This window comes from Methylophilus methylotrophus DSM 46235 = ATCC 53528, assembly GCF_000378225.1.
Lineage (GTDB): Bacteria > Pseudomonadota > Gammaproteobacteria > Burkholderiales > Methylophilaceae > Methylophilus > Methylophilus methylotrophus.
In genome coordinates, this window is the sequence record NZ_KB905142.1 from 113407 (window position 1) to 171077 (window position 57671).

The following is a 57671-nucleotide window of genomic DNA, read 5'->3' on the forward strand; positions in this document are numbered from 1 at the left end:
AAACGACGCTGTTTTTAGTTGGCAAAAACATCTTTGATAAAGAATATATCGTTGACCGTACCCGCGGAATTTTGACCGGGATGCCAGCATTGATTCAAGTTGGGGCGCGTTACGACTTTTAACTAAACTCTTGCCAAGCGATTTATCTTCCAGTTGGAGATCGCCCAATGCCACACTGTATTTAGTGTGGCTTTTTTTATGGTGTCAGGCGGAGACTGCTGTAAAAAGCAAAGTGCCTGATATATGGTTTCAGCAGGTGACATATCAGCAATACTGGCGGCTAAGGTTTGTTTGCTGAGTTTTTGCCCTTGGTTGTTCAATACCAGTGGGATGTGTGCATACAGTAGAGGGGCGTAACCCAAGCATTGTTGCAGATATATCTGTCTCGTTGTCGATTGCAGCAAGTCGGCTCCGCGGACCACATGGGTGATGCCTTGCATGGCATCATCCACCACCACTGCAAGCTGATAGCTAAACAGGCTATCTGCACGTTTGATCACAAAGTCGCCTATGTCCTGACCAATGTTATGTTGTTGCCTGCCGACAATCCTGTCTTCAAAGCTGATCTTCTCGGCAGGCGTTTTCAAACGCCAGGCGATAGATGTGTTTGGTTTAATGGGATGCTGTAGGCAGATGCCAGGATAGATGGCGCCTTCTATTCCCTGTTGAGTTGAGGAGTCGGCAATCTCCTTGCGTGAGCATGTGCAAGGGTAGGCAAGCCCCAAATTTCTTAACCGGGTGAGCGCTTGCTCGTAATACTCGCTGCGCTGGCTCTGGTAAACGATTTCTCCAGCCCATTCAAATCCGTAGCGATGTAGGGTGCGGATAATGTCGTCACTTGCGCCTTCGACCCGGCGGGTGGTATCCACATCTTCAATCCGCAACAGCCATTGCCCACCTTGACTTTTGGCATCGCAATAACTGGCGACAGCGGCCACCAGGGATCCAAAATGCAGGGGGCCGGTGGGGGAGGGGGCGAAACGACCAATCACCATAGACTTCAGGTTTACTGGGTTACATAAGGTGGAATATGCCAAGCGACCAGTTGGCCGCCGCGCAGTTGCAGATGACAGGCCATGCGTTCTACCCCCTGGCTGGAAACATCAAAAGTATAAGTGCGCTGCAATTGCATGCGGCCATTGCCATCCCTGGCAAAGCCCACGCGTGAGCAGGCCACGGTTTCATCCAGAAATTGCAAGTGGCAACGGTCTGCCAGCTGGCGACCAATTTTGAGTGCAATTTCGCGTTTGGCGACAGAATCCATCCAAAACCAGGCGCCAGCCATCAATATGGCTAATAAAGCCCATTCAGCCATTGCTGTTCTCCGTTAAGACCATGTTGTGTTTCGGTGTATGATGGTGTCCAGTCAAAATCAAAACAGTATTCCTTAATCAAGTATGAGCTCAACCCGCGAAGCAGAGGCTATTCAAGCTTATTATAATTTATTGCATAGCAAGGGCGCGGATGCCGCTATTATGGCGCAGCGCGATGCGTTGCTGGCAGAGTTGGGCCCTTTGCTGGAAAACCAGGAGTGTACCAGTACTGCCTACCGTCAGGCGGTCGATCATTGCCTGGAAGGCAAACCGGCACAAATGTGGCCGGAGCTGCTGACCATTATCCGTGAGTTTTACCCGTTTTGGCGCGGAGATGTCAAAGCCGTGATGCAATATGCTGACACAGTGGGTTTCGAGTTGCATCCTATCGGCTGGCAGCCAGCCGTCATTGATCTGCAATCGGTGTGGCCAGCGTTACAGTCTGAAAAATTTGAGACTTCAGAGCTTTGGGCGCTCAACGGGTATGTCAAAGCCCTGAAATCCATGGACAACAAACAGGATATGGAGATAGAAATCCGTACCCGCATGGCCAAGCTCATGTTGTTGCGATTACGTGAGGCACCTCTGTCAGAGAAAAATGCCTACCGGATTACAGCAGATGCCACTTTACCGCTGTTCAATCTTAAAAATACCCGTCACCTGTTTTTAAACTCAGTGCGTGAGTTTTATTATTTCTGGGCCGCCCATCCTGAGGCGGTTGAAATGCTCAAGCAGTTGCAACCACCTGAAATCATATAAAAATGCACTTAAAAAGTGCAATGCACTTTTGATGTGTCAATTTTGGTGCAAATAGGCACACTTCCAAAACGTATTCCTTTTTAAATCAATTATTTAAAGGTGGTCTGATATTTGCTTAAGATTTCGCGCTCAGGATAGAGCACTTTTAAATAAGGCGTTAAAAGCGCCAGTTTTGAATATAAATATAGTTCGGAGAGCGAAATGGAAGCATTAGTGTCAGCAAATGACGTCTTGTTTGTATTGCTGGGAGCCATTATGGTGCTGGCGATGCATGCCGGGTTTGCCTTTTTGGAAGTCGGTACCGTGCGTCAAAAAAACCAGGTCAATGCCCTGGTTAAAATCATGGTGGATTTTTGTGTCTCTACCATTGCCTATTTTTTTATTGGTTACACCATTGCCTATGGCATCAACTTTTTTAGCGGAGCAGACGTACTGGCCGCCAAAAGTGGCTACGACCTCGTCAAATTCTTTTTCCTGCTGACCTTTGCAGCGGCAATTCCAGCCATTGTATCTGGCGGGATTGCAGAACGTGCCAAATTCAATCCGCAAATGGCGGCTACCTTTCTGATTGTCGGCTTCGTCTACCCATTTTTCGAAGGCATTGCCTGGAATGGCCACTTCGGCTTCCAGGAATGGTTAAAAAACAGCTTTGGTGCCAATTTCCACGATTTTGCCGGCTCTATTGTCGTGCATGCCATGGGCGGTTGGATTGCTCTGGCGGCTGTTATTCTTCTGGGGGCGCGAAATGGGCGCTATAAAGAGGGTAAGTTGCATGCCTATCCACCTTCCAACATCCCTTTCCTGGCTTTGGGCGCCTGGATCCTGACCGTGGGCTGGTTTGGCTTTAATGTGATGTCTGCACAATCTATCCAGAACATTTCTGGCCTGGTCGCCGTCAATTCCCTGATGGCCCTGGTTGGTGGAACGCTGGCCGCGCTGGTGCTGGGTAAAAATGACCCCGGTTTTGTGCATAACGGTCCTCTGGCAGGCCTGGTTGCAGTGTGTGCCGGTTCTGACATCATGCATCCATTAGGCGCATTGGCTACCGGTGCCGTTGCAGGTGCTTTGTTTGTGTGGGCGTTCACCATGACACAAAACCGTTTGAAAATTGACGATGTGCTCGGTGTATGGCCGTTACATGGCTTATGCGGTGCCTGGGGTGGGGTTGCCGCAGGGATTTTCGGTTCTGACAGCTTGGGGGGCATGGGCGGCGTGAGTGTGATGAGCCAGTTGTTAGGCACCCTCGCTGGCGTACTGATTGCCCTCGTCGGTGGCGGAATTGTTTACGGTGTATTGAAAAAACTGGTTGGTATCCGCCTGGATAAAGAGGCAGAGTTTGATGGTGCTGACCTGAGCATACACAAGATTCCATCCGTTTCTGCAGACTAGGAACTTAGAGGTTTTAACCTTAAATTATTAACTTTTTCGAAGATATAACCAATAAAAAACCTGCCCTCTTTGTGGCAGGTTTTTTTATTGTGCTTCTGTAAATGTTGAATGTCTTGTTAATATCCGCCTGAATATATCCAATGCTTATGCGCGCCCGCATTGACTTTAAATGATTATCAGACAAGGAAATTGTATGCAAATACTCAAATATCTGTTGTTGACCCTTGCACTGTTTCCAACAGCAGTCAATGCCGCCCAACCTTTTACCGTGGCTATTGCAGCCAATCTCAAATATGTGTTTGATGATCTGGCCATCGAGTTTAAGAAGGAAACCGGGATCGAAGTGCGAAGCGTGCTTAGTGCCTCGGGTAAAATTGCCACCCAGGTCCGTCAGGGCGCCCCGTTTGATGTATTTATGTCAGCGGATATGGATTTTCCGGAAGCCTTGTATCAAGAGGGCTATGCGGTGAATCCACCCAAGCCGTATGGATACGGTGTTCTGGTGTTGTGGACACAAACTGGTGCTGATTTAAGCCTAGGCGTGCCTGGACTGAAACATGCGGCCGTGGGTAAGGTGGCTATTGCTAACCCTAAATTGGCACCCTTTGGAAAACAGGCACTTAAGGCCATGGAGTTTTACAAAGTGAAAGCCGCGTTAGAGCCTAAACTGGTCTATGGTGAAAGCATTAGTCAGGTCAGCCAGTATGTGGAGAGCAAAACGGTAGATGTTGGCTTCAGTGCCAAGTCTATCGTGATTGCGCCAGAAACTGCGGGGAAGGGCAAATGGGTGGCCGTGCCTGAAGAAAGTTATGAGCCGATTGCGCAAGGCATGGTCATTTTAAAGCATGGGATAGACACGAATGCCGATGCCGCCCGCAAGTTTTATGGGTTCGTGCAGTCGGATAAAGCACGTGCCATCTTTGCCAAAAACGGATATAAATTGCCCTGAGATAACACACAGGAAACATCATGTTAAGCACTGAGGATATAGAGGCCATTTGGCTGACCATCAAGCTGGCCAGTGTGGTCACCTTGCTATTGCTCATCATAGGCACTCCCGTCGCCTGGTGGCTTGTGCGCAGCCGCGCCTGGTGGAAAGGCCTAGTGGCCTCGGTAGTGGCGTTGCCACTGGTGTTACCACCATCGGTGCTTGGCTTTTACCTGTTACTGGCGATGGGGCCACAAGGCCCGCTGGGCAAGCTGACACAGGCTACTGGTCTGGGCAGTTTACCTTTTACTTTTTGGGGTCTGGTGCTGGCGTCGGTCTTGTATTCCCTGCCGTTTATGGTGCAGCCCTTGCACACCGCATTTGAAGCTATTGGGGAGCGGCCACTGGAGGTGGCGGCGACCTTGCGTGCTTCGCCACTGGATACATTTTTTAGTGTGGTGGTGCCGATGGCCTGGCCGGGATTTCTCACTGCTGCCATACTCACTTTCGCCCACACGGTAGGTGAATTTGGGGTGGTACTTATGATAGGTGGCAATGTGCCGGGACAAACCCGTGTGGCTTCGGTACAGATTTATGACCATGTGGAAGCCCTTGAGTACAGTCAGGCGCATACACTGGCCGCAGTCATGCTGGTGTTTTCGTTTGTGGTGTTGCTGGCATTGCATGTGTGGCGCAAGCAACCGAGCAGGGCGCACTAGTATGGCTGAGATACAGGCACGTTTTCATCTGGCATGGCCTAGCTTTACCTTGGATGTCAATCTGACTCTGCCAGGGCGCGGCATTACAGCTTTGTTTGGCGCTTCCGGTTCAGGCAAAACCACGTTATTGCGCTGTCTAGCCGGACTGGAGCGTCCCCGTCAGGGTTTCCTGCGCTTTCACGGTGAGTTGTGGCAGGATGGCCAGTATTCCCTACCTACACATCGCCGGCCGATTGGCTATGTGTTTCAGGAAGCCAGCCTGTTTCCGCATCTAACGGTACTTGAAAACCTGCGTTTTGGCCTCAAGCGCAATACACAGGCGCGGCCAGCAGATCTGGAGGCGGCTATCGAATTGCTGGACTTAGTGCCGCTCTTGGATAGAAGCTCGGTAAATTTGTCCGGGGGTGAGCGGCAACGGGTGGCGATTGCACGGGCGCTGGCAGTGCGACCGAGTCTGCTATTGATGGATGAGCCGCTTGCAGCACTTGATTACGCGCGCAAACAGGAAATTCTGCCCTATCTGGAGCGCCTGCACGATAGCCTGGAGATTCCCCTATTGTATGTCAGCCATGCCCCTGATGAAGTAGCGAGACTCGCCGATTATATTGTCATGCTACAAGCAGGCAAAGTGCTGGCACAAGGGCCGTTGCTGGAGATCCTGGCGCAACTGGATACACCTATCCGCCTCGGGCAGGATAGGGGGGTGGTTTTGCAGGCGCAGGTCATTGAACACGACCATCAATGGCATCTGATGCGGCTGGCGTTTGACGGTGGCAATGTGTGGACGCGGCAACATGATTTGCCGGTAGGCCGAAAGGTGCGGGTACATATATTGGCCCGCGATGTCAGTTTGGCGACCCGGCCACAAATCGGCAGCAGCATCCAGAACCAGTTGCAGGGGGTGGTGGATGCCATTGCTGCAGACAGCCATCCCGGTGTTATGCTTGTGCGTGTCAGCGTCGGGGCTTCGGCGCTGATTGCCAGGCTAACCAAACGTTCGGCTGAGATATTAGGCATCAGCGTCGGGCAGCCGGTCTGGCTACAGGTTAAATCGGTGGCCATGATGGAGTAAATGCGCCATTGCGTCTCGTGTCGTCGCCTCTTTATAGAATGTCGGTGCATAACAAAATTTCTGCGAAATGCAGGTTTAAAAGGGGTTTGATTGAGGGGAGATCATTACAAAGTGCTGGAGCTGGAAATTGCAGGTTGTGCAAGTTATGAGGCACGGCAAAGTAGTAAAATTTAAACTGCCGGACGCAAAACCAAATGTGACTGATGAAATGTTGAATAAAGCCAATAAAAAAGCAAACGGCTCAATCAAAAATGAACGCACATTAAAACTCTGTGTCATTCAACCATCCACTAACTATAAAAGAGAACAGGATGAGTATTTTTCTTCGACCTCAGAAGGTTTGCGAATCATGCGGGCAAGTATGGTATCCCGCAGATGAAGTTGAATCTATTAATTGCCCCAACTGTGGTAGCGCCCACATTCGCAACGAAAAATGGAGCCTATACGTTACCGTCCTCTTCTATAGTGCGGGGCTGGTGACCTTGGTCTGGATGCTCGCTCATTGGAAAGAGGTGGAGTTGCCGCTGATGATTGAGCCTGCGGTCGAGCTGGCAGAGACTTTAACACCATCTGAACAGCAGGTGCAGTTACCTTCAATCGAGGAAGAGCTGGATACCAGTACAGAGCCTACCCTGGTCACCCCTCCGCAAAAAAGTGAAACCAAAGAGCCACCAACGGTCCTTTCTACGGAAGCCGAGAGTCTGTCGCCACCTGTGCAAAGTACCGAGACCACGCTTGAGCCAGGACGGGATATTGTCACGGTAGAAACCCCTGCTCCCGAACCCGCGATTAACAATGAAACGGTTGCTTTCAGCCTATGGAGTATTTCCGAACTTCGCTTGAGGAGCCTGTATACCAAACTCATGAATGATGGCTCTTTAAGGGCCGAACTCAGGAAAAAAGAATACCTGCAGTATGTGAATAGCCGCAATAAAAAATGCGGCGAGCTGAATTCACAATATGCAAAAAACATTAATGCGATGGATAAGGTGACTTTCAAAGAAGGGGACTTGGCTGTGCTGGAGTGCCATAGCGCTGAGAATACCAGTGAGCTCAACCGGTTAAAATTAATGGGTTATGATGGATAACGGGCTTTAGCGTTGTGCTTTATCCAGACTTCAATCAACGCAATGCCGCCTCGGCATCATAGACGGCCCGCAATTGTTTGACCAAGCCAGTATTGCGTTTTGCACCTTCCAGTTGACGGAGAACCACAGCTCTAATCTCTGCCGGAAGTGCCAGTTCCAACGCACTTTCATAAGCAGCCACTGCGACTTGTTCCCCTCGTTCGGTTTCATTGAGGACGGCCAGGTTATCATTGTTGGTCAGCGCTGTTTTGAGTTCAATCCATCGTCTGTGTAAGGTGCCGCCGATGGAAGTGGCGTTTACTGGAATGCCGCCCAATGAGCGTACGATGGCCTGCAGTTCGCGTACGCTTTCCCCTACCTCTTGCGAGCGACGCAGGAAAAACTCTTTCAAGCGGGCGTCTTCGACGTTTTCTGCAGAGCTGCGGAAACCTTCTTCGCCGTCTTTAGAGGTTTCAATGAGTTCGTTCAATATGGCAATCACATCATTGTTATCAACCATGTGTCTCTCCTTTATGTAAATAATCAGTCGCTTACTGGCGGCCTGAGCGTACTTTTTTCACGCCAGTGTTAGGGGTTGTCTGGGCTACATTTTTTCGGATGGCTCGTGCCCGACTCTCGGTCTTTTCATCGTGACCCACGTTTAGATTTTTCGCTGGTGTCACCGCATTATCAATGATCTCTTCAATCAGACCTTTAGGCTCAGTTTCCATGGTGTCTCCTTTCAAGGCAGGTGCTATTCATTGGATAAACCACAATACTAAGTATTGCTCATGCAAACCGTTATCGGGCAACGACTGACCGTCCTGTCAGAATTTTTTGAGGCTGTCCTAAGCCAGCCAGCATTCATGATCCCGATGGCAATTTATTTCATTTAAATGATCTTCTGCATACCCTTCGTTAAGTGACATTTATCTGCACTTGCTTTGTCAATATCTTTTTGTAACAATTGGTATATTAATTAATAAAGAGATCTGAAGCATGACCACAGAAACCAAGAAAGCACGTGGCCGTCCCAGGGTGTTTGATCCCGATGAGGCGCTGGATAAAGCGTTGCAGATTTTTTGGAACAGAGGCTATGAAGGCGCTTCGCTGGCTGAATTGACAGAAACCCTGGGCGTTAACAAACCCAGCCTGTATGCAGCCTTTGGCAACAAAGAAGAGCTGTTTATGAAGGCATTGTCAAAATATGTACAAGGACCGGCCGCTTTTGTCAGGGAGATAGTCAATGAGCCGACTGCCCATGCAGTAGCGAAACGTTTCTTATACCAGGCAGCTGAATTTTTGACGCAATCGTCACATCCCAAGGGATGCATGATCGTGCAAGGTGCGCTCTCAGGCGGTGAAAGTGCAGAAATGATCAAAAGCGTGTTGATGGAATACCGGGCTGGCTATGAGAAGCTGCTGACACAAAGGTTTGAACAGGCCAAAGCTGATGGAGACTTGCCCAGCGATGCCAATCCAGCCGCACTGGCAAAATACTTGGCAATGCTGCACCAGGGCATGTCAGTGCAGGCAACAAGCGGTGCCTCTGAGGAGGAGTTGAAGACGGTAGCTGACCTGGCATTAAGCGTTTGGCCCAAGGCGTAAGTCATTCTTTGACGGGAATAGAGCCAGGCCAAGTTTTATCTTGACACCAGCGATAAAAGAAAGGGACAGAATATTCCCTGTCCCATCGTTTCATGTTGATTGCAGCTATTCCACTACTCTTGTGTCGGGCTTCTGTATCTTGCCAGCCAGTGTGCATACGGCGCGGGTAACACCCAGGCCGCATTTTCTTTATTTAAGGCTTTTGCCGCAAAGTAAGGCCAGTGTGGATTTTCAAGATGCGCGCGGCCTATCATGGCCAGGTCAAGTTGTTCGTTGCGGATAGCGTTGTCGGCCAGCGCAGGAGCACCAAAGCCCCAGGCAGAAGAAACCGGAATGCCGGCTTCGTTACGCACGCGTTGTGCAATCGGCCCCAGGAATGCTGGTCCCCAGGGAATATTGGTGTCCGGAATGGTAAAGCCGACGCTGACGCTCAACATATCCAGGCCACGCTGCTTCCATTGTTTAACTAATTCAATGGATTCGCTCAAGGTTGCTTCATCTTTGCCATCATATTCAATCACCCCAAAACGGGCAGTCAGTGGCAGGTTTTCTGGCCACACAGCGCGGATCGCATCCAGAGTCTCTATGGTGAAACGTGAACGGTTCTCAAAACTGCCACCGTAACTATCGGTGCGCTGGTTAGAGTGGGCTGACGTGAAACTTTGCCCGAGGTAACCATGTGCAAAATGGATTTCCAGCCACTCAAAGCCTGCATCGAGTGCCCGTTTGGCTGCGGCAACAAAGTCCCGCTTGACGCGCTGAATGTCGTCTATAGTCATTTCTTTGGGAACGCGGGGCAGGTCGCCACCAAATGCAATCGCGGAAGGGGCGATAGGTTGCCAGGCACGGGGATCGTTTTCTGCAATATGGTCATCGCCTTCCCAGGGTTTATTGGCGCTGGCCTTACGGCCTGCGTGCGCGATCTGGATACCGGGCACTGCCCCTGCAGCCTTGATGGCGGCAGCAATCTCACGCAATTTTTCTGCTTGTGCATCATTCCAGATGCCCAGGCAGCCGGGCGTGATGCGGCCTTCTGGAGCCACACCTGTCGCTTCTACAATCACCAGGCCACTACCGCCCCGGGCCAGGCTGGTGTAATGTGCCAGGTGCCAGTCATTGGCAATGCCTTCTTCGGCCATATATTGGCACATGGGTGGGATGGCAATGCGGTTGCGTAGAGTCACGCCTTTTAATGCAAAGCTAGAAAACAAGTCAGCCATAAACAGTCCTTTGAAAAAATGTGGGAGTTTTGTATTTAAATTCCATTGTTCGAATATAATCGAACAATGGAATTATGGCAAGTACTATGATAAATTCAGCCCATGCGACAAATTAAACATCCGGCCATTGAACAAGTGGAATTGACAGACATTATGTATGCACTGTCTGACCCCACCCGCCTGGAGATTGTTGCGCGTCTGGCCAAGGCGGGGCGAAAAATGACTTGTGGCGAGTTTGACCTGAATCGTCCCAAATCCAGTATGTCACACCACTTTAAAATTTTGCGTTCTGCTGGCCTGGTCGAGACCCTGATTGAAGGTACCGAGCATATGAATACGCTCAGGGTGGCGGAGATTGAGCAAAAATTTCCTGGCGTATTGCAGTCGATACTTAAATCATTGACTCAAGCCTGATGGCGCTTGCCTGAGGTTAAGAGGCCGTCAAATCCCGCTATCAAGAAAATCCCATGCACAATATGAAAACCTATTTAATGGCCACCCTTGCTGCAGTATTCTGGGGTGCCAATTTCAATCTGGCCAAACCTGTGTTGGCTGAAATGAGCCCGTATATTGCAGGTGCCAGCCGCTATGTGTTGGCTGCAGCCGTGATGGTGTTGATCGTGTGGGTCAAAAAAGACGCGATCCCTTTGCGCCATTGGAAAGCCTATTTGACGTTAGGCGTGGTTGGGGTGTTTGGTTTCAACCTGTTTTTCTTTCTGGGCATGGAGACCTCCTCGGCCATTAATGGTGCGCTGATCATGGGGTTGAATCCCCTGGTCACGGCCATTCTTGGCTACCTGATCGTTGGTGACAAACCCACCACGCGACAATTGCTTGCATTCCCGATTGGCATTGCCGGGGTGGCGATTGTGGTGCTGGGGGCTGGCGCACAGCTGACAGTTTCTATCGGCGATGTGTATATTTTAATCGCCAATTTCAATTGGGCACTGTACAACGTGCTTGTGAAAAAAATGATGCCAAAACAGGTGAGTGGCATCGCAAGTACGGCAGGAATCATGACTATAGGTGCGATTGCACTGTCCATGGCAGCGGGGCTGCATGGTAACAGCCTTGTGCTGCCAACCATGGAGGCAGGTGCTGCACTGTTGATGATGTCTTTGGGAGGCGGCGTGTTGGCCTACCTGTTTTGGAATGCCAGCATTTCACATCTGGGCCCGTCAAAAGCGGCCATTTTCCTGAACCTGGTACCCGTTACTACGATGATCATCGCTGCTTTTGAACATATTCCTCCCACCCATGCGCAACTGTTTGGGGCGGTACTGGTGATCAGTGCGGTCACCTTCAGCTCGATTTCTTTACCCGCGCGTGAATTATCAAAACCTCGCTAAGTTAAAGTTTGTTGACTTCAATTTGCTTATATTGCTAATGAGAACCATTATCATTATAATCGGAGGTCTATTCAACATGTTATCCGTGCAGAAGTTTCTCACTTGCAGATTGATCTCACAAAAAGTAGGTTGTTATCATCATTGGTCTTGCATTATGGTGAGCTAGTCAATCACGTCAGTCACCATTTTGGCAGCCGCCATTTTGCGGAAGATGTCGTCCACGATGTCTGTATTCAGCTGATGGAAAACCCACCAGTGACAGAAATCAGGGCGCCGCTAAGCTATCTCAGAAAAGTCAGTATGCACCGGGCGCTGGATCGTACCCGGCATGAAAAAGTGGGGGCGGATTACCTTGCAAAATTACCGGATGATGGTGGCAGTCATTTTTATGATGTGGCTGCAGCATTAGAGTTTGCACAGAAAATCGCGCAGATCAAACAGATGATTGAGGCTTTGCCCAGAAAGCAAAGGCAAGTATTTTTATTGCATCAACTGCACGAAATTCCACAGCACGAGATTGCCGTGAAAATGGGTATATCCGCCAATATGGTGTCACGGCATTTCAATAAAGCGCTGGCAAGCATCACCATCGCCAGGAAGCAGCTATCGCTTTAGAATAATCACATAGCCATTTAATTTCCATGCCTGACTTTTAAAACGCTCCCCGAGATGAACTCTTCCAAACAACCGCAGCCTCATCAGCCATCGGAAACCGAGTCATATCTTTCGGATTTGATGCCGTATATTCGGGCGGGAAAAGATCAATTTCCCTCGAAAGAGGAATTGTTCGCCGAGATCAGCAGCGACAGGGATCATCGTAAAAAACTGGCAAGGACCTTGCAATACACGGCGGCTGTTGTTTTTTTTGCTGCCAGCATTTGGGCAGTAAACCCTACGCTCTCCACTGACATGTATACCACCCAGTATGCTGAAAATGCACAATTTTCATTACCCGACGGCAGTCGTGTGCATTTGAACTCCAACACTAGCTTGATTTCCAAATGGAGGCTGCGTTCCAGGGAGATGACGCTGGAGAAAGGCGAGGCTTCATTTACCGTGAAACATGAACTCAGGCCATTTACGGTGGCGGTTAATGCTTCTACCGTGCGCGATATCGGTACGGAATTTAATATCTCAACAGGGGATCAATCGTTCACTACCACCGTGTTAGAAGGTGAAGTCGAATTGCACACCGGTGACCAGAAAACGCGCCTAACTTCAGGACAATCGATACATGTTTCTCTTGCTGAAATGGGCTCTCCTTACCCTGCAGACCTGGACATGGTGACCGCTTGGCATCACGGGAAAATCCTGTTCAACAAAACGCCTTTAAAACAGGCTGTTGCCAATATCCAGCGCTATCGACAAGCAGCCATCGAGCTTGACCCGCGCCTGGAAAATTTGCTGATCACTGGCATTTACGATGTCAGCAAAGTCGAACAATTACTGGATAGCATGGAGTCCATGTTCCCGGTAAAAGTCACCCGCCTGGATAACGGTGAAATAAAAATTCAAAAAAAATGAGTGCATGACGTGCTAATTTCATTGGCGTCAATCGCCTTAACGGTATAACGGCCACATTGAGGCCGTGCATATGATTAAGGGAAAACATGACAGCACGTCCACACTTACAACCTCATCGTCGCACCCGGTTACGACAATTATCCATCGCGGCATTATTTTCAATCAGCATACATGCCTATGCAGCGAGCGCCAATGTAGATATTGCCGCCCAATCACTGGATCAGGCCATTTTAATGCTGGGTAAACAGAGCGGCGAAAATATTGCATTTCCGTCAGACTTGGCCAGCAAGTTGAAGGCACCTGCCATCAAAGGTAATTACAGTGTTGAACAAGCCCTGGACATCTTGTTGAAAGGCAGTGGTTTGACTATGCAAAAAACACCAGCCGGCTATTCAGTGGTCAAGGACGTTGAACATAAAACCGCAACGCTGCCTGAAGTGCAAGTGAAGGGAAAAGTTATTCAAGATAAGCCCGCTGAATATGCAGGTGGTCAGGTGGCCCGTGGCGGAAAAATCGGTTTGCTCGGTGACAAGGAGATGATGGATACCCCCTTCAGCGCCACCCAGTACACCTCCAAACTCATCGCAGACCAGCAGGCACAAAACCTCGGCGATGTGCTGGTCAATGACCCATCTATCCGGAATACCTATTCACGAGGTTCAGGACGTGATGAATTCAATATCCGTGGATTTACGGTGTTCAATTACGATGCCATGTTCAATGGTTTATATGGCGTTTCACCTCGCGATTCCAGCTCAATGATTGGTATCGAGCGCGTTGAGGTGCTGAGAGGACCTAATGCTTTGCTCAACGGGATTGCCCCCGGTGGTTCGGTAGGTGGCGCAATTAACCTGGTGCCTAAACGTGCCGGTTATCAACCGCTGAACCGCCTGACCTTATCCTATATCGACGATAGCCAACTGGCTGCCCATGCAGATGTGGCAAGACGCTATGGTGCCGATCAGCAGTTTGGCATACGCGTGAATGCTATCAAGAGCTCTGGTGATACTCCCGTGGATCATTCCAAGGAGCGGCTAGATGCCTTTGCAGTGGGTCTCGATTTTCAGGGAGAGCGATTCCGTTGGGAAGGGGACCTGAATTATCAGAACCGTCTGACGTACGCACGTAGTGGTCTATTGTTTGTGGCTTCTGGCGTCCAGATCGGGTCTGCTCCCGATGCCAGCCGTAATTATTTCCCCAGCTGGACTTACTGGGATAGTAACCAGATTTCAGGCGCGACGCGGGCAGAATTTGACCTGACCCCTAACTGGATGGTGTATGGGGCTTTAGGCGGTTCTGAATACGATTTCAGCAGTCTGCAGACTAATTGGCAGTTGCTGAATCAGCAGGGCGACATGCGGACCAGACCTTCGCGCACCAAACAATATGTAAAGACTCTGAGTGGCGAGGTTGGTGTCAGAGGCAAATTTGCGACTGGAGCCCTAAATCACGAACCTGTGCTCAGTGTCAGCAGTTATTTTATGGAAACGGGATCGTTACCTGGCTCTAGTGCATTGAGTTTTTCAAATCTCTACGCTATGCAGGATTTTGGCAAGCCAGGGATTGCACTGGTAGGCAATGTTCCAAAAGTAAGCGAGACTCGGCTGCGAAGCATTGCGCTGGCTGATACAGTTGCGATGCTGGATAACAAAGTGCAACTCACCCTCGGGTTACGTCATCAAGAGGTCATTGTGAACAGCTTTGACGCGGCAGGCAACCGCAGGCTTGATCAGCACTATGATGAGTCCAAACTGACGCCGACCGTCGCCGTGGTTGTGCGACCCACAGAACAACTGTCTTTGTATGCCAACTATATTGAAGCATTAAATCAGGGGCCCATCGCCTCTACAACAGCAGCCAATGCCGGGCAGGTATTTGCTCCTACGGTCTCCAAGCAGCGCGAGGCTGGGATGAAGTATGATTTTGGCCGTTTTGCCACCACAGTAAGTGTGTTTGAAATTGAGCGTCCAAGCGCCATTACCGATCCAAACACTGGAAGGCTGGAGGTGAATGGAAAACAGCGCAATCGCGGGGTTGAGTTTCTGACGCAGGGCGAGGTCGTCGACAACGTAAGAGTATTGGGTGGTCTGGCGTTGACCGATGGAGAGTTGGTCAAGACTGCCGCTGGTGCAGATGATGGCAATACCGCCCCCGCTGTACCAAGGCAGCAATTCAATCTCGCCGCAGAATGGGACACGCCCATGCTGCCCGGTTTGACACTTACCGCCCGCATGTTGCATACCGGTGAACAGTATCTGGATGCGGCTAACACCCAAAAAATCCCGTCATGGAATCGCTATGATCTCGGTGCCCGCTATGCCTTTACTAGCGGAAAAGTGCCTGTGACGATAAGGGGCACTATCGAAAACTTGTTTGACAAGAACTACTGGCTTTCAGCAGCTCGTGAAGGCTTATCAGTAGGTGCGCCTAGAACGGTCTTGCTTTCTGTCTCGGCAGACTTTTAAATCGCGTGTCGCATGGCAGGGGGAGGCTAAACGCTTCTCCCTGGATGCGTTTAGACCTCAAAGCATCGGTGGACCTTACCGTGGTGTAGTTTTCCCCATTTGACCAACGTAGCGACAACTGGCCTGCATTTCAGTTTGGTTTGCATTGTTATGTGGTGGTCATCGCAGCCGCAACCAACTGTTCAATTTCATTGGTAATGTCCGTCATCACGCTCGCCACTACCGCAAACTCTTTGCCAGCGTCACCCGACCGCGCAGCAATCACTTGTGCATTAAACGAGACGATTTTTGCTTCTTTGGCGATTTTCTGGATGCTGCTCATCAGGTTTTCCTGCTTTTTGCGCCTGAGCAGCTCGCAGTGTTTGGATTCATTTTCATAAGTGACCGTGATCTGGTTGAGCACGGCGACGATCGAACCGGCTTCTTCACCCAGTAACGAGATCATGGCTGCGGGCAGGCCCTGATTGCTTTCACAGGCGGTAATCGCCTGTTGGCAATGCTGAATAAATTGCCGTATTTTGGCTTCGTTGTTTTCCGGGCCAAACAAGACTTTTTCCAGCGCCTCAAAATAAACCCCAGGATATTCATGATTGCCTTTGACCAGCAGCGCATGCGTCTGGCTAAACAAGGCCAGCGCTTCTTTAGCCTGGGCCAGCGCTTCTGGGTGGTGCGTACTCATCACCAGGTTGAGCACGATCCGTTGCGACAACATGCGCTGGCGGCCAGAAAGGTTGATCAGCGCCACCATGCGGTCACTATTCAGAATGGTGTGCTGGCCGGGTTTATCGGTCTTTTTCATGGCGTGCATGGTTCTGTCCTCTGAGTCACCCTGTTTATCGTTGTACCCACACCTTGCCATCCCTGACTTCGACCGGGTAAACATTCAGACACACGGTTGCGTCCTCAACACAGAGGCCGGTGCGTAGCTGATAGTGATGCTTGTAAATCGGCGAGGCGACCACAGGCTCGCCGCCCAGGTCTCCGACCAGGCCGCGGGATAGGACATTGGCCTCGCTATGCGGGTCGTGATTATCCAGCGCGTAGAGCTGGTCATCTTTGAGGCGGAAAATGGCAATCTGCTGGCCTTCAATCAGGGCACAGACCCCCATATTCGGCCAGATATCCTCGAGTGCGCACACCGAGTGCCATACCGCAGCTGTCGTGGCAGGCTGGGCGTTTGTTGCTTGTAACTGATTCATACACGGTTTCCTTGATTACTCTGTTGCCGCCAGGATGGGAATGACCTTGGCGGCAGGTGCGGTCTGCTGTTTTTCTGCGGGCGTGGCCGGACGGATCTGGTTACGCTCGTTGACGAAGACAATATTGTCGTCACCTGCCACACTGTTGACGAAGCTGCGGAAGCGCTTGCGCACTTCAGGGTCATTAACGGCGGTTTTCCATTCGTCCTGGTAGTTATCCACGACATGTTGCATCTGCGCTTCCAGCTCTGCGCCCAGGCCGAGCGAGTCGTTAATCACGACATCACGCAGGTAGTCGAGGCCGCCTTCAATATTGTCGCGCCAGGTGCTGGTCCGTTGCAGGCGGTCCGCCGTACGGATGTAGAACATCAGGAAGCGGTCTATCATGCGGATGGCTTCTTCTTTAGTCAGGTCGCTGGCGATCAGCTCGGCGTGGCGTGGCTTCATGCCGCCGTTGCCGCACACATACAGGTTCCAGCCGTTTTCAGTCGCAATCAACCCCACATCTTTGCCTTGCGCTTCGGCGCATTCGCGCGTGCAACCAGAGACGCCAAACTTGATCTTGTGCGGGGCACGCAGGCCTTTGTAACGGTTTTCCAGCTGTACGGCCAGGCCGACACTGTCATCCACGCCATAGCGGCACCAGGTGGAGCCGACGCAGCTTTTGACCGTACGTAGCGATTTGCCGTAGGCATGGCCGGATTCAAAGCCAGCCGCGATCAACTCTTCCCAGATATTGGGTAATTGCTCCACACGGGCACCAAACATGTCGACGCGTGCGCCACCGGTGACCTTGGTGTATAAGCCATATTTTTTCGCGATCTGGCCGATGGCGATCAGGCCATCCGGCGTGACTTCGCCGCCCGGCATGCGTGGCACCACCGAGTAGCTGCCGTCTTTCTGGATGTTGCCCAAGAAATAGTCATTCGAATCTTGCAAGGACGCCAGGTCTTTTTTCAGGATAAATTCGTTCCAGCATGAGGCCAGAACGCTGGCGGCGGTGGGTTTGCAGATATCGCAGCCCAAGCCATGGCCGTGTTTATGCAGTAACTCGTCAAAGGTTTTGATCTGGCCCACACGCACCAGGTGGTAAAGCTCCTGGCGCGAGTAGGGGAAGTGTTCGCACAGGTGATTGTTGACGGTCATACCCAGCTTCACCATCTGCGCTTTCATGACTTGTGTCACCAACGGCACGCAACCGCCACAGGCCGTACCGGCTTTAGTGCAAGACTTGATGGCGCCTATACTGCAATTGCCAGCCGCCACCGCTTCACCAATCGCGCCTTTACTGACGTTATTACAAGAACACAGTACCGCGGTATCCGGCAGGGCATCGACGCCCAGGCCAGGTTTTTCCTTGCCATCACTGGCTGGCAGAATCAGGAATTCAGGATTTTCCGGCAGCGGCATTTCGTTGACGGTCATCTGTTGCAGCGTGCCGTATTCATCGGCATTGCCAATCAGCACGGCGCCCAGCAGTTTTTTGCCATCTCCGCTGACGACAATTTTTTTGTAGATATTGCGCACTTCATCGGTGTACTGGTAGCTGCGGCAACCATGTGTTTTGCCATGTGCATCGCCCACGCTGGCGACATCAACACCCATCAGTTTGAGCTTGGTGCTCATGTCTGCGCCCTGAAAAAGGGTCGATGTTTCACCCAGCAGGTGCGCGCAGGCAGTACGGGCCATGTCATAGCCAGGCGCCACTAGGCCAAACATCTCGTCGTTCCAGCTGGCGCATTCGCCGATGGCGTAAATATTGTGGTCACTCGAGCGGGAGAAGTCATCAATGGCGATACCGCCACGCGCGCCGATGGCCAGGCCGGATTCACGTGCCAACTCGTCGCGTGGGCGGATACCAGCAGAGAATACGATCATGTCGGTTTCCAGCCAGGTGTCATCAAAAAACACCATACGGTGGCGTGCCGTTGCCCCATCGACAATCGCCGTGGTGTTACGGCTGGTGTGCACGTGTACACCCAGCTCCTCAATTTTGCTGCGCAGCACTTTGCCGCCCGCTTCGTCCACTTGCACCGCCATCAAACGCGGCGCAAATTCAACCACATGGGTTTCCAGGCCCATGTCTTTCAAGGCCTTGGCGCATTCCAGGCCCAGCAGGCCACCGCCAACGACGACACCGCTCTTGGCAGTTTTGCCTGCTGCCGTCATGGCTTCTAGGTCTTCAATAGTGCGGTAGACAAAACAGTTCTCACGGTCACGCCCGGCGACAGAAGGGACGAATGGATAAGAGCCGGTTGCAAGTACCAGTTTGTCGTAGGGCAGGATAGTGTTGTCTGTCAGGGTCACGGTATGCTGGTGGCGGTCAATCTGGCTGACGCGGGCATTCAGGCGTAACGTCAGGCCCGGCCGGTCATAAAACCCAGGCTCGACCAGCGACAGGTCTTCCGCCGTACTGCCCGAGAAAAAGCTGGAGAGGTGCACGCGGTCATAAGCCGGGCGTGGTTCTTCGCCTAGCACGGTCACTTGCAAGTTGGCGGCGGCCAGGTCAGGGTGGCGTTTTACCAGTTCTTGCACAAAGTAATGTCCCACCATGCCGTTGCCGACGACGAGGATGCGTGTGTGTTGATTCATCTTGTATTCCTAATCAGATGCAAGCAGGCAGTGTCACGATGTTTCTCATGTCAGTTGCGTGCATTGCGTTACCAAACTCAAAGCCTAAAAACAAAAACGGCGTCCATAGCCTATGCCGCAATTGCACATTGCAATTCTGCGAAACAAGCTATGGACGCCGTTGTCCAGTGAGAGATTGGCCGACGATGGACAATCTCTGGTTTAAACATGACATGATCAAATGCCACGTGTTACTACAGAAAAAGCAATTGGCATGCCAACCGCCAGCAGAAGCGTGTCAATGAGTTATGGTTTATTTTAAGTCATTGATTCACAGTGATTTTATCTGCATGCGCTGGTGCGCCGCTCAACCCGTGGGCGCCAGGTTCTCCATGTGATTTTGGTCTTGTGCACGCTAATGAGGCATGCGCACAGGATTGCAGCACCGGGATTGTATGGAGGGCACCATCCGGAGCGGGCAGGCAAACGGATTCACTTATGCGCGGTTTTGAGGGGCTTATTCCGCATGGGTTTTACCATGCAGCTTCACCAGCCGTTTAAGCTCCGGGACGCAGGAGCCGCAACTGGTCCCACATTTGAGCTTGGCTTGCAGCGTCAGTAAATCTGCTTCCTGCTGGCAGGTTTCGATAATTTCGTTTTCTGAGACATCCAGACAGTTACAGACGATTTTTCCGCGTGATTTTTGTCCGGTGGGGGGCGCGGCCAGCGGGGCGAGGGCCCACTTGCGCAGTTCGTCGGTAAACTGGCCTTCAAGCATGACTTGTTTGAGCCAGTCTGCCGCCAGTGTTTCGCCAATCAGACGTACTGCGCTGACCTGGCCTTGTTCAACCAGAATGCGTTTGCTAATGCCGCGTTTGACATCATCCAGGCGCAGCATGGGCGCATCTTCCACCATGCCGAGTAAGTGGTCGAGCTGGGCAATCAGCTTGGGATCCGGTGCGGCGCCATGGGCGGCACGCAAAATCAGCATGCCGCTGCCACGGCCATAGAGGCCCACTGTGGCGTAATCAAAGGCTGGCAGCAAGGCACGGATGTCGGCAAGCAAGCGTAGGTCGTTGCAACTACGCATGACCGTCATTTGCCACGGTAGGCTCAGTTTTTCGATTTTGACGGCGGTGTGTTTGAGTTCTGGTTGTTTGGAGCTTTTGTCAAAGGCGGGTGGCATCAGTGCATTGACGCCCAGGCCATGCATAAACTGGCTGCCCCAATGCATGGGGATAAACAGCTCAGCCGGTTTGACTTCATCTGACTGTTGGACCTTGATGGTGAGCGTCCCACGCTTGTTACTCAACTTGACGATATCGCCATGGCTGATCTGGCGGCGCTGCATGTCATCGGCATGCATGGAGACCACGGGTTCTTCGACGTGGTTGTATAGCTGCGCCAGGGTGCCGGTACGGCTCATGCCATGCCACTGGTCGCGCAGGCGGCCGGTCAGCAGGCGGAACGGACGACGTGCATCCGGTTTGTCCGCGGTTGGTTTATACACCGCGCTGACAAAATGTGCCTTGCCGCCCGGTTTCTGGAACACGCCATCGGTATACAAGCGGGCTTCGCCTTGTGTCGCACCGGATTTAAATGGCCATTGCTGCGGGCCTTGGGTTTCCAGGATTTTATAGCTTAAGCCGCTGATATCGAGATCGCGGCCTTTGGTGCTTTCGCGGTGCTCATTAAAAATGGTTTCGGTATTCGGGTAATTAAACAGCGTTTGGGTTTTACCCAGTTTCTGTTCCAGCCGCTGCGCAAAATCAACCACCGCCTCCCAGTCATGACGGGCTTCACCCGGCTTGGGGGCGGCTGGTTGCACGCGCGTGATGCGGCGCTCCGAATTGGTGACCGTGCCTTCTTTTTCGCCCCAGGTGGAGGCTGGCAGGAACACATCCGCATAGACATTGCTGTCGGTATTTTTAAACGCATCTTGCAACACGACCAGCTCAGCCTGTTGCAGGGAGGCCAACACATTGTTGAGGTCTGGCATGGAGTGTGCGGGGTTGGTGCAGGCAATCCAGATCGCCTTGATCTCGCCATTTTTAACCGCTTCAAACATCTCTACTGCGGTTTTGCCTGGCGTGGCCGGGACTTCGGGCACTCCCCACAAGCGCGCGACTTCAGCACGGTGTTCGGCATTGGCCAGGTCGCGGTGGCCAGACAGCAGGTTGGCCATGCCGCCCACTTCACGGCCGCCCATGGCGTTGGGCTGGCCGGTCAGTGAGAACGGACCCGCTCCGGGCTTGCCGATCTGGCCGGTGGCCAGATGCAGGTTAATCAGGGCCGCATTTTTTTCGGTGCCATGGATGGACTGGTTCAGCCCCATGCAATACATGGACAAGGTTGGGCCCGCACCAAACCACTTGGCGGCCTGGATAATATCGGCTTCAGGCACGCCACAAATATCGGCCACCATCTTGGGGGTATATTCGCGCACGGTCTCTTTGAGCGCTTCAAAGCCTTCGGTATGGTTGCGGATATACGCCATATCCAGCAGGCCTTCCCACAGCATTACGTGCAGCAAGCCGTTAAACAGCGCGACGTCGGTACCGGGCAAAATCGCCAGGTGCAAATCTGCCAGCTGTGCGGTATCGGTGCGGCGCGGGTCTACCACCACCATTTTCATATCCGGATTTTTGGCCTTGGCATCTTCAATGCGACGGAACACAATCGGGTGGGCAAAAGCGGTATTCGAGCCGGCAATGAACAGGCATTGCGTATGGTCGATATCTTCATAACAGGCAGGCGGGGCATCGGCGCCCAGCGTGGCCTTGTAACCGGCGACGGCCGAACTCATGCACAGGCGTGAATTGGTATCGACGTTGTTGGTGCCAATCAGGCCTTTGGCCAGCTTGTTAAAGACATAATAATCTTCGGTGAGCAACTGGCCAGAGATGTAAAAAGCCACTGCATCCGGGCCGTGGGTCTTAATAATGTCGGCAAAGCGGTCCACGGTGTAGTCGAGGGCGGTATCCCAGCTCACTCGCTCCCTGGGCGCATGGCGGGAGAGGCGGACTTCCGGGTAGAGCGCGCGTGCATCCAGTTTGGCGGTCAGGTGTAGCGTAGAGCCTTTGGTGCACAACCGGCCATAGTTAGCCGGGTGTTCGGGGTCGCCTTTGACATCGACAATCTGCTGGCCCTCGGTGGTAATGATGACGCCACAGCCAACGCCGCAATAGCAGCAAGTGCTGCGCGTTTCACGCCGTTGCTGGTAAAACGTCACCGGCTCTGCGGTCAGCGCATGGTTGGAGGTCTGGAGTTGTTGCTGTTGCGTCATAGATTGCCTGTATTACTAAAGAATGACTTACGGAAACGCTGAATGAGTGGCGATGCAAGCGAATTACCGCGTTTCCTTATTTATTTAATTGCAGATAAACATCGCCGTTTTCTACCTTGACGGCATAGCAGGCGGTTTGGCCAACATCGGGTTCTTCGGCCTTGCCATCGACCAGACTGATTTTCCAGCTATGCAATGGGCAGGCCACCTTGTCACCGTAGACTATGCCTTGTGACAGCGGGCCACCTTTGTGCGGGCAACTGTTGTTGAGTGCGAATACGCGGTCATCTTGTGTACGGAACACGCCGATGTCGATCTCGCCATGACGCACCACGCGTGCTCCCAGGGCTGGGATGTCGTTTACCGGGCAAATTTTAGTCCAACTCATTTTTTCCTCTTTTCGGCTTTTTTCATGCGAGACTGGTCTCAAGAAACCAGTAACAAATAAATCAATAGCACATTCATACACAGCGAGATGACGGCCAGCCATTGCCATTTGACCAGACGCGCCCGTGCAATCAGCGGTGTGCGCGGAATCACAATCGGTTTCAGTTCGCCGTGTTCCATGGCCAGCAGCATTTCTTCGGCCGTTTCAAAACGGTCAGTTGGTTTTCTGGCAATTGCCTTAAGAATCACGTTTTCCAGCCAGGCCGGAATTTCTGGCCGGTAACGGCTAGGCCGGATAGGCTCACCAAATCGGGGCGACTGGAAGGGCTCGATTTCACCGTAGGGATACTTGCGTGTCAGCAAGTGATAGAGCGTCACACCGGCGGCGTAAATGTCTGCCTGGCGGTCAGCCACTTTGCCGTCAAACAGCTCGGGCGCCATAAAGCTGGGCGTACCGGGATTTTCCATTTGCTCTGGCATAGGCACGGTGCTACTCAGGGCCACGCCCAGGTCCAGGATGCGCAAACGGTTGTCGCTACCCATATGAATGTTGGCCGGTTTGATGTCGCGGTGCACAATATCCAGGCGGTGCAGCATGCTCAGGCCACGTAGCAACTCCTGGCCGATATTGGCTACACCATTGATGGTGAAATGATGCCCGGCCTCAAGCCGTTGTTGCAGGGTGGCACCCTCATGCCAGGTCATCACGTAATAGAGCGCACTCCGCTGTTCGCGCGTGAGCGGCAATATCTGCGGCACACACTGAGACACCACGCGTTTGGCCAGCCACTCTTCATTGAGCAGGGCTTCACAGGTGGTTTTATCATCGGCCCTGGTGGGTTGCAGTGTTTTTAATACAAACAGCTGTCCGGCGGCATTCCTGACCTGATAGATGAGGCTGACGCGCGAATCGTGCAGGATTTGTGTGACGGTAAAGCCATCCAGTTGGTCGCCAATGGCAAGCTTGGCTGGCACAGGCAAACTGAGTGCGTCAGCTAGCATGTCGGTCAGCTGATCTTCCCCCACCTGGTCAATACGCACCACCACTGCGGAGGCGTTATCCTGCCCCCCTTTTTCAAGCGCCAGGCTGGCCAGATGCTCGGCCATCAGCTGCGGGGTATGGTACAGCATGAGCACTTTATGCACTTCGGCATCACCCAGCGCCGCCCACACACCGTCACTGACGATGGCATAGACATCCCCTGTTTGTAGCAGTCCTTCAGCGTAATCGACGCTGAGCTGGTCATCTAGACCGACCGCCCGTTTGAGGACATGGCGCATATCCGGCCTATCCCAGACATGGTCGGTGGTCAGGCATTGCAGGGATTGCTCGCGCAGGCGGTAAATGCGTGTATCGCCAACATGGGCCAGCACATAACGCTGCCCGCGCAATACCATTAAGGAGAGGGTGGTGGCCATGCCAGCCATGTGACTATGCTTGCGTGCTTGCGACAATACCCAGCGGTTAGCTGCCTGGATGACTTTGTCCAGGGCGTGCTGTACGGTCCAGGTGTCCGGCGTCGCATAGTAGTCTGCCGAGATCGTGCGTACCGTCATTTCAGCTGCTTCGGCACCTCCCTCGCCACCACTCACGCCATCGGCCACCGCCAGCAAAGCCCCTTTGATGCCCAGTTGGGCGTCCGCCGGGGTGACCAGGCCGATATAGTCCTCATTGCGAGGTCTGGGCCCTGTCAGACTGCTTTCGCCTACACTGAAGTTGAGTTTCATCCTGGCTTCCATTTGAATGACGCTATGTTTGAATAACGCTATGGATGCTAGCTTAAATCTTGGCTGTGGTCACGGTTGCTGCGCCCCAGGTGGTACGCCAGCGGTTTTTCACGCTGGACAAGCCGACCAGCGCCAGGATCGCCAATCCGGCAAAAATGGTCAGGCCTAGTTGGTAGCTGCCGCTGATTTGCTTGGAATAGCCCAGGCTGGATGCCAGGTAAAAACCACCCACACCACCTGCCATGCCGACCAGGCCGGTCATCACACCGATTTCCTTACGGAAGCGTTGTGGGACCAGCTGAAACACCGCACCATTCCCCATGCCCAGGGCCGCCATTGCCAACACGACAACCAATAATCCTAAGGACTGGCTAGCAATGCCAAAGCTCAGGATAAACAGGAACACGGCTGCCAGCACATACATGCTGCTTAAGGAACGGATGCCGCCAATACGGTCTGCCAACAAGCCACCGAACGGGCGCACCAGTGAACCGGCAAATACACAGGCTGCTGTAAAGTAACCTGCATGTACCGGATCCAGGCCATACTGGTCATGGAAGTAAATGGTCAACGAAGAGGCCATACCGACAAAACCGCCAAAAGTGACACTGTAGAAAAACATAAACCACCAGGCGTCTTTATCCTTGAGCACAGCCAGATATTGCGATAGCGATTTGGGCGCAGGCGTATCCGGGGCATCTTTAGCCATGGCGATATAGACAATCAAGGCGAGCGCCAGTGGAATCAGTGCCAGGCCAAACACATTGTTCCAGCCAAAGGCGACGGCTAGGCCAGGTGCAAACAGGGCGGCCAATGCAGTGCCTGAGTTACCTGCGCCTGCAATGCCCAGGGCAGTCCCCTGGTGCTCAGGCGGATACCAGCGGGAAGCCAGGGGCAAAGCCACGGCAAAGGCCGCGCCGGCAAAACCGAGAAATACGCCCAGCAGCAAGGCTTGCTGATAGGTTTGGATGCCATGCAGCCATGCGGTCAGCAAGGCTGCAATCACAATGACCTGGCCGATCAGGCCTGCCTTTTTCGGCTTGAGCTGGTCTACCAGCACGCCCATGACGATACGCAGGATAGCCCCGGTCAGCACCGGAGTTGCCACCATCAGGCCTTTTTGGGCCGGATTCAGTTGCAGGTCAGCAGCGATTTGTACCGCGAGTGGCCCCAGCATGACCCAGACCATAAAACTCAGGTCAAAGTAAAAAAAGGCCGAAAACAAGGTAGGTTTATGGCCGACTTCCCAAAAGCTTTTTTGCATATCTCTCTCCCGGGCGTGCGATAGTAATTGTCGCACGCCGTTTCTTCATTTAAACAGTATTGATTAAACAGTAATGGTGTCAAATTCTTTGTGTTCATCACGCTTGTTGACGCGCTCTGCCCACGGGTCCACCGCCCCTTGCAGCGCATAGAGCAAACGCTCATACGCGGCTTTGCGGCCTTCAGCATCTTCAAGAATGCGTTTTTTCACATAATCCAGACCCACACGCTCGATCCAGTGCACGGTCCGATCCAGGTAACGCGCTTCTTCACGGTAGAGCTGAATAAAGGCGCCTGAGTACTCAATCACCTCTTCAGCGGTCTTCACCTTGCACAGGAATTGCGCCACTTCGGTTTTGATGCCGCCGTTACCGCCGACATAAATCTCCCAGCCGGAATCCACGCCGATCACGCCTACGTCCTTGATGCCGGACTCGGCACAGTTACGCGGACAACCAGATACCGCGAATTTGACCTTATGGGGTGCCCACATATGGTCAAAGGCTTTCTCAATATCGATGCCCAGTTGCGTGGAGTTTTGCGTACCAAAGCGGCAGAACTCTGAACCGACACAGGTTTTCACGGTGCGGATAGATTTGCCATAAGCATAGCCAGACGGCATGTCGAGGTCTGCCCACATATTGGTCAGATCCTCTTTTTTTACGCCCAGCAAATCGATACGCTGACCACCGGTGACTTTCACCATCGGTACCTTGTACTTGTCGGCCACGTCAGCAATCTTGCGTAATTGGTCAGGCGAGGTGACGCCGCCGTACATACGTGGCACCACAGAGTAAGTCCCATCTTTCTGGATGTTGGCGTGTACACGCTCGTTGATAAAGCGTGATTGTGGGTCATCCTTGGCTTCATGTGGCCAGGTGGAAATCAAATAGTAGTTGAGTGCTGGCCTGCAGGTCGCGCAACCGTTAGGCGTTTTCCAGCCCATGCCTTTCATGGCGCTTGGAATGCTCAGGTATTTATGTTTGCGGATTTCTTCACGCACTTCTTCATGATTGAAGTCAGTACAGCCGCACACGGCCTTGCTGCTAGAAGGTGGCGCATAACCACCGCCCAGCGTAGAGGCCAGGATCTGCTCAACCAGGCCAGTACAACTGCCGCAGCTTGAACCGGCTTTGGTTTGTTTCTTGACATCATCCAGCGTAAACAGGCCTTTTTCCTGGATGGCCTTGACGATGGTGCCCTTGCACACACCGTTACAACCACAGACTTCCATTTCGTCGGTCATGGCAGACACTTTGTCCTGACCCTGGTGGCCGGTATTGCCCAGACTGTCCTGCCCGAACATGAGGTGATCACGAATTTCGTGGATCGGCTTCCTGTCGCGCAGCAGCTGGAAATACCAGGCCCCATCCGTCGTATCGCCATACAGCACGGCACCGATGATTGTGTCATCTTTAATCACGAGTTTTTTGTATACCCCGCCGACCGCGTCGTGCAGCAAAATTTCTTCGGTATCGTCACTGCCCATGAAGTCACCGGCAGAAAACAAATCAATGCCGGTCACCTTCAGTTTTGTTGAGGTGACCGAACCTTTGTATAGACCGATACCGAAGTTGGCCAAATGTGTGGCGCACACTTTGGCCATTTCAAATAAGGGCGCCACCAGGCCGTAAGTCATGCCACGATGGCTGACGCATTCACCCACCGCATAAATGCGAGGGTCATAGGTTTGCATGGTGTCATTCACCACAATGCCGCGGTTGCAGTGGATCCCTGCGGATGCGGCCAGTGCGTAGTTCGGGCGGATGCCGACGGCCATCACCACCAGGTCTGCAGGGATTTCCTGGCCGTCTTTGAAACGCACGGCCACCACGCGGCCATCTTTGGCTATGAGTTGTTCAGTGTCTTTTTGCAGCAGGAATGTCAGGCCGCGCGCTTCAAGAGATTTTTGCAGCATTTTGCCGGATACCTTATCCAGCTGGCGCTCCAGCAACCACTCGTTTTTATGCACCACAGTCACATCCATGCCCTGGATTTTGAGGCCATTCGCCGCCTCCAGGCCCAGCAAGCCACCGCCAATGACCACGGCATGCTTGTGCGTCTTCGCTGCCTCTATCATGTCATTGGTGTCTTTGATGTCACGGTAACCCAGCACACCCTGCAGGTCAGCACCCGGAATCGGTAATATAAACGGCTTGGAACCCGTCGCCAGCAACAGGCGATCGTAGGGAACGGTGGTGCCGTCTTCTGCGGTCACCGTCCGCGCTTTGCGGTCAATTTTGTTGACGCGTGCGCTGGTACGCAACGTAATATTGTTCTCTGCATACCACTCGCGTGTATTCAGGATGATGTCATCAATCGTCTGTTCGTTGGCCAGGACGGGTGACAACATGATGCGGTTATAGTTTGGATAAGGCTCATCCCCAAAGACGGTAATGTCATACATGTCCGGCGCAATTTTGAGCAGCTCTTCCACTGCCCGCATGCCGGCCATGCCGTTGCCGACGACCACCAGTTTCTGTTTCATCTTAATCACTCCTTGCTGATCATTTATGCTGCATCTGCCAGGCTGGCCCAGCGTTGCAGGTTTTGTTGCCAGTCTTGTTCTTGCTGGCTAGTTCTTGCTAATTTCACAACTTCACCGACCACGATAATGGCCGGGCTTTTCAGGCCCTGTTGATGCGCCTGATAAGGCATGGCCTGTAATGAAGAAATAGCCGCGCGCTGGTTGTCGCGGGTACCGTTCTCTACCACCATGCAGGGCATCTCAGGAGACATACCGGCAGCAATGAGGCCGCGGCTGATGTCTGGCAGGTGCTGCATGCCCATGTAAATCACCAGCGTGGTATGACTCTCCACCAGGGCTCGCCACGGCAATGGTCCACCATCCTGGGTGTGACCGGTAATCAGGGTGACACCATGGTTGTAACTGCGGTGGGTGGCCGGCACTTCCATACTGGCGCAGGCGCTCAAACCACTGGTCATGCCTGGAATAATTTCATAGGAGATATTTGCGGCTCTTAAAGCCAGCATTTCTTCACCGCCGCGACCAAAGACAAAAGGGTCGCCGCCCTTGAGGCGGACAACCACTTGTCCCTGTTCGGCCAGTGCAACCAGCATGCGGTTGATGAAGTGCTGCGGGGTAGACTTGCAGCCGCCACGCTTGCCAACCGGCACGATGCGTGCCCGTGGGCAATGCGCGAGCAAGGCCGGATTGACCAGGTCATCGACCAGCACAACCTCTGCTTGCTGCAGGGCCTTGATGGCCTTGAGCGTAATGAGGTCGGGGTCGCCGGGTCCGGCACCCACTAAATAAACTTTTGCGGCTGAAGTCATAGGCAGTTCCTTACTTGGTTAAATCAAAAGGTATACATGGCAGTCAGCCATAATTTTTCGGTGTCCTGGATGCGGCCGCGGTTACTGGCTGCATTGGTCACAGCATTGGCAGCGGCTGCGTACTGGTCATCTTCGGTATATTTGCCATACTCAAGTTTGGTCATCCAGTTCTTGTCCATATTCCATGTCACGGCGGCATTCCACTCGCGGCCATAACGGTTACCGTTAGCGCTGGCGCCACCATTCACGGTAAAAAAGTCTTCATCAGAGCGAATGTCGTGGTAGTCGACGAAAAACAGGAAGTCCCCATATTTGTAGGTGGCAGTGATAAAGGTATCTTTAATGCCCTGACGTGGTGTCACCAGAAATTTATCTACCCAGCCCTGGAACAGGTGGTTGGTGCCAAACGGCGTTTGAAACGCATACTGGCCGTCGTTGCTTGAGAGCAGTTCCTGGTCAATGCGCAGGTTGAAGTTGTCTATACCAAAGCCGCCACCCAGTTTGTAATAGTGGGCGTCAATGCGACTGTCACCGCCTTTGTAATCCGTCTGCTTGGCGTATTCCGCCGTGTAATGCGCACGGTAATTAGGCGTGAACGGATGTGTGCCATCCAGGCGTAAACCTATAATTTTGTTCGATTGGTCTGCCAGCAGGTTGGTACCGCCCGTGCCAAACCAGGCATTACCCAGCCCCAGGTTCTCAAAGTTTGAAAAATAACCATAACCGACCAGGAATTCGGTAGGCGAGATGCGGTAACGTGCATTGGCGATTTCGAGGTCACCACTGCGGTGTGTGGTGAAAATCTGACGTACACGGTCGAAGTGAGCCAGAAAGATTTCGGTGTCGGGAATGCTTTTGTTAAATACCGACACGCCATCGAACACTTGCGTATTCTGACGGAATGCAATGTCACCAATGAATCGTACATTGTCTAAATTGACGATTTGGCGCCCGGCACGAACGCGGGTGTTTTTGATGCCAGTCCAGTCCACAAACAGCTGGTTAAAATCCGTGTAGTCGGGATCCACCACCTTGGCATAGTTGATTCTATCGCTTTCGTTGGAAGCACCATTGGTGCGTACAGTGTTGGTGCCGTCATTAAAGTCATCCTTCAGTTTGCTGACATTGGTGATTTGTGCCGCAAAGCTCCAGTTATGGTAAGGCGCCGTTTGCCAGCCGATCAGGCTGCGCAGTGTCACCGCATTGGCATTATCCAATTCGCGTGCGCCGGTCGGGTTTGCACTACCATTGGCAAAAGCACCAGGTTGCAATCCATCCTGGTCTACATGTTCATAGCGCAGTCTGAAACTAGTCAGGTTTTTACCGGTTTTGATGGCGTCCATAAAAGTGTATTCAGGGATGACCTCTTCTTCAGCCATCACCTGCTGGCTCAGTGCTGCCAGTAAAATCGCGAGTGAAACTTGACGCAGGCGTGGGTGTGAGTTAGCTTTCATGTGTTGCTCCTTTTTCAATGTGGGGGTAACCATACTTCGATGAGGTGTGGATGCTGGCGGGTGACCGCCCGTCAGCATCATTTCTTATGCCGCCTTTTTGGCGTGTCTTTCATACAAAAACTTCAAGACTTCGCTACGCAGATGCGTGTAAGCCGGGTCTTCTACCAGCTCCAGGCGTTTGCGCGGACGGGGCAGATCAACCTCTAGAATTTCACCAATGGTTGCTGCCGGGCCATTGGTCATCATGACGATGCGGTCTGATAACAGCACGGCCTCGTCGACATCATGTGTGACCATGACGGCCGTGCACCCGGAACGAGACATGATGGCCATCAGCTCGTCTTGCAGGCCCGCACGGGTGAGTGCATCCAGTGCACCAAACGGCTCGTCCAGTAGTAGCACTTTCGGCTCCATAGCCAGTGCACGGGCAATGCCGACACGCTGTTTCATGCCGCCGGAGATTTCATTCGGGCGCTTTTCCACGGCGTGGCTTAAACCCACCAGTTCTAGCGCAGCGCGTGTACGTTCGGCCAATTGCGTCTGTCCTTCCGTATCACCAAACACACGCTCAACAGCCAGGTAGACATTTTCAAAACAGGTCAGCCAGGGCAGCAGGGAATGGTTCTGGAACACGACAGCACGCTCAGGCCCCGGCTTGGCAATTTCGCGGCCGGCACAGAATAGGTAACCTTCAGTAGGCTGCAGCAAACCGGCAATCAGGTTGAGCACGGTAGATTTACCGCAACCGGAGTGACCGATGATGGAAATAAACTCGCCTTCACGGATATTGAGGTTGATATCTTTAAGTGCCTGGAAGCTGCCTTTTTTGGTTTGAAACGTCATGTTGACGTTTTCAATCAGGACATAACGGTCTTGCATCATATTGTTTGTCATAGTGGTATTCCTTAAGCAGCGGGTTATTCGTAGCTGTAGCGTTTTGCCACCAGCACCAGGCACTGTTCCAGCAACAGGCCGACAATGCCGACAATAAAAATGGCGATGATGATGTGTTCAACGTTGAGGTTGTTCCACTCATCCCATACCCAGAAGCCGATGCCCACGCCGCCAGTCAGCATTTCTGCAGCCACAATCACCAGCCACGCCGCACCGATGGAGAGACGTACGCCCGTCATCATGTAAGGCATCACGTATGGCAACAGGATTTTGGTGACGATTTTCCACTCAGATAAATTGAGCACCTTGGCGACATTCATATAGTCTTGTGGCACCTTGCTGACTCCGACGGCAGTGTTGATGATCATGGGCCAGACAGCAGTGATGAAAATGACCCAGATCGCGGCAGGATTGGCTGCCTTGAAAACCAGCAGGCCAATAGGCAACCAGGCCAGTGGCGAGACTGGTTTCAGCAAGCTGATGACAGGCGCAGCCATTCTCGACATAAACGTATAACGGCCTATCACAAACCCCATCGGGATGCCGACAACGGCTGCCAAAGCAAAACCGGTAGCAACCCGTTTGAGTGAGTTAAGAATGTTCCAGCCGATGCCCATGTCATTCGGGTTGTTGATGTAAAACGGATCACTGAACAACTCAACGGCTGATTGCCAGGTCTTGACTGGGCCGGGCAAGCCTTGCGTGAGCGCAGACACCGTCGCCCAGATGGCAGCAAATATCAGCAAGCCAGTCACAGGCGGCAACAGCCATTCAAATACGCGTTTGGCAGTTGCCGCCCATGCTCCCCGCTTCTGCAAAAGCGGGGCGGCTGCTGTAGCTGTGGTTGAGAGAGGTTTAACCACAGCAACAACTGGTTTTGCAGGCACTGTTTTCACAGTTGGCTCGCTTGCTTGCATAGTCTTTTCCTTGTTAAAGCTGACGACACTCATGGTGACTCTCCTCTAAAGTTAAGCTTTAACCTTGAAACTGTTGGCGTAGGCTTTAGGATCCTTGCCATCCCACACCACACCATCGATCAGCTTGCTGCTACGCATGACGTCTGTTGGTACGCTAATGCCCAGTGATTTAGCAGCTTCAGTGTAGATGTCGATACGGTTGACTTTTTTGGCAATGCCCAGATAGTCAGGATCGGACTTCAGCAAGCCCCAACGTTTATGCTGGGTGAGGAACCACATACCGTCAGACAGGTAAGGGAAGCTGACCTTGCCATCGTTAAAGAACTTCATGTAGTTAGGGTCTTCCCACTTCTTGCCGATACCATTGTCGTAGTGGCCGAGGAAGCGGCCTTCAATCACTTCTTCTGGCGCGTTGACGTAGGCTTTGCCGGAAATCAGTTTGGCCACTTCAGCGCGGTTCTTGGTGGCATCGATATAGCGCGAAGCTTCGAGGATGGCCTTGGTGAGCGCCAGGGCGGTGTTGGGGTTTTTGGCAATAAAGTCAGCAGTCGTACCCAGGACTTTTTCCGGATGGTCTACCCAGATATCTTGTGTGGTGGCCACGGTGTAGCCGACCTTGTCATAAATGGCACGCGCATTCCAGGGTTCGCCCACGCAGTAACCGTCCATATTACCAATACGCATGTTGGCCACCATTTGTGGCGGAGGCACCACGATGGTTTTTACATCCTGCATCGGGTTGATACCATAGTTGGCCAGCCAGTAATACAGCCACATGGCGTGCGTGCCTGTTGGGAAAGTCTGGGCAAAGGTAAAGTCACGGTTTTCGTTATCGAGCAGGCGTTTTAATGTGCCGCCGCTGGTCACGCCTTTTTCCTTGAGCTGGTTTGCCAGTGTGATGCCCTGGCCGTTATGGTTCAGCGTCATCAGGATACTCATGTCTTTTTGCTGACCACCTATACCCATCTGCACCCCATAAATCAGGCCATATAACACGTGGGAAGCGTGCAACTCACCATTCGCCAGCTTGTCACGTACGCCAGCCCAGGAGGCTTCTTTGGAAGGGACAATCTTGATGCCGTATTTTTTATCAAAACCCATCTGGGCGGCGACGATAATCGGTGCACAGTCAGTCAATGGAATAAAGCCCACTTTGACTTCTGTGATTTCTGGTGCATCAGAGCCTGCGGCCCAAGCCTGGCTGCGAATGGCAGGTGGCACCATGTTCATCATTGCGGCAGCACCGACAGCGCCCGCGATGGCTTGGCGAAAAAATTGGCGGCGCGTTTGGTCTACGGATGCGGCCTGAACGACAGTCGTCTCGACTGCGGTTTTCTTGTCAGAACTACTCATGTTTTCTCCCTGGTAAAGTGAAATTAACTGGAAACGCAAAAACAAAAAGGCGTCCTGAGTGCAAACGGTGTTTTGTTTGCACTCAGGACGCCTTTGTCCGGGTTACTTACTAATCTATATATCAGCTGCTATTGCTGGGCATGTCTCCGTTGACAGGTCCCTGGCAGTTCAGAGTTTGACTCTTGCTTGTCTTAAAGCAATTGGTATGCCAGCTTGATATTTAAACTTAACTGCATGATATATATGGGTATTTTTATATCTATAGCTTAGCGGGCAGGCGGGTGGTGGGCTGAATCGCACTGCTTTTGTGCGGCTTGCTCAAGATTGGCGCGCGCTCGGCGTACTTCTGGTTGGCCAGCATGCCTAACAGCACAAAAACCACGCAGGCCAGGAAAAAACTCAAGCCGCGCCAAAATCCCAAGGGATGTCTTTGCAGCAACGCAGGATGGCTGTGGCGATTAAATGCAGGGTTGGGCGTACGTAAGTCGAACACGAACTCGGACAGGCTGGGGTAGCGTTTTTCCGCATAGGGGTGCACAGCGCGTGCAATGGCCTGATCCATCCAGGCCGGAAAATCCGGTTGTTCGTAGCGGATATCGCGGTAATACAAACGCAAGCGGTCATCACCGTGCTTAATTTTGGCGACCTCGGTGCCATAAGGCAGTTTTCCTGTCAGTAACTGATAGGTAATACACCCCAATGCAAATAAATCACTTTGCACACTGCCGGACTGGCCGATAAACTGCTCTGGCGCAGAATATTGCACACTGCCCAGCAGCCCCCATGTCTGTGTGTGGCTGTACATTTCATCCAACCCCGCAACGCTGACTGCACCAAAGTCGATCAGCGTGATTTTGCCATCCTCATCTATCAAGATGTTGGCCGGTTGCAGGTCCTGGTAGACCATTTCCAGTCGATGAAACGCTTCGAGTGCATTGGCAAGCTGTTCTACAATGTGCCTGACCATCTCCAGCGAGGGTTGCGGATGATCCAGCATCCACTGCTGCAGGGTCTGCCCTGGCACATATTCCATGACGCTGTAAAGAGACTGCCGCTGTCTTTCAGACGCGAAAGGGCGCAACACATGCCGATGCTGGATGCGGCGGGCGATCCACTCCTCCAGATAAAACCTTTCCAGCGTCTCGGCAGAGGCCGCCAAATCTGTCGCTGGCACTTTCAGCACGACCTGATTGCCTGTGGATGTGTCGCGGGCAAGGTAGACCTGGCTGCGGTGACTTTGATGCAGCACACGCAGGATAAGGTAACCCTCAAACTGCTTGCCTTCCTCAAGGGCAGGGGGCAGTGGCAAAGCGCTTAAGGCCTGATACAGCGATGCCACATCGTGGTTGGGGAGTTGCAGCAAGCGGACGGCGATGGCGGTCAGGTTGTCGGCACTGCCGCGCTGGTAGGCCAGCGCTACCCATTGCTGGCACACCTGATCCAGGTCAGTGTCTGAGTTAAGCAGCGCAAGGATGTCATCACTTTTTAAATGATCATAGACACCATCAGACATCAATAGATAAACGTCACCGACTTTTGCTTCATGGCTTGTATAGTCAATTTCCAGATGCGGGCTCATGCCCAGCGCCCGGGCCAGGTAACTGCGATCTTCCTCGCCCCAGAAGCGATGGTCTTCTGTCAGTTGCTCTAAATGACCAGTTCTGACACGGTAAATGCGGGTGTCGCCCAGGTGAAAAATATGCACCATGCGGGATTTGATAACGAGCGCACTAAACGTACAAACAAACCCTCTGTTTTTATCAAAACGATGCGGGCTACGGAAAGTCTGTGCATTTAGCCATGAATTAATCGCCAGCAACACATGCTGTACTGAAGACTTGACCGACCATTCGATGGGGGTGTGGTAATAGTCCTCCAGGAACCTCGTGATGGCTATTCGACTGGCTTGATCGCTGACATCGCTGCTGCTGATGCCATCTGCAATGGCAAAGGCAGCGCCTTTGCTGCTCAGCGCAGGCGCTTCGGGAACGCGTCCACCTTCGGCATCCTGATTGACTTGTTTGCGTCCTGCCTTTGAGCAGGCACCCTTATCGACAATCAATTGCTTTTGCATACAATAAAGCTGCTTTAGATGGATGCGACGGATTAATAGGATTTATAAGGCAGGAACTTACCACTCATGGTGATGTTGACACGGTCACCTTTAGGGTCAGCTTCGCGTTTAATCTCCATATTAAAATCAATCGCACTCATGATGCCGTCACCAAACTCTTCGTGAATCAAAGCCTTAAACGTGGTGCCATAGACACTGATTAATTCATAAAAGCGATAAATTAAAGGGTCCGTTGGCACAGCCGTGGGCAATGAACCTTTATAAGGCACGACTTGTAATTGCGTGATGGCGTCAGGCGGTAGTTGTAGCATGCTGCCAATGGTGCTGGCTTGCTCTGCGCTGAGCGTCATTTGTCCCATGAGCGCCGCGGTTGTCCACTCTTTACTCAAACCAATCGCGTCTGCCAATTGCTTCCAGGTAAGATTCAATTTGAGTTTTTGCGTAATAATCAGTTCGGTGACTTCATTGCGTGTCATTGCTTACTCCTAATCATTTTATAAAAGGCCCTGAAGTAAACCCCAGCCATCATGGCTGAGGTGGCTTAGTGCGTTAATTAAAGGGTACGTTTTGCTTTTGTTCTGACATGGGTTGTATAAAGGGTTAAACCAGTAAAGGCTAAACCGCCCACCAGGTTGCCTAAAGCAGTTGGAATTTCATTCCAAATAAAGTAGTCAGCAATAGAAAAATTGCCGCCCATAATCAAACCGAATGGAAACAAGAACATATTCACGACTGAGTGCTCAAAACCCATAAAGAAGAAGAGGAAAATAGGCATCCACATGGCAATCACTTTGCCACTCACTGAAGTTGAGATCATGGCCCCTACGACGCCCATGGAGACCATCCAGTTACATAACATGCCGCGAATGAAAATGGTAAACCAGCCATCGATGCCATATTTTGCGTAACCTAAGGTACGTGCCTCACCAATGCCCGCTACTTTGGTCGCAATAGCACCTCCATCTGTGTTGTAGCCATAGGTGAAAATAAAAGACATCATCGCCGCCACGGTTAATGCGCCAGCAAAATTGCCCAAAAACACCAATCCCCAGTTTCTCAGGATTTGCTTCCAGGTCACGCCAGGACGTTTATCTAGCCAAGCCAATGGTGTTAACACAAACACGCCTGTTAACAAATCAAACCCCATCAGGTAAAGCATGGAAAAACCAACAGGGAAACAAAGGGAACCAATTAAATGGGATTCCGTGGCAATCGCAATACTGACGGCAAACACTGCCGCTAAAGCCAAGATGGCCCCGGCCATATAAGCACGTATCACGGTGTCACGTGTAGACATGTAAATCTTTGACTCTCCGGCATCTACCATTTTGGATACAAACTCTGAGGGAGCTAAATAAGACATCGAATACCTCGTACTTTCTCTAATATCACGCTGAAACAAAATAAAAAAGGCGTCCTGCCTGAAGAGTTCATCTTCAGGCAGGACGCCTTTGTCCATCAGTGCTTACGCGGTCGTCTGGCTAGATATTAGAGAGCGTATCGCCGTTGACACTCCTCTTGACGCCTGAGACCCCGCATGGTCACCTACTGAAATGTCATGAATGCAATTGTCGTGCCAGATGGCTGGATCGCTTAAATACTGCTGTTAGAGACTGTTTTTGCGAGTCAAGCCACGCAAATTACCTTGTCTGCGGCGCACCACATAAGTGCAAGCGCACCATCTTGACGGGCATTCAGCCGGGTTGCCGGTGGCTGGCAAGGATGTTTTCTGCGATATCAATCACCTTGCGGTTCTGCTCCATGGCTGTGCTGCGTAAGGTCTTGTAAGCCTCCATTTCGGTGACCCCCAGCGTACTCATTAGCAAGCCTTTGGCGCGCTCAATCAATTTGCGCTCGGTCAATGCCTTTTTGGTGTCTGATAACTCGGTTTCCATGTCGGCAATTTGCCGTGACTGGTGTTGGAGTAAAGCGATCATCGATGCCATGGGGTAGGTCTGCGACGTGTCATGTGCCTGAAAATTCAAGGCATTTTCAACAGGAATCGCCAGGTTGAAAAAGGTACTGTTCAGGTTGGCTTGCGGACTGGCCTGTATGGTTTGCAGGTACTGGCGGGTTTGCTCATAGTCTTGTTTGGCCTGGCGGGTCAGCCCGGCCAGCAGTTGGTGCATGGTGTCGACCAACTGGCACTGGATCTGCCACATCTCGCTCAGGCGGCGGCTGCACAAATCGAACCACAGGTCAGCATGACTGGGCATGAGCGCTTGCTGGTCACGGGCGCTGGTCAGTTTGGCGCGGTATTGGGCGTGCTGCTGCTGCCAGGTGCTGGCCTGCCATTGCTGCCAGGCTTCACACAACTCTTTGCTGCCAAACTGGCATACCAGTTCAAAGTGCCGTTCCTGCTGCGCAATCAGTTCAAACAACTTTTGTTGATGTGGCAATTGCAAGCTGCCAGAGCCAAATAAATAGGCACCCACCGCACGTTCCTGTCCGGCAAATTCCTTGCCCTGGATCAGGTTATACAGGGTCAGCAGGCAGGTAGAGATCTTGCTGTTGACTGAGCTGTCGGTGATCTCGAATATCAGCGCAATCAGGCTACCTATCAGGCGGTTGAATGATTCGATGCTATCGGCAAACGAGATATTGAGCAGTGTGATTTGATGCCGCAGTGTGGTGAGCTGGTCCAGGCCCAGCAATATCCAGGAGATCAGCGTCAGTTGCTTGGCATCGGCGCGGCTGTTCCTGTCCAGATGCTGCTGTAAAGCGGCCCTGAAGTCGGTTTCGATGGATTGGTTCTGCGCCACAATCTCTGCGCGCTCTGCAGAAAAACGCTGGCCCCCAGAGGCGATGAATAGGCAACTGGCGCCGCGCTCGATTTGTAACTGGTGGATCAACTGGCCAATTTTTTCGACAAACGCAATGCAGCTATCCAGACGCTCGAGCTCCTCGATATGCCTGATTTTGGCCAGGGTAATGGTTTGTGCGGGGGAAATGTCGGTCATCATCAGGCTAATTCAAGCAAAAACTGTGCGCAGGACGGCAGCGGCCATGCAAGGGCGTGCATTCTAACGGTGTTTGGCTGGATTGGCCAATAGACCGTCGGTTTGTAGCAGCGCACGTGCAATGTCTTCCACCGTCACGCGTTTGAGCATGGCCTGTTCGCGCAGGACTTTGTAAGCCTCGGTTGCACTGATTCCGCGCGCATGCGCCAACATGGCTTGTGCCGCACTGATTTCGCCCGCCGCTTGCAACTTTTCCTCCAGGCGCTGGTTACGTTTGCGCAAGGTTTTTAATTGCTGGCAATGATGCATGGTCAGGATGATAGTGGAGAGCAAGCCTTTGGCTTGCAGTGGCCGGACCAGCATGCCATGGCAACCCAGCGCGGTGGCTGTCTCCAGCGTGGTCGGGTTTTCATAGTCGAGGACACCGATCAATGGAATCGCCGAATCTGGGGTCAGCCAGGGCAATTTCTTTTTCGCGCTGGCCTCGGCATCAAGCAAAAAAATCACCAGCTCGGTGTCTGCGGGCAGTTGTGGGGTGGGCGGCCACAAAGCCACCGTCTGGCAGCCAATCCGGTGCAATTGCTGGATCAAGACTTCTCGGTTCTGGTCTTCTGGATGAAAAATGGTGATGCAGGCATGCCGCAAATGGCGGAATAACTCCAGCGTGGAGCGCTGCGAGGACGCTGGCTTGGCTGCGCGCTGAGCGGTTGCAGGGGTGTCAGCCAACGCGATACTCCGTTGCCTGGGCCAGGTTATTCCAGCTGGCGCCGGGATGCGTCACCAGGTAAGGGTCAGGCATGACTGCCGCCGTGCTGCCACCGGCAATGATTTCAAACTGGCCGCTGGCATTCACACGGGCAATGCGCGGATGCAGGCTGGTATGGTGGTTGCCTGCGTCAATGGCAATGCGTCCTTGCAAGGCCTCAAATTCGCGGCCCAGCAAGTGCGGCAGCAGCACATCATACTGGTCACTGCCCGCGGCACGCATCGCCTCGGCAAACATCTGGGTTTGAAAGTAAGCTGCTTCCCAGGCCATGTTAGGGGCGATGTCGGGACCGTATTGCTGCTGGAAACGGGCGATGCAGGCCTGGTTTGCGGCACTGGCGATACTTTTAAAGTAAGGGGCGGAAGTCATGTGGCCGTGGGCCGCTGAGGCCCCCATTTCTGCCACTTCTGCTTCCGAGGTCGTCAGGCTGGCAATGGGCGTCTGCTGCGCATCCATGCCGAGTTCAGCGTAGGCCTGGTAGAGTCGCTGCGTTGCTTGACCCACGACGGTAGAAAACACAAAATCGGGTGCCTTGGCCTTGATATCCTTGACCACCGCTAAAAAATCTTTTTCTGTGGCAGTGAGCGGCACGTAGCGTTCAGCCAGTTTTTTGCCACCCGGGACTTCAAGAATGAAGTCACTCATGATGCGGTTGGACTCATAGGGGTAAATGTAGTCGCAGCCTATCATGTAGACGCGCGCACCAAAATGCCGAGTCATGTAATCAGCCAGTTGCGCACTGTTCTGGTTGGGCGCCGCGCCGGTGTAAATCACATGCGGCGAGAACTCAAAGCCCTCATATGGCGTAGGGTAAAACAATAGCTTGCGCCATTTTTCTACCACCGGGATCACCGCTTTGCGCGTGCTGGACAGGTAGCAGCCAAAGATCACATTGACGCCATTCTCGCGGATCATACGTTCGGCCAGTAACTGGTATTGTTGCGGCATGCCTTGCGGATCGTAGTGGATAGGCACCAGTTCACGCCCATGAATACCGCCCGCCGCATTGATTTCATCTATGGCAAAAAACGTGGCAAAGGCCTGTGAGCGCTCTATGGTGGCCGTGGCGCCGCTGGTGGAAAACAGCACGCCGACCGGGATCGGGTCAGTGTTTGCCATGAGATTCTTTCGTCAGGGGCCCCGGCCAGGCCGGAGCCATAGTGTTGCGGCGATCAAGCCAGTTATGATCGCTTCTGGTCATCGCCAGTCAGCTCAATCGTCTACTCATTGGGTAAACCTGCAATGGGCGCTTCTTTGGTGCCTAGCGTCGTACGCGTAAACGATTCTACCATGTCGCGCGCAGCTGCCGGGTCCTGTACCCACTTGCTGTAAAAGCTGTAAGGGCAGGTTGCCACGCCCTGGTCCCCATCGCCTGAGTTGAGCATGCCGGTGTAGCCACGGTGCAGCAGCTTGAACAGGTGGTTTTCTGACTGGCCATGTTTACGGAAGTCGCGGATCAAGTGTTTGCTTAAGGCCGCATACTGCACGCCATTTTCTTCTTCGCCACATTCGCCCAGCGTCCTGCCATCAAAACCGATAATCGCAGAGTGACCAAAGTAGGAGTAGACGCCATCAAAGCCTGCAGCATTGGACACCGCGACATAAGTGTTATTGGCAAACGCCATCGCCTTGCTGATGAGGATTTGCTGCTCTTTGGCCGGATACATATAGCCCTGGCAACGTACAATCAGTTCGGCACCCTTCATGGCGCAGTCACGCCAGATTTCAGGGTAGTTGCCATCATCACAGATAATCAGGCTGACCTTGAGGCCTTTAGGGCCTTCGCTGATAAAGGTTTCCTTGCCTGGATACCAGCCCTCAATCGGCACCCATGGCATGATCTTGCGGTACTTCTGCACGATTTCACCTTGGTCATTCATCAGGATCAAGGTGTTATACGGCGCTTTTTTCGGATGCTCTTCGTGCTGCTCGCCGGTGATTGAAAACACGCCCCACACTTTGGCCTTGCGGCAGGCTTCGGCAAAAATGTCGGTTTCCGGGCCTGGCACGGTGGTGGCATTGTCATACATTTCCTGGCTGTCATACATGATGCCGTGCGTGCTGTATTCGGGAAAAATCACCAGGTCCATGCCGGGCAGGCCCGCTTTCATATTCACCACCATATCGGCAATGTTGCGGCAGTTGGCCAGAATCTCGGCCTTGGTATGCAAGCGCGGCATTTTGTAATTGACGACGGCAACACCGACGGTGTCCTGACTGCTGGAAATATCACCATGTATCATGAAGCTTCTCCTGAAAGATTTAAAAAGGCTTAAGACTCGATACATACCGATTACGCATAAAAAAAGCCCACCGGCCATGAAGATGGCGGGTGAGCTTTTTTGCTCGAATCATCACCGGCGCTGTTGACGGTGTGATTAAAATGTAGGGCGTAGCAGGTATTAACCTTGGTGCTAATTTAACCTCAGGTGGATGTGCCTGCCATACGTTAATTGGCGTATCCGGGTCTCTCCGAGCTGCAGATTAAACGGTACGCTCATAGCGCTGCAACACGTGTGCCGCCATGCCTTTAGCCAGTTCTTCTTCGCCAAAAAAGACGGCTTCGCTGGTGCCCAGCTCCTTTTGCAGGCGCTGGTATTCGTCTTCGTGATGGGTGCGGATCACCACTTCAATGTCCGGTTTGAGCTGTTTGGCGATTTCCACCATTTTGCGGATATCCATGGCGTCCGGCGTGGCAATGATCAGCATCGCCGCATTGGCAATGTGCGCTTGTATCAGAACCATGGGGTCGGCGGCATTGCCTGAGACGGCAGGCTGACCTTGTTTACGCAGCTTTTCCACCACTTCACGGTTTTGTTCAGCCACCACAAAAGGGATGCCTGCGTCTGTAAGGGATTGAGCGATGCGTCGGCCAACGCGGCCATAGCCAACCAGCACCGCCTGTCCCTCTAGAAACTTCCGCTCTGTGGTCATGGGTAATTCACCATAAGGATCCATGCGTAGCGAAAGATTTCTGGCCAAATCTGATTTATTCACAATCCAGTTGGTCAATGGCTTGATAGACGCAAACACCAGCGGATTGAGCGCAATGGAAATGAGGGCGCCTGCCAATACCAGGCTCATGCCGTCGGGAGACATCAGGTTGAGTGACACCCCCAGCCCAGCCAGGATAAACGAGAACTCGCCGATTTGCCCGAGGCTGGCAGCGACAGTGAGGGCTGTATTCAGTGGATAGCGCAGGGCCAGCACAATCGCCACTGCGGCCAGGGACTTACCAAGAATGATAATGCCGACCACTGACAAGACCTGCATGGGCTGTTTGATCAGAATGCTAGGATCAAATAACATCCCCACTGCAACAAAAAACAGTACCGCAAACGCATCACGGAAAGGCAGGGAATCTTCGGCAGCACGGTGGCTGTATTCAGATTCGCGCATGATCATGCCGGCAAAAAAAGCACCCAGGGCAAACGAGACATTGAACAGGGAGGAGGCAAAGAAAGCCACGCCAATCGCCACCGCAATGACGGTCAGCGTAAACAGCTCGCGCGAGCCGGTGCCCGCCACATACCATAGCAACCAGGGCAGCACACGTTTACCCACCACCAGCATGATGGCAATAAAGCCCGCCACTTCGAGCAGGGTCATGCCTATGGTTTCCCAGATGGCCACCACATTGGTCGCCTCATTCTGTGTCCCGCCCAGCACGCCTGCCAAGGCGGGCATCAACACCAGCACCAGTACAGTCACCATGTCTTCTACCACCAGCCAGCCTACGGCAATTTTTCCGTTCATGCTTTCAAGGATGCGGCGGGACTCCAGGGCTTTTAGCAGCACCACGGTACTGGCGCACGAGAGCGACAGGCCAAACACCAGGCCTTCGCCCAGGCTCCAGTGCCAGCTCCACGCGACCAGCATGCCGAGCAACGTGGCTAAGGTCATCTGTGCCAGTGCGCCAGGGAGCGCAATCCGTTTAACTGACATCAAGTCCTGCACAGAAAAATGCAGACCGACGCCAAACATCAGTAACATGACGCCGATTTCAGAGAGTTGTGAGGCGATTTCAATGTCTGCGACAAAGCCTGGGGTCGCTGGTCCAATACAGATACCGGCAAATAAGTAACCAATCAATGCGGGTAGTTTGAGTTTTTCGGCAATGAGTCCAAACACCAATGCCAGCGCAAACGCGGCGGCAATGGTGGTGATCAGGGTCAGGTTATGTTCCATAGCAAGGAGTTCTTTAAGTTGTTGTTATCCGCGGGGGGTGCTCGCCACTGGCGCTACGTTCAATCTCTGACTGGGCACGCACTTCACTCAGAGTGACCGTGTTCTGGTCAAAAAGTTGAAATTAATTGCGATTAATGTATCTGCTTTTTATCTTGCCGCAAGTTTTGGTGGCCCGTCAATGATTAAAACGGAACACACCTGCAGCCAGCTTAAGCCTCAGGCGTGGCTAAACGGCAGGGATAAACGTTGCAAGCTGTAAGTACAAAGTTGTTCTGCACGCTGCCAGCGCTCGCTTTCGCTCATGCTGCCAAAGTAGACGACGCTGGACACGCCTTCGATCACAGACTGGCAATAAAGGCTGATTAAATCAAAATCGATGTCGGCGGGCAGCTCTTGGTTGGCGATGGCCTGGCTTAACAGCTGGCTGATCTGCGTAATGCGTTTTTTCTCCCAGCTGAAACGCAGTTGTAGCAGCTCGGGCGAATCATCAATGCCGACATACAAAAAAAACAGCACGCGCTGGATAGAGCTGGGTTCGATATAACTGCGGACTTCCTGCAAGCAATAATGTTTCAGGTTTGCCAGCGCACTCAGCACAGGATCGGCCTGAAAGGGCGACGCTTGTTGAATCACGCGTTCAGCCATGGCAGTGGCGACTTCGAGCTTGCCTTTGTAGTGGCCGTAAACTGCGCCGCGAGACAGTTGTGCCGCTTCGGCAATATCGGCCATGGTGGCGAGCGTAAAGCCTTTGCGGTAAAACACATGCTCTGCCGCATCCAGTATCTGGTCGCGGCTTTTTTGTGCGTCTTCTTTGGTTTTTCTGGCCATGATTTCTAGGCGGATCATCCATCAAACAATGTTGATATGATATCAAAAAATAATTAATCAGTCATGATTGATTAATTATGGAGGTGCAGATAGAATATTGATGTCCATATAGTAAGAAGGCATTTTCATGTCCAGATTTTCTGTCAGTACGGCCTTGGTCTCCACGTTTGTGTTATTGCAGTTATCTGCCTGCAGCAAACCCCAGGAGTCCACCCAGGCCGCAGCGGCGGCCCCTGAAGTGGAAGTGGTGGCCGTCCAGGTCGCTGATATTCCTGACGAAGTGGAGTTGCCGGGCCGCGTTGAAGCCTACCGTATCGCAGAGGTGAGAGCACGTGTGTCTGGTATTGTGGCGAAACGTCTGTATCAGGAAGGGCAGGTGGTCAAAGCAGGTACCAGCCTGTTTGTCATTAACCCTGAGCAGCTGCAGGCCAGTAAGCTGGAAGCAGAGGCGGAAGTGGCAAGGACTGAGGCTAACCTGGTGAATGCGAACGACAAATTACAGCGTTACCAGGCACTGGTTGGCGACCAGTCCGTGAGCCAGCGCGACTACCGTGCGGCACAGGCGGAAGCACAGCTAGCCAAGGCAGAAGTGGCGGCAGCACAAGCTAAACTCAACCGCGCCAAACTGGATTTGGGTTACGCCAATGTGACTGCGCCGATTGATGGGGTGGCACGTCGTGCGCTGGTGACCGAAGGTGCACTGGTCGGTAAAGATGAAGCGACTCACCTGACCACGATAGAACAGGTGAATCCGGTCTACGTTAACTTTGCCCAGTCATCCTCCGAAGTATTTGCCCTGCGTAAAGCCTTGCGCGACGGACAACTCAAGGGCAATGACGGCCAGTTCAAAATTGAATTGTTGCTGCCTGATGGTTCCCTGTACCCGAGTGCGGGCAAGCTTTCATTTTCTGATGTTTCCGTCAACCAGACTACAGACTCGGTGGTGATGCGGGCGATTTTCGACAATCCGCAGCAGGAGCTGATGCCTGGCGCCTATGTGCGCCTCAAAATCCGCCAGGCGACCAATCCCAACGCTATCCTGCTGCCCCGGGATGCCTTGATCCGCGACCAGTTTTCGGCCCGCGTCTGGGTAGTCAATGCCAAGAACGAACTGGAATCCCGCGAAGTGCAAACCGGCAGCGTGATCGACAAGCAATGGGTGATTGAGCACGGCCTCAAGCCGGGTGAGCGCGTGGTGGTGACCAACGCCGCCACGCAAACGGCAGGTGCCAAGGTGACGCCAAAGCTGGTGAATGCCAAAGACAAGATCACCAAAGCACTCGCCTCTTAACGGGCACTCTATTTATCAGGCAATCTACAGAAAGCCAAACCATGAGTCGTTTTTTTATTGATCGCCCGATTTTTGCCTGGGTGATTGCCATCCTGATTGTGCTGGCCGGTTTAATCGCCATTAAACAGCTGCCGATTGCGCAATATCCCGACATTGCGCCGCCGGTGGTGAATATTGCTGCCACTTATCCCGGTGCCTCTGCCAAGGTGGTTGAAGAAACCGTCACCTCAATTATCGAGCGTGAGATGAACGGCATGCCAGGGTTGATGTATGTCTCGGCAACCAGTAACTTTGGTATGGCTTCTGTCAGTGTGACCTTCAAACAGGGAACCAATCCCGACCTGGCAGCGGTGGATGTGCAAAACCGGCTTAAAAGTGTGGAAGTGCGCTTGCCAGAAATTGTGCGTCGCAGCGGCATCATGGTGGAAAAGTCGGCAGACAGTTTCCAGTTGATCGTGTCTCTGACTTCGGAAGATAACCGCTATAGCGAAATTGACCTTGGCGAGTTGTCTTCAGCCACAGTGATGCCTACCCTCAAGCGTGTGCAAGGCGTAGGCAAGGTACAGTCTTTCAGCCCGGAATACGCGATGCGCATCTGGCCGGACCCGCAAAAAATGGCGGGCCTGAATGTCAGCGTCACCGAAATTTCCAATGCCTTGCGTAGCTACAATACCCGCCTCACACTGGGGCAAGTAGGCGCCAGTGGCGTGCCTGAAGGCGCCCCACTCAGCGTCTCACTGGAGGCTGAGGCTACGCTCAAGACCGTGGAAGATTTTGCCAATGTGCCTATTCGCAGCCAGGCAGATGGTTCGGCCTTGCTGGTGAAAGATGTCGCGCGGGTAGAGCTGGGCAGCAGTGACTATACCTACAGCTCCCGCGTCAATGGCAAAAATGCGGCCGGCATGGCGATCAAGCTGGCACCTGGTTCCAATGCCGTTGAAACCATCAAGCGTGTGAAAGAGGCCATGGAGAACATGCAGCCGTATTTCCCGCCCAACGTCATGTTCCAGCTGTCTTATGACTCATCTGCCTTTGTGTCGATCTCGATCAAAAAAGTGATCCAGACACTGGTGGAGGCGGTGTTGCTGGTGTTTGTGGTCATGTATTTGTTTATGCAAAACCTGCGCGCCACCTTGATCCCCACCATCGTGGTGCCAATTGCACTCTTGGGCACCTTTGCCGTCATGTACTGGTTAGGCTATTCGATCAATGTGTTGACCATGTTTGGCGTGGTACTGGCGATTGGTATCCTGGTCGACGATGCCATTGTGGTGGTGGAAAACGTCGAGCGCCTGATCGTGGAAGAAGGCCTGTCTGCCCATGATGCCACCATCAAAGCCATGTCGCAGATCAGCGGTGCCGTCGTCGGGATTACCGCAGTACTGGTGTCCGTGTTTATCCCCATGGCGTTTTTCAGTGGCGCGGTAGGTAATATTTATCGGCAGTTTTCACTGGCTTTGTCTGTCTCTATTAGCTTTTCGGCTTTTCTGGCGCTCTCGCTTACCCCTGCTTTGTGCGCTACGCTACTGCGGCACGAGTCCAGCCCCAAGGCCAGGTTTTTCGTCTGGTTTAACCGCAGTTTCAAATGCATGACTGAACGCTACACCGGCCTGACCGGGCGCTTGCTCAAAAAGCCACTGCGCTGGCTGGCCGTGTTTGCCTTGATTGTGGGGCTGGTAGGCTGGTTATTCATGCGATTGCCGGGCGCATTTTTGCCAGAAGAAGACCAGGGTAACTTTATGGTTATGGTGTCATTGCCACAAGGCGCGACCCTGGCAGAAACGGCCGAAGTGCTAGGCGACATGAGCCGTTATATCCAGCAGCATGAGCCGGTCGATATCATTTTTGAAGTGAGTGGATTCAGCTTTTACGGCACCAGTACCAACAGCGGTATGCTGTTTATCACACTCAAAGACTGGGCCGAGCGGCCCAACCCAGAGCAACAGGTGCAGGCGATTGTGGATCGTGTTAACCAGCAATTCTATGGTCGTCCCAATCTCACTATTTTTGCCATGAATGCGCCGCCATTGCCAGAACTCGGCAGTGTGGGTGGGTTCGATATGCGCCTGGTCGACCGCGCTAGTGTTGGTATCGAGACATTAATGAAAGCGCGTGATCAACTGCTGGCGGAGTCCGCCAAGCATCCTGAACTCGCCAATGTGCTATTTGCCGGCCTGTACGACACCCCCGTGGTTAATATGCAACTCAACCGGAGCAAGGCCAATGCGCTGGGTATTTCGCTGGATGAAATCAATGATTCATTGGCTACCTTGCTCGGGTCTAACTATCTGGGTGATTTCGTCTATGGAAACCAGGTGCGCCGGATTATTGTGCAAGCTGATGGCAAACAGCGCCAGACGCTGGAAGATATCAAGAAAATCCGCCTCAAAGCCGCGGATGGCAGCTTGGTGCCGCTGTCTTCCATCATGACGCTGGACTGGGCCATGGGTAGCCCACAGCGGACGCGTTTTAACGGTTTCCCTTCCTTTAACATCAATGGTGGTGCCGCTCCCGGTCACAGTAGTGGTGAGGCCATGCAGACCATAGAAAAACTGGTGCAAGGCTTGGGCAAGGGCATAGGTTTTGAGTGGGCAGGGCAATCGTTGGAGGAAAAACAATCCGGCAGTCAGGCCACCTTGCTGTTTGGCTTGTCTATCCTGGTGGTGTTCCTGGTACTGGCTGCGTTGTATGAAAGTTGGGCGATTCCATTTGCAGTCATCCTGGTGGTGCCATTGGGGGTTCTAGGTGCTTTGCTCGGAGTGACGATTCGAGGTTTACCGAATGACATTTACTTCAAGGTGGGCTTGATTGCCACTATAGGCTTGTCCGCCAAAAATGCCATCCTGATTGTCGAGTTTGCGCGCGAACACGTGTTGCAAGGTATGCCATTGATCGAAGCCAGCTTGCTGGCGGCCAAAGAGCGTCTGCGCCCAATTGTGATGACATCGCTGGCCTTTGGTGTGGGTGTGATTCCGCTAGCATTCTCCAGTGGCGCCGCATCAGGTGCACAAATTGCCATCGGCACCAGTGTGCTTGGCGGCATCATCACAGCCACCTTGCTCGCCATCTTTTTTGTGCCGTTATTTTTTATTGTGGTGGGGCGCTGGATGAAAAAACCGGCCGCACAGCAAAGGGTGTCACATGAAGTTTAGTCGTATTCCCCTGATTGTCGCGCTGGCATTTGCCATGAGTAGCTGTTCACTGGTGCCTGAGTATTTCAGGCCTGCTGCACCTGTACCAGAAACTTATCCCGGCCAGCCAGCGAACGAGAGCGTCACCGAAGCACCTCCTCTCACCTGGCAAACCTACTTCCCTGATGCAGATTTGCAGAAACTGATACAGGTCGGCTTGCAGCATAACCGCGACCTCAAAACTGCGGTATTACGCATGGACGAAGCCAAGGCGACTTATGGCGTGCAAAAAGCAGACCGGCTGCCAAAGGTTCAAGGCAACCTGAATTACGACCGCAGCCGCACCGTATTCAGCTCCAGCCAGGCGTTTGAGGCCGAGCTTTTCAGGGTAGGTGTAGGCATTAGCGAATATGAGATCGATGTATTTGGCCGCGTGAAAAGCCTGACGCAATCTGCGCTGGAACAATATCTCGCCGTGACTGAAAACCGGCAAGCCGTGCAAGCAACCCTGATTACTGAAATTGCCACGCAGTATGTGAACTACCTGGCCATTCATGCACAACTCAAAGTCACCCAGCAAACCCTGGCTGACCGGCAGCAAATGTTGCAGCGCACCCAGCGCCGTTTCGATGCCGGGCTGGATCAAGTGCTAGACGTCAAAGCTGCGAAAATCCAGGTTGAGCAAGTGCAGGCGCAGCTCGCGCAATGGCAACGCCAGCTGGCCACCACAAAAAACGCTTTGTATTTACTGCTAGGCGAGCCTTCGCAACGCACGCCGTTGCCGGTCAAGCCATTAGCAGATTTAAAACTAGCCGACGTTACGCCGGGCTTGCCGTCCACTTTACTCACCCGTCGCGCCGATATCCGTGCTGCCGAGCATCAGCTCAAAGCTGCCAACGCCAATATCGGTGCAGCACGGGCTGCGTTTTACCCACGCCTGCAACTCACCACCAATGTTGGCCTGGTCAACTCAGATTTCGCCAAACTATTCTCGGATACCGGCAGCAATTACTGGGCATTCAGTCCCCAACTGGTGATACCAATCTTCAACTATGGCCGCAACAAAGCCAACCTCAAACTGGCTGAGGCCCGTCAGCATATTGAGGTCGTGAATTATGAAAAAACCATCCAGACTGCGTTTAAAGAAGTCATGGATGTGCTGAGTACACGCACCGCTATCGCCGAAGAAAGCGCTGCCAGAGACCGCTTGAACGCTCTCGAAACCAGCCGTTTGCAACTGGTCAAACGCAAACTGGATCAAGGCCTGGTGACGTATCTGGAATTGCTGGATGCGCAACGCAGCGTGTTGGATGCGCAAGCGCAGGCAGTGCAAATAAAGCAGCAGGCTTTGCAGAATCAGGTGGGGTTATATAAGGCGCTGGGTGGAAGTTAGAAGGATAATTTGTTTCCACTCTGCCTTGAGTCTTTCAATATCCGTCACAAATCAAAGCGGCGCAATTTGCTGAAGAAAACGGCTAATAAAGTAATGAATGAGTGCGTATGGATTTGAGCTTATGGGCGATGAGTTAATGCCAGCGCAATAGTGGCTGTAATGTGGGTAATCAAAATGAGTTGATGTTCTTTAGTTTGAAATCTTTAAAGTTATTTTATTTGCAGGATGTTGGTCACGAGCCCTAGCCACAACTCATTGACTGATAAGTTGCTCATTCAAAGTGTTACTTAGTCTGACCATTATATTTACAGCTTGTTTCACACTGAACAGGCTTAAAGCGGATTAAACATTTAACCCACTTTTCGATTTACTTGACCATAAAAAATAACAGTGTTAATTTAACAATGTTATTTTAATGGTCTCAGTATTCATGCTCATTTTCTAATTCTGGGGAAGTGCAGAAATGAAAGTTTCGATTCATGCGTTTATTACACATTGCTTATCCATACTTTTTTTAAGTGCGACTTCATTCGTTTACGCGAGTAATACTCCTGAAGGTTTGTGGAAAGCTCACGATGATAAAGGAATGCCGACCGGCTACATCCGGGTAAAGGGGGTGGATGGCGTGTATACGGGGGTGATTGAAAAAGGCCTTGAAACTGACAGGGAAGATAAATACTGCCATGCCTGCAAAGATGAACGCAAGGGCCAAAAGTTAGTAGGTATGACGATGATGAAAAATGTGAAGGCAAATGGTGACGCTTATGAGGGCGATGAAATTTTGGACCCTTTCTCTGGTAACACTTATCGGGTCAAGCTCCAGTTAAAAAACGCTGGCAACGTCATGGAAGTACGTGGCTTTATTGGACTTAGTTTGTTCGGCAGAACACAAGTTTGGCAACGCGTAGAATAGAGGGCGAAGATGCAAAACAGTTATTTATGGCTTAAAAGCTTGCATTTACTTGGTGTAGTGCTTTTTTTAGGTAATATCATCGTGACGGGTTGGTGGAAAGCAATGGCAGATTTAACTAAGAACCCCGTCATTATTGGATTTGCACAACGCCAAGTGACGTTAACTGATTATGTTTTTACCGCAGGTGGCGCATTGATTTTGCTGGTCGCAGGTGTGGTGAATGTAGTGGTACATGGTATGCCTTTATCGCTGACTTGGCTACGCTGGGGCCTGGGCTTGTTCGTCTTGTCTGGCCTGATTTGGCTTTTTATTCTTATTCCTACACAAATAGCACAAGCCAAGATAGCAAAAACCTTTGTTCAGGGCAGCGTGATTACTGACCGTTATTGGCTGTTGTGCCAACGATGGTATATTTGGGGGCTGATTGCCACATTGTTACCATTGTGTAATTTGTATTGGATGGTCTTCAAAACAGCTTAATGAACAATGAGTCACGATTGATTGGGACTGGTTGGGCTTAGGGTAAATTAGACCATTCAATGCACCATCCTAGCTATTTGCCAAATCAATAAACGCCTGCACATAATCAATCTGTACATCAGCCTCACGTATCCCTAGGTAAATCTGCTTGGCAATGCCATCTTTGCCTAGCTTGACCGGCACCACGTCTAAACGGCTTTGATATTCTTCTACCAGCCAGCGCGGTAAAGCGGCCACCCCACGGCCACTGGCGACCATTTGCAGCATAATGTCGGTAGTCTCAATCGGTTTATGCACTTGAGGGCTGATACCTGCGGGTTGCAGGAACTTGTTGTAAATATCGAGACGGTCTATGTCTACAGGGTAGGTGATCAGCGTTTCGCTGCTGAGTTGTGCGGGCGTGACATAGGCCTCTTGTGCCAGTTCATGCTGGCGATGCACAACCAGTACCTGTTCGTAATCAAACACCGGTTGAAATATTAGACCGGGTTTATAGAGCGGGTCAGGGGTGACCAGCATATCTATCTCATAGCCAAACAGGGCGCCGATGCCACCAAACTGGAATTTCTGTTTGACGTCTACATCCACATCCGGCCAGTCGGCCAAATATGGTGACACCACCTTGAGCAGCCATTGATAGCACGGATGGCATTCCATGCCGATGCGTAAAGTGCCGCGTTCGCCCTGAGCGAACTGGCGCAAGCGTTCTTCAGCCAGCAATAACTGCGGTAACAAGCGATTAGCCACTGCCAGCAGGTATTGCCCGGCCTGGGTCAGGCGCAGACTGCGGCCTTCGCGTAGCCAGATATCTGTCCCTAGTTGCTGTTCCAGTTTCTTAATTGAGTGGCTGAGAGCTGATTGCGTGAGAAACAGCTTTTCAGCGGCGGCCGTTAAGGAACCTTGCTGTTCAACTTCGCGAATAATGGCTAAGTGGATACGTTCAATCATGGTTTTATGTATGAATAAAATTAATTGATTGTTGAAATAATAGCATTTTACTTCATGGTTTTTGTTTCCTAGAATGCGTGTTCTGACTTGTTAAGGAACCCATGATGATCACTACACATAACCTTGGCTTTCCGCGCATAGGGGCCAAACGCGAATTGAAGTTTGCTTTAGAAGCCTATTGGAAAGGCCAATCCTCTTTAGAGGATTTAAAGCAGGTAGGTAAAAGCCTGCGCCAAGGAAACTGGGCGTTGCAATCCAATCTGGATTTAGTACCGGTAGGTGATTTTGCTTTTTATGACCAGGTACTGGACATGAGCTTTACCCTGGGGAATTTGCCTGCCCGCGTACAGGATTTTCACGGTGACCCACTGGATAACTATTTCCGCGTGGCGCGTGGTCGTTCTGCGCAGGCTGGCGAAGACCACGTGCAATGTTGCGGCGGTGTGGCGGCGGGTGAGATGACCAAGTGGTTTGATACTAACTATCACTACATCGTGCCGGAATTCACGGCAAAGACACAGTTCAAGCTGGATGCCACCCGTTTGTTGGAGCAGTTGGCAGAAGCCAAGGCACAACCTATTAAAGCTAAACCAGTGATTATTGGCCCGGTGACTTACCTGGCGATTGGTAAAGCCAAGGATGATTCTGACCGGCTGGCACTCCTGCCACAGTTGTTAAACGTATATACCGAGTTACTTGAAACCTTGGCAGCGCAGGGCGTAGAGTGGGTACAGATCGATGAACCTATCCTGGTCACTGAACTGGATGCACAATGGCAGCATGCGTTTAACCTGGCCTACCATCAATTGAAGAGCAGCCGAGTCAAGTTGCTGGTCGCGACCTATTTTGGCCAGTTGGCCGATAACCAATACCTGGCGGCGAATCTGCCAGTGGCTGGATTACATGTAGACGCGATCAATGCACGCAGTGAAATCGTGCCACTGATTAACCAGCTGCCTGCGCATAAAGTGCTTTCAATTGGTGTGATTAATGGCCGCAATATCTGGAAAACCGATTTGAATGCGACGCTGGACTGGCTGGAGCCCATTGCCGAACGCCTTGGTGAGCGCTTGTGGCTGGCACCTTCTTGCTCATTGCTGCATGTGCCGGTGGACCTGGATAGTGAAGTGAAACTGGAGTCTGAGATCAAATCCTGGCTGGCTTTTGCCAAACAAAAGCTAGAGGAGTTGCAGGTGTTGGCGACTGCGTTGAATCATGGGCGGGATGCCGTGAAGGTGGCCCTGGCAGTGAACCAGGCGGCGGTTGATGCGCGCCGTAGCTCTAAACGGGTGCATAACCCGCAGGTGAAAGCCGCATTGCAAACATTGACACCGCAACTGGGGCAGCGGCAGAGTGCTTACCAGCATCGTGCATCCAAACAGGCGGCATTGCTGCAATTGCCGCAATACCCAACGACGACCATTGGCTCTTTCCCGCAGACCGCAGAAATCCGTCAGGCACGCCGGCAGTTCAAAGCGGGCGAAATTGATCATGCGGCATATCAGGCGGCAATGAAAGCTGAAATCGAACGCAGTGTGCGTGAGCAGGAAGCACTGGGCCTCGATGTCTTGGTGCATGGCGAGGCTGAGCGTAACGACATGGTGGAATATTTTGGTGAGCAACTGGAGGGTTATGCCTTCAGCCAGTTTGGCTGGGTGCAGTCTTATGGTTCGCGTTGCGTGAAACCGCCCATTTTGTTTGGCGATATCAGCCGCCCGAAGGCGATGACGGTGGAGTGGATTAAATATGCACAATCACTGACCAACAAGCCGATGAAAGGCATGCTGACTGGTCCGGTGACGATCTTGAATTGGTCGTTTGTGCGCGATGACCAGCCGCGTGCAGTGAGTTGCTATCAGGTAGCCCTGGCGATCCGTGAAGAAGTGCTGGATCTGGAAAAAGCAGGCATTCGTGTGATCCAGATTGATGAAGCGGCCTTGCGGGAAGGTTTGCCACTGCGTAAATCACAGTGGAAAGAGTACCTGAACTGGGCAGTGGAATCTTTCCGCATCACCGCCAATGGTGTGCAGGATGAAACACAGATCCACACGCATATGTGTTACTCGGAGTTTAATGACATCATAGCCTCGATTGCTGAGATGGATGCCGACGTGATCACGATTGAAACCTCTCGCTCGGACATGGAGCTGCTGGATGCATTCGACCACTTCAAGTACCCCAACGAGATCGGGCCCGGTGTCTATGACATCCACTCGCCGAATATCCCGACTCAGGCACATATTGTGCAATTGATGCAAAAGGCGGCCGAACGGATACCGGCTGAGCGGTTGTGGGTGAACCCTGATTGTGGCTTGAAAACCCGCCAGTGGACAGAGGTGCTACCTGCATTAAGTAACATGGTAGCGGCTGCCAAAACCTTGCGGGCTGCTTAACCAATGTCATAAATGACTAAGCCGCCCTTGGGCGGCTTAGTTGTGTTGAGGGGCTTACCAGCGGCGGCTCAACATAAAGTGCAGGAAAATGGCTTCATTGCGGATTTCTGAGTCACCAAGCAAGGCGCTGTTATATTTTTCACGTACCGGCAGCATCCATTCCACGCCGCCCGTCATTAGCCAGTTCTGGTCAATCTTGCGTGCCGCACCAAAAGTCAGGTGATGCTCCAGGATGCCCGCCAGTAAAGGGCTGGAGTTCTGCCGTGGGATGGGGTTTTTGCCATAGTTATGGCCTGCATAAAGCGTCGTCCTGTCGTTCCATGTGTAAGCAACCCCTGTTGCAACGACCCACTGGTCTTTCCAGTCAGCAGGGTTGGTTGAGCCATACACGGCGGGTGCGGCGGCATTGTTTGGTCGTGTGGCACGCAGTTTGACGTCATTAATGGCATCATCCCAATTGAGCCAGTTGAGCTTGAATGACAGCAGCCATTCGTCCGTGGGTTTGAACGCCAACCCTACAGCTACTTCGCGCGGCAAGGCAAAACCTTTTACCGAGGCATCCGAATATTTCACTTTGCCCAATCCTGCACCTGTGAAGTCAGCCGTCAGCGTACCACCCGTCATGGGGAGCTCGGTTTTTTCGGTATAGGCAGCAGCCAGTGTCAGCGTCGGCGTCACCCGATATTGCATGCCCAGCTTGAAACCCGTACGTATCGCAGAGGCGTCTTCTAATTTGTAGCCAGGAAAAATCTGACCACCACCCAAGTTGACAGACGTGTTGGAGAAAGAGTCCTGCTCTATGCTGCCATAGACCAGATTCAGGCTGGCGCCTAAAGAAAGCTTTTCGGTCACCTGGCAGCCGATACCCGGAATGATCTTGGCAATGCCAAATAGCGAGGACAAGTCATCGCGATTGCCAAACGGCGTACGCAACTTCTCGAATACGCCGCCTGCGCCACCTTGGGCGAACAAGCCTACGCCCGCCGTACAATCGGTATTCTCCAGTGGTCGCGCATATCCACCACCGCCTAGAAAGGTGTAACGGTTAGAGGCATGCTCCTCGTTGCGCGGGTCTTTGTGTACCAGGTCTGTGGTACGCAGCATGGAGCCAAACATATCCAGTAGCGGCGCCTTGATCTGAGCCAACCCGGCCGGATTGGTATTCAGCGCGCTGGTATCGCGGGCCACCGCCACGTCAGCACCTCCCATGAGCGTTGATTCAGCACCGAAACCGATCAGGTTGATGCCATTGGTGGCGTATACAGGACTCGTGGTACCTGCCAGGGCAAGAGTGATTAACAGTTGGAGGGGGAAAAGGCGGGAATAAATCATTACGGCATAAACTATTATTAATGGCGCATAGTTTCGCATAGTCAGGCCACATTGTGCCGGAATAATAAAGGGGGAATTACCAAGTATTTATTCTCCATACATTGAGTAGGAGGTTGTGGAAATGACAGTGGCCAAGTGTGCTCATGGTGCTTTAAAGTGGTGAGACATATCAATGTGAGTCTCGAATAAATACCCATTTTTTGCGTTGTGGGAGATATACAATCGATGGTCAAATCTCCTGTGTCACTGTAGCTAAAATATTCCCCAATAAAAACAACCAGTTGCCCGTTGTCAATCAAAATAAATCAATATATTGTGTTTTCTTCAATTGAAAAGCCATAGATATTGTTTTATAGTCGCATCCATACGGTACGCAGATAGAGTGTCCTCTTCTGTGTTTAATAGGGAATCTGGTGCGTGAAACTGCGCAGGAATCACTAAACCAGGGCTGCCCCCGCAACTGTGATCAGCGAGTTGTTTGCTGCAATCGACGCCACTGAGTAAATTCGGGAAGGCACAAGCAAATAATGATGACCTGAGAGCCAGGAGACCTACCGTGATTTTTTCTTGTTAACGTTTGAGGCGGGGTGTCCTCGGCAGATACGATTTTTCAGAAGCGGGCTTGATATTGGGGTTGCTCGGCCTGAAAAAATGTTGTCTATGCCACTTGTCAGGTCACCTTCGCTGCCGGAATTGGGAGCCAACAATGTCACAATACGAATCCATGCAGGCCACGAAACGCGATGGTCGCAAGGAACCTATTAATCTCGACAAAATACACCGCGTCATTGATTGGGCTGCACAAGGCCTCAATAACGTGTCGGTGTCACAAGTAGAGTTGCGCTCCCATATCCAGTTTTACGATGGCATCCGTACCGATGATATCCACGAGACCATCATCAAGTCCGCCGCTGACCTGATTTCTGAAGAAACACCAGACTACCAGTACCTGGCGGCACGTTTATCCATTTTTCACCTTCGCAAGATCGCTTATGGCCAGTTTGAGCCACCCCATCTGTTTGACCATGTCACCAAGCTGGTCGACCTCGGCAAATATGATAAACACCTGCTGAGCGATTACAGCCGTGAAGAGTTTGATACGCTGAATGGTTATATCGACCACTGGCGTGACCTGAACTTCTCTTATGCCGCCGTCAAGCAGCTCGAGGGTAAATACCTGGTGCAGAACCGCGTCACCAAGAAAATCTACGA

General features: G+C 52.3%; 50 protein-coding genes and 1 riboswitch (2 of these 51 only partly in view). Of the genes, 21 read left to right on the top strand and 29 right to left on the bottom strand.

The genetic code is table 11. The annotated features are described in order from the left end of the window. Positions 1 to 122, top strand: partial view of a TonB-dependent receptor family protein gene (locus F463_RS0107155; protein WP_026295407.1) — the end only. Its footprint begins 2005 nt before the window's first position; the window shows 122 of its 2127 coding nt (coding positions 2006-2127); its start codon lies off the left edge, out of view; it ends in the stop codon at positions 120 to 122. Here the strand turns inward: F463_RS0107155 and gluQRS are convergent, their stop codons facing one another. Together gluQRS and F463_RS0107165 are read right to left on the bottom strand one after the other, a co-directional pair. Next, positions 123 to 995: a tRNA glutamyl-Q(34) synthetase GluQRS gene (gene gluQRS / locus F463_RS0107160; protein WP_018986385.1), complete on the bottom strand. Its 873-nt coding sequence runs from the start codon at positions 993 to 995 to the stop codon at positions 123 to 125. A gap of 11 nt (positions 996 to 1006) precedes the next feature. After that, positions 1007 to 1315 carry a DUF3301 domain-containing protein gene (locus tag F463_RS0107165; protein ID WP_018986386.1) on the bottom strand — a complete coding sequence of 103 codons (309 nt, stop codon included), beginning with the start codon at positions 1313 to 1315 and terminating at the stop codon, positions 1007 to 1009. A gap of 82 nt (positions 1316 to 1397) precedes the next feature. Between F463_RS0107165 and F463_RS0107170 the strand changes: the two genes are divergently transcribed. The 7 genes from F463_RS0107170 (at position 1398) to F463_RS14175 (ending at position 7268) form a co-directional block, all read left to right on the top strand. Further along, complete coding sequence (locus F463_RS0107170; RefSeq protein ID WP_018986387.1) at positions 1398 to 2072, top strand: hypothetical protein; 675 nt, start codon at positions 1398 to 1400, stop codon at positions 2070 to 2072. A 201-nt stretch (positions 2073 to 2273) separates the two neighbouring features. Then, positions 2274 to 3461 (top strand): ammonium transporter, encoded by a 1188-nt coding sequence (locus tag F463_RS0107175; RefSeq protein WP_018986388.1) that lies wholly within the window; start codon positions 2274 to 2276, stop codon positions 3459 to 3461. Positions 3462 to 3654: 193 nt separating this feature from the next. Then, on the top strand, positions 3655 to 4410 hold the full coding sequence (modA, locus tag F463_RS0107180) for a molybdate ABC transporter substrate-binding protein (protein WP_018986389.1): 756 nt from the start codon (positions 3655 to 3657) through the stop codon (positions 4408 to 4410). Positions 4411 to 4430: 20 nt separating this feature from the next. After that, positions 4431 to 5108 (top strand): molybdate ABC transporter permease subunit, encoded by a 678-nt coding sequence (modB, locus tag F463_RS0107185; RefSeq protein WP_018986390.1) that lies wholly within the window; start codon positions 4431 to 4433, stop codon positions 5106 to 5108. A gap of 1 nt (position 5109) precedes the next feature. Continuing rightward, positions 5110 to 6180 carry a molybdenum ABC transporter ATP-binding protein gene (gene modC, locus F463_RS0107190; protein WP_018986391.1) on the top strand — a complete coding sequence of 357 codons (1071 nt, stop codon included), beginning with the start codon at positions 5110 to 5112 and terminating at the stop codon, positions 6178 to 6180. Positions 6181 to 6307: 127 nt separating this feature from the next. Next, positions 6308 to 6559, top strand: coding sequence for a hypothetical protein (locus tag F463_RS0107195; RefSeq protein ID WP_154650030.1), 252 nt, complete (start codon positions 6308 to 6310; stop codon positions 6557 to 6559). 97 nt (positions 6560 to 6656) lie between these two features. Then, positions 6657 to 7268 (top strand): hypothetical protein, encoded by a 612-nt coding sequence (locus tag F463_RS14175; protein ID WP_051082054.1) that lies wholly within the window; start codon positions 6657 to 6659, stop codon positions 7266 to 7268. A gap of 34 nt (positions 7269 to 7302) precedes the next feature. On the opposite strand, the gene F463_RS0107205 is transcribed toward F463_RS14175, so the two are convergent. Both F463_RS0107205 and F463_RS0107210 read right to left on the bottom strand, forming a co-directional pair. Next, complete coding sequence (locus F463_RS0107205; protein ID WP_018986394.1) at positions 7303 to 7767, bottom strand: PA2169 family four-helix-bundle protein; 465 nt, start codon at positions 7765 to 7767, stop codon at positions 7303 to 7305. 31 nt (positions 7768 to 7798) lie between these two features. After that, positions 7799 to 7978 (bottom strand): hypothetical protein, encoded by a 180-nt coding sequence (locus F463_RS0107210; protein ID WP_018986395.1) that lies wholly within the window; start codon positions 7976 to 7978, stop codon positions 7799 to 7801. 268 nt (positions 7979 to 8246) lie between these two features. Between F463_RS0107210 and F463_RS0107215 the strand changes: the two genes are divergently transcribed. Continuing rightward, the gene (locus tag F463_RS0107215; RefSeq protein WP_018986396.1) at positions 8247 to 8855 is read left to right on the top strand and encodes a TetR/AcrR family transcriptional regulator; all 609 of its coding nucleotides are present in this window, start codon (positions 8247 to 8249) and stop codon (positions 8853 to 8855) included. A gap of 113 nt (positions 8856 to 8968) precedes the next feature. On the opposite strand, the gene F463_RS0107220 is transcribed toward F463_RS0107215, so the two are convergent. After that, on the bottom strand, positions 8969 to 10075 hold the full coding sequence (locus tag F463_RS0107220) for an NADH:flavin oxidoreductase/NADH oxidase (RefSeq protein ID WP_018986397.1): 1107 nt from the start codon (positions 10073 to 10075) through the stop codon (positions 8969 to 8971). 102 nt (positions 10076 to 10177) lie between these two features. Here F463_RS0107220 and F463_RS0107225 point away from each other — a divergent pair, with 102 nt between their 5' ends. From F463_RS0107225 to F463_RS0107245, 5 genes are all read left to right on the top strand, one after another. Next, complete coding sequence (locus F463_RS0107225) at positions 10178 to 10489, top strand: ArsR/SmtB family transcription factor (protein WP_018986398.1); 312 nt, start codon at positions 10178 to 10180, stop codon at positions 10487 to 10489. A 53-nt stretch (positions 10490 to 10542) separates the two neighbouring features. Next, positions 10543 to 11424, top strand: coding sequence for a DMT family transporter (locus tag F463_RS0107230; RefSeq protein ID WP_018986399.1), 882 nt, complete (start codon positions 10543 to 10545; stop codon positions 11422 to 11424). Positions 11425 to 11526: 102 nt separating this feature from the next. Further along, complete coding sequence (locus F463_RS14180; protein WP_211209192.1) at positions 11527 to 12039, top strand: RNA polymerase sigma factor; 513 nt, start codon at positions 11527 to 11529, stop codon at positions 12037 to 12039. A gap of 54 nt (positions 12040 to 12093) precedes the next feature. Then, positions 12094 to 12948 (top strand): FecR family protein, encoded by an 855-nt coding sequence (locus F463_RS0107240; protein ID WP_245545166.1) that lies wholly within the window; start codon positions 12094 to 12096, stop codon positions 12946 to 12948. Between the two features lie 86 nt (positions 12949 to 13034). Then, a complete protein-coding gene (locus F463_RS0107245; protein WP_018986402.1) occupies positions 13035 to 15413 on the top strand; it encodes a TonB-dependent receptor in 2379 nt (792 codons plus the stop codon). Between the two features lie 148 nt (positions 15414 to 15561). Here F463_RS0107245 and F463_RS0107250 read toward each other — a convergent pair whose 3' ends face one another. The 22 genes from F463_RS0107250 to F463_RS0107355 all read right to left on the bottom strand — a co-directional run bounded on the left by F463_RS0107250 (position 15562) and on the right by F463_RS0107355 (position 44578). Further along, positions 15562 to 16221, bottom strand: a complete 660-nt coding sequence (locus tag F463_RS0107250; RefSeq protein WP_033413228.1) for a type IV pili methyl-accepting chemotaxis transducer N-terminal domain-containing protein — start codon at positions 16219 to 16221, stop codon at positions 15562 to 15564. 25 nt (positions 16222 to 16246) lie between these two features. After that, positions 16247 to 16612 carry a nitrite reductase small subunit NirD gene (gene nirD / locus F463_RS0107255; RefSeq protein WP_018986404.1) on the bottom strand — a complete coding sequence of 122 codons (366 nt, stop codon included), beginning with the start codon at positions 16610 to 16612 and terminating at the stop codon, positions 16247 to 16249. Positions 16613 to 16627: 15 nt separating this feature from the next. Then, positions 16628 to 19204: a nitrite reductase large subunit NirB gene (gene nirB / locus F463_RS0107260; RefSeq protein ID WP_018986405.1), complete on the bottom strand. Its 2577-nt coding sequence runs from the start codon at positions 19202 to 19204 to the stop codon at positions 16628 to 16630. Positions 19205 to 19700: 496 nt separating this feature from the next. Continuing rightward, positions 19701 to 22469, bottom strand: a complete 2769-nt coding sequence (locus F463_RS0107265; RefSeq protein WP_018986406.1) for a nitrate reductase — start codon at positions 22467 to 22469, stop codon at positions 19701 to 19703. Positions 22470 to 22545: 76 nt separating this feature from the next. Further along, positions 22546 to 22857, bottom strand: a complete 312-nt coding sequence (gene nirD / locus F463_RS0107270; protein ID WP_018986407.1) for a nitrite reductase small subunit NirD — start codon at positions 22855 to 22857, stop codon at positions 22546 to 22548. A 38-nt stretch (positions 22858 to 22895) separates the two neighbouring features. Continuing rightward, complete coding sequence (locus tag F463_RS0107275) at positions 22896 to 24584, bottom strand: bifunctional protein-serine/threonine kinase/phosphatase (protein ID WP_018986408.1); 1689 nt, start codon at positions 24582 to 24584, stop codon at positions 22896 to 22898. A gap of 52 nt (positions 24585 to 24636) precedes the next feature. After that, complete coding sequence (locus F463_RS0107280) at positions 24637 to 25848, bottom strand: nitrate/nitrite transporter (protein WP_018986409.1); 1212 nt, start codon at positions 25846 to 25848, stop codon at positions 24637 to 24639. 63 nt (positions 25849 to 25911) lie between these two features. Beyond that, positions 25912 to 28335, bottom strand: a complete 2424-nt coding sequence (gene nirB, locus F463_RS0107285; RefSeq protein WP_018986410.1) for a nitrite reductase large subunit NirB — start codon at positions 28333 to 28335, stop codon at positions 25912 to 25914. Positions 28336 to 28358: 23 nt separating this feature from the next. Further along, a complete protein-coding gene (cobA, locus tag F463_RS0107290) occupies positions 28359 to 29144 on the bottom strand; it encodes a uroporphyrinogen-III C-methyltransferase (protein WP_018986411.1) in 786 nt (261 codons plus the stop codon). 23 nt (positions 29145 to 29167) lie between these two features. Then, the gene (locus F463_RS0107295; protein ID WP_018986412.1) at positions 29168 to 30598 is read right to left on the bottom strand and encodes an alginate export family protein; all 1431 of its coding nucleotides are present in this window, start codon (positions 30596 to 30598) and stop codon (positions 29168 to 29170) included. 84 nt (positions 30599 to 30682) lie between these two features. Then, entirely contained in the window at positions 30683 to 31492 is an 810-nt protein-coding gene (locus F463_RS0107300; protein WP_018986413.1) for an ABC transporter ATP-binding protein, read from the bottom strand. Between the two features lie 23 nt (positions 31493 to 31515). Next, on the bottom strand, positions 31516 to 32442 hold the full coding sequence (gene ntrB / locus F463_RS0107305) for a nitrate ABC transporter permease (RefSeq protein ID WP_026295412.1): 927 nt from the start codon (positions 32440 to 32442) through the stop codon (positions 31516 to 31518). 18 nt (positions 32443 to 32460) lie between these two features. Beyond that, positions 32461 to 33762, bottom strand: a complete 1302-nt coding sequence (locus tag F463_RS0107310; RefSeq protein WP_018986415.1) for a CmpA/NrtA family ABC transporter substrate-binding protein — start codon at positions 33760 to 33762, stop codon at positions 32461 to 32463. A gap of 259 nt (positions 33763 to 34021) precedes the next feature. Then, the gene (locus tag F463_RS0107315) at positions 34022 to 35836 is read right to left on the bottom strand and encodes a bifunctional protein-serine/threonine kinase/phosphatase (protein WP_018986416.1); all 1815 of its coding nucleotides are present in this window, start codon (positions 35834 to 35836) and stop codon (positions 34022 to 34024) included. A gap of 32 nt (positions 35837 to 35868) precedes the next feature. After that, a complete protein-coding gene (gene cynS / locus F463_RS0107320) occupies positions 35869 to 36312 on the bottom strand; it encodes a cyanase (protein WP_018986417.1) in 444 nt (147 codons plus the stop codon). Positions 36313 to 36389: 77 nt separating this feature from the next. Beyond that, positions 36390 to 37295: a formate/nitrite transporter family protein gene (locus F463_RS0107325; RefSeq protein ID WP_018986418.1), complete on the bottom strand. Its 906-nt coding sequence runs from the start codon at positions 37293 to 37295 to the stop codon at positions 36390 to 36392. A gap of 235 nt (positions 37296 to 37530) precedes the next feature. Next, the gene (locus tag F463_RS0107330) at positions 37531 to 38799 is read right to left on the bottom strand and encodes a nitrate regulatory protein (RefSeq protein ID WP_018986419.1); all 1269 of its coding nucleotides are present in this window, start codon (positions 38797 to 38799) and stop codon (positions 37531 to 37533) included. A 60-nt stretch (positions 38800 to 38859) separates the two neighbouring features. Continuing rightward, a complete protein-coding gene (locus tag F463_RS0107335; RefSeq protein ID WP_018986420.1) occupies positions 38860 to 39522 on the bottom strand; it encodes an ANTAR domain-containing response regulator in 663 nt (220 codons plus the stop codon). After that, on the bottom strand, positions 39515 to 40681 hold the full coding sequence (locus F463_RS0107340) for a transporter substrate-binding domain-containing protein (protein WP_018986421.1): 1167 nt from the start codon (positions 40679 to 40681) through the stop codon (positions 39515 to 39517). The genes F463_RS0107335 and F463_RS0107340 overlap by 8 nt, the downstream gene beginning before the upstream one ends. A 101-nt stretch (positions 40682 to 40782) precedes the next feature. Next, positions 40783 to 41805 carry an aliphatic amidase gene (locus F463_RS0107345; RefSeq protein WP_018986422.1) on the bottom strand — a complete coding sequence of 341 codons (1023 nt, stop codon included), beginning with the start codon at positions 41803 to 41805 and terminating at the stop codon, positions 40783 to 40785. Positions 41806 to 42046: 241 nt separating this feature from the next. After that, the gene (locus F463_RS0107350; RefSeq protein ID WP_018986423.1) at positions 42047 to 43750 is read right to left on the bottom strand and encodes a cation:proton antiporter domain-containing protein; all 1704 of its coding nucleotides are present in this window, start codon (positions 43748 to 43750) and stop codon (positions 42047 to 42049) included. 216 nt (positions 43751 to 43966) lie between these two features. Further along, positions 43967 to 44578, bottom strand: a complete 612-nt coding sequence (locus F463_RS0107355; protein WP_026295414.1) for a TetR family transcriptional regulator — start codon at positions 44576 to 44578, stop codon at positions 43967 to 43969. A gap of 127 nt (positions 44579 to 44705) precedes the next feature. Here F463_RS0107355 and F463_RS0107360 point away from each other — a divergent pair, with 127 nt between their 5' ends. The 5 genes from F463_RS0107360 to F463_RS0107380 all read left to right on the top strand — a co-directional run bounded on the left by F463_RS0107360 (position 44706) and on the right by F463_RS0107380 (position 51786). Continuing rightward, the gene (locus F463_RS0107360) at positions 44706 to 45869 is read left to right on the top strand and encodes an efflux RND transporter periplasmic adaptor subunit (protein WP_018986425.1); all 1164 of its coding nucleotides are present in this window, start codon (positions 44706 to 44708) and stop codon (positions 45867 to 45869) included. A 41-nt stretch (positions 45870 to 45910) separates the two neighbouring features. Then, positions 45911 to 49021, top strand: a complete 3111-nt coding sequence (locus F463_RS0107365) for a multidrug efflux RND transporter permease subunit (protein ID WP_018986426.1) — start codon at positions 45911 to 45913, stop codon at positions 49019 to 49021. Continuing rightward, positions 49011 to 50393, top strand: a complete 1383-nt coding sequence (locus F463_RS0107370) for an efflux transporter outer membrane subunit (RefSeq protein ID WP_018986427.1) — start codon at positions 49011 to 49013, stop codon at positions 50391 to 50393. The genes F463_RS0107365 and F463_RS0107370 overlap by 11 nt, the downstream gene beginning before the upstream one ends. Positions 50394 to 50856: 463 nt before the next feature. Beyond that, positions 50857 to 51306 (top strand): DUF2147 domain-containing protein, encoded by a 450-nt coding sequence (locus F463_RS0107375; protein ID WP_081620804.1) that lies wholly within the window; start codon positions 50857 to 50859, stop codon positions 51304 to 51306. A gap of 9 nt (positions 51307 to 51315) precedes the next feature. Then, positions 51316 to 51786 carry a DUF2269 family protein gene (locus F463_RS0107380; protein ID WP_018986429.1) on the top strand — a complete coding sequence of 157 codons (471 nt, stop codon included), beginning with the start codon at positions 51316 to 51318 and terminating at the stop codon, positions 51784 to 51786. Between the two features lie 69 nt (positions 51787 to 51855). Here the strand turns inward: F463_RS0107380 and F463_RS0107385 are convergent, their stop codons facing one another. Continuing rightward, on the bottom strand, positions 51856 to 52734 hold the full coding sequence (locus F463_RS0107385; RefSeq protein ID WP_018986430.1) for a LysR family transcriptional regulator: 879 nt from the start codon (positions 52732 to 52734) through the stop codon (positions 51856 to 51858). Between the two features lie 104 nt (positions 52735 to 52838). Here F463_RS0107385 and metE point away from each other — a divergent pair, with 104 nt between their 5' ends. Continuing rightward, positions 52839 to 55127, top strand: coding sequence for a 5-methyltetrahydropteroyltriglutamate--homocysteine S-methyltransferase (metE, locus tag F463_RS0107390; RefSeq protein ID WP_018986431.1), 2289 nt, complete (start codon positions 52839 to 52841; stop codon positions 55125 to 55127). Positions 55128 to 55181: 54 nt separating this feature from the next. Here the strand turns inward: metE and F463_RS0107395 are convergent, their stop codons facing one another. Beyond that, entirely contained in the window at positions 55182 to 56459 is a 1278-nt protein-coding gene (locus F463_RS0107395) for an OmpP1/FadL family transporter (RefSeq protein ID WP_018986432.1), read from the bottom strand. Positions 56460 to 56809: 350 nt separating this feature from the next. After that, positions 56810 to 57032: riboswitch (cobalamin riboswitch) on the top strand. Between the two features lie 133 nt (positions 57033 to 57165). On the opposite strand from F463_RS0107395, the gene nrdA reads away from it, so the two are divergent. After that, a protein-coding gene (gene nrdA / locus F463_RS0107400) for a class 1a ribonucleoside-diphosphate reductase subunit alpha (RefSeq protein ID WP_018986433.1) crosses the window boundary here: on the top strand, positions 57166 to 57671 show its beginning. It continues 1774 nt past the right edge of the window; only the first 506 of its 2280 coding nucleotides appear in the window; the start codon lies at positions 57166 to 57168; its stop codon lies off the right edge, out of view.

Excerpts from the sequence above, each read along its gene's own strand:
- F463_RS0107380 (WP_018986429.1), top strand. The coding sequence starts at position 51,316 with ATGCAAAACAGTTATTTATGGCTTAAAAGCTTGCATTTACTTGGTGTA.
- F463_RS0107330 (WP_018986419.1), bottom strand. The coding sequence starts at position 38,799 with ATGATGACCGACATTTCCCCCGCACAAACCATTACCCTGGCCAAAATC.
- F463_RS0107300 (WP_018986413.1), bottom strand. The coding sequence starts at position 31,492 with ATGACAAACAATATGATGCAAGACCGTTATGTCCTGATTGAAAACGTC.
- F463_RS0107325 (WP_018986418.1), bottom strand. The coding sequence starts at position 37,295 with ATGGACAAAGGCGTCCTGCCTGAAGATGAACTCTTCAGGCAGGACGCC.
- cynS (WP_018986417.1), bottom strand. The coding sequence starts at position 36,312 with ATGACACGCAATGAAGTCACCGAACTGATTATTACGCAAAAACTCAAA.
- F463_RS0107275 (WP_018986408.1), bottom strand. The coding sequence starts at position 24,584 with ATGAAACTCAACTTCAGTGTAGGCGAAAGCAGTCTGACAGGGCCCAGA.
- F463_RS0107170 (WP_018986387.1), top strand. The coding sequence starts at position 1,398 with ATGAGCTCAACCCGCGAAGCAGAGGCTATTCAAGCTTATTATAATTTA.
- F463_RS0107245 (WP_018986402.1), top strand. The coding sequence starts at position 13,035 with ATGACAGCACGTCCACACTTACAACCTCATCGTCGCACCCGGTTACGA.
- F463_RS0107250 (WP_033413228.1), bottom strand. The coding sequence starts at position 16,221 with ATGCACGCCATGAAAAAGACCGATAAACCCGGCCAGCACACCATTCTG.
- F463_RS0107225 (WP_018986398.1), top strand. The coding sequence starts at position 10,178 with ATGCGACAAATTAAACATCCGGCCATTGAACAAGTGGAATTGACAGAC.
- metE (WP_018986431.1), top strand. The coding sequence starts at position 52,839 with ATGATCACTACACATAACCTTGGCTTTCCGCGCATAGGGGCCAAACGC.
- F463_RS0107345 (WP_018986422.1), bottom strand. The coding sequence starts at position 41,805 with ATGATACATGGTGATATTTCCAGCAGTCAGGACACCGTCGGTGTTGCC.
- modC (WP_018986391.1), top strand. The coding sequence starts at position 5,110 with ATGGCTGAGATACAGGCACGTTTTCATCTGGCATGGCCTAGCTTTACC.
- F463_RS0107215 (WP_018986396.1), top strand. The coding sequence starts at position 8,247 with ATGACCACAGAAACCAAGAAAGCACGTGGCCGTCCCAGGGTGTTTGAT.
- F463_RS0107340 (WP_018986421.1), bottom strand. The coding sequence starts at position 40,681 with ATGGCAAACACTGACCCGATCCCGGTCGGCGTGCTGTTTTCCACCAGC.
- F463_RS0107350 (WP_018986423.1), bottom strand. The coding sequence starts at position 43,750 with ATGGAACATAACCTGACCCTGATCACCACCATTGCCGCCGCGTTTGCG.
- nirB (WP_018986410.1), bottom strand. The coding sequence starts at position 28,335 with ATGAAACAGAAACTGGTGGTCGTCGGCAACGGCATGGCCGGCATGCGG.
- F463_RS0107210 (WP_018986395.1), bottom strand. The coding sequence starts at position 7,978 with ATGGAAACTGAGCCTAAAGGTCTGATTGAAGAGATCATTGATAATGCG.
- F463_RS0107205 (WP_018986394.1), bottom strand. The coding sequence starts at position 7,767 with ATGGTTGATAACAATGATGTGATTGCCATATTGAACGAACTCATTGAA.
- F463_RS0107220 (WP_018986397.1), bottom strand. The coding sequence starts at position 10,075 with ATGGCTGACTTGTTTTCTAGCTTTGCATTAAAAGGCGTGACTCTACGC.
- F463_RS0107385 (WP_018986430.1), bottom strand. The coding sequence starts at position 52,734 with ATGATTGAACGTATCCACTTAGCCATTATTCGCGAAGTTGAACAGCAA.
- gluQRS (WP_018986385.1), bottom strand. The coding sequence starts at position 995 with ATGGTGATTGGTCGTTTCGCCCCCTCCCCCACCGGCCCCCTGCATTTT.
- nirD (WP_018986404.1), bottom strand. The coding sequence starts at position 16,612 with ATGAATCAGTTACAAGCAACAAACGCCCAGCCTGCCACGACAGCTGCG.
- F463_RS0107375 (WP_081620804.1), top strand. The coding sequence starts at position 50,857 with ATGAAAGTTTCGATTCATGCGTTTATTACACATTGCTTATCCATACTT.
- ntrB (WP_026295412.1), bottom strand. The coding sequence starts at position 32,442 with ATGAGTGTCGTCAGCTTTAACAAGGAAAAGACTATGCAAGCAAGCGAG.
- F463_RS0107370 (WP_018986427.1), top strand. The coding sequence starts at position 49,011 with ATGAAGTTTAGTCGTATTCCCCTGATTGTCGCGCTGGCATTTGCCATG.
- F463_RS0107230 (WP_018986399.1), top strand. The coding sequence starts at position 10,543 with ATGCACAATATGAAAACCTATTTAATGGCCACCCTTGCTGCAGTATTC.
- F463_RS0107240 (WP_245545166.1), top strand. The coding sequence starts at position 12,094 with ATGAACTCTTCCAAACAACCGCAGCCTCATCAGCCATCGGAAACCGAG.
- modB (WP_018986390.1), top strand. The coding sequence starts at position 4,431 with ATGTTAAGCACTGAGGATATAGAGGCCATTTGGCTGACCATCAAGCTG.
- modA (WP_018986389.1), top strand. The coding sequence starts at position 3,655 with ATGCAAATACTCAAATATCTGTTGTTGACCCTTGCACTGTTTCCAACA.
- nirD (WP_018986407.1), bottom strand. The coding sequence starts at position 22,857 with ATGAGTTGGACTAAAATTTGCCCGGTAAACGACATCCCAGCCCTGGGA.
- cobA (WP_018986411.1), bottom strand. The coding sequence starts at position 29,144 with ATGACTTCAGCCGCAAAAGTTTATTTAGTGGGTGCCGGACCCGGCGAC.
- F463_RS0107365 (WP_018986426.1), top strand. The coding sequence starts at position 45,911 with ATGAGTCGTTTTTTTATTGATCGCCCGATTTTTGCCTGGGTGATTGCC.
- F463_RS0107175 (WP_018986388.1), top strand. The coding sequence starts at position 2,274 with ATGGAAGCATTAGTGTCAGCAAATGACGTCTTGTTTGTATTGCTGGGA.
- F463_RS0107315 (WP_018986416.1), bottom strand. The coding sequence starts at position 35,836 with ATGCAAAAGCAATTGATTGTCGATAAGGGTGCCTGCTCAAAGGCAGGA.
- F463_RS0107310 (WP_018986415.1), bottom strand. The coding sequence starts at position 33,762 with ATGAGTAGTTCTGACAAGAAAACCGCAGTCGAGACGACTGTCGTTCAG.
- F463_RS0107295 (WP_018986412.1), bottom strand. The coding sequence starts at position 30,598 with ATGAAAGCTAACTCACACCCACGCCTGCGTCAAGTTTCACTCGCGATT.
- F463_RS0107395 (WP_018986432.1), bottom strand. The coding sequence starts at position 56,459 with ATGATTTATTCCCGCCTTTTCCCCCTCCAACTGTTAATCACTCTTGCC.
- F463_RS0107265 (WP_018986406.1), bottom strand. The coding sequence starts at position 22,469 with ATGACGCAACAGCAACAACTCCAGACCTCCAACCATGCGCTGACCGCA.
- nirB (WP_018986405.1), bottom strand. The coding sequence starts at position 19,204 with ATGAATCAACACACACGCATCCTCGTCGTCGGCAACGGCATGGTGGGA.
- F463_RS0107360 (WP_018986425.1), top strand. The coding sequence starts at position 44,706 with ATGTCCAGATTTTCTGTCAGTACGGCCTTGGTCTCCACGTTTGTGTTA.
- F463_RS0107280 (WP_018986409.1), bottom strand. The coding sequence starts at position 25,848 with ATGCAAAAAAGCTTTTGGGAAGTCGGCCATAAACCTACCTTGTTTTCG.
- F463_RS0107355 (WP_026295414.1), bottom strand. The coding sequence starts at position 44,578 with ATGGCCAGAAAAACCAAAGAAGACGCACAAAAAAGCCGCGACCAGATA.
- F463_RS0107165 (WP_018986386.1), bottom strand. The coding sequence starts at position 1,315 with ATGGCTGAATGGGCTTTATTAGCCATATTGATGGCTGGCGCCTGGTTT.